This window comes from Psychroserpens sp. (assembly GCF_047633235.1).
Taxonomy (GTDB): Bacteria; Bacteroidota; Bacteroidia; order Flavobacteriales; family Flavobacteriaceae; genus Psychroserpens.
In genome coordinates, this window is the sequence record NZ_JBLIET010000025.1 from 1 (window position 1) to 49,297 (window position 49,297).

At 34.0% G+C, this 49,297-nt stretch carries 45 protein-coding genes; 20 read left to right on the forward strand and 25 right to left on the reverse strand.

Translation table 11 applies throughout. From position 1 onward, the window contains the following. The 12 genes from ACJAZK_RS09555 to ACJAZK_RS09610 form a co-directional block, all read right to left on the reverse strand. On the reverse strand, window positions 1-361 hold a 361-nt coding region (locus ACJAZK_RS09555), incomplete at its 3' end, for a cupin-like domain-containing protein (protein WP_415223740.1). A 142-nt stretch (window positions 362-503) separates the two neighbouring features. Then, complete coding sequence (locus ACJAZK_RS09560; RefSeq protein WP_415223741.1) at window positions 504-818, reverse strand: DUF3784 domain-containing protein; 315 nt, start codon at window positions 816-818, stop codon at window positions 504-506. Beyond that, a complete protein-coding gene (bioB, locus tag ACJAZK_RS09565) occupies window positions 819-1,913 on the reverse strand; it encodes a biotin synthase BioB (RefSeq protein ID WP_415223742.1) in 1,095 nt (364 codons plus the stop codon). Window positions 1,914-1,947: 34 nt separating this feature from the next. Continuing rightward, window positions 1,948-2,916, reverse strand: coding sequence for an alpha/beta fold hydrolase (locus tag ACJAZK_RS09570; RefSeq protein ID WP_415223743.1), 969 nt, complete (start codon window positions 2,914-2,916; stop codon window positions 1,948-1,950). Between the two features lie 86 nt (window positions 2,917-3,002). Further along, window positions 3,003-4,430, reverse strand: a complete 1,428-nt coding sequence (locus ACJAZK_RS09575) for a flotillin family protein (protein ID WP_415223744.1) — start codon at window positions 4,428-4,430, stop codon at window positions 3,003-3,005. Next, window positions 4,399-5,049: a hypothetical protein gene (locus ACJAZK_RS09580; protein ID WP_415223745.1), complete on the reverse strand. Its 651-nt coding sequence runs from the start codon at window positions 5,047-5,049 to the stop codon at window positions 4,399-4,401. Before ACJAZK_RS09580 ends, ACJAZK_RS09575 begins: the two co-directional genes overlap by 32 nt. Window positions 5,050-5,109: 60 nt before the next feature. Next, window positions 5,110-6,270, reverse strand: coding sequence for a beta-ketoacyl synthase N-terminal-like domain-containing protein (locus tag ACJAZK_RS09585; protein ID WP_415223746.1), 1,161 nt, complete (start codon window positions 6,268-6,270; stop codon window positions 5,110-5,112). 24 nt (window positions 6,271-6,294) lie between these two features. Then, the gene (bioA, locus tag ACJAZK_RS09590; RefSeq protein ID WP_415223747.1) at window positions 6,295-7,560 is read right to left on the reverse strand and encodes an adenosylmethionine--8-amino-7-oxononanoate transaminase; all 1,266 of its coding nucleotides are present in this window, start codon (window positions 7,558-7,560) and stop codon (window positions 6,295-6,297) included. Between the two features lie 358 nt (window positions 7,561-7,918). Next, window positions 7,919-8,536 (reverse strand): dethiobiotin synthase, encoded by a 618-nt coding sequence (bioD, locus tag ACJAZK_RS09595; protein ID WP_415223748.1) that lies wholly within the window; start codon window positions 8,534-8,536, stop codon window positions 7,919-7,921. A gap of 7 nt (window positions 8,537-8,543) precedes the next feature. Further along, on the reverse strand, window positions 8,544-8,984 hold the full coding sequence (locus ACJAZK_RS09600) for a DUF2007 domain-containing protein (RefSeq protein ID WP_028870758.1): 441 nt from the start codon (window positions 8,982-8,984) through the stop codon (window positions 8,544-8,546). 29 nt (window positions 8,985-9,013) lie between these two features. Continuing rightward, window positions 9,014-10,165, reverse strand: a complete 1,152-nt coding sequence (locus ACJAZK_RS09605) for an aminotransferase class I/II-fold pyridoxal phosphate-dependent enzyme (RefSeq protein ID WP_415223749.1) — start codon at window positions 10,163-10,165, stop codon at window positions 9,014-9,016. An 8-nt stretch (window positions 10,166-10,173) separates the two neighbouring features. Then, window positions 10,174-10,701, reverse strand: coding sequence for a hypothetical protein (locus ACJAZK_RS09610; RefSeq protein ID WP_415223750.1), 528 nt, complete (start codon window positions 10,699-10,701; stop codon window positions 10,174-10,176). A 162-nt stretch (window positions 10,702-10,863) separates the two neighbouring features. Here ACJAZK_RS09610 and ACJAZK_RS09615 point away from each other — a divergent pair, with 162 nt between their 5' ends. The 5 genes from ACJAZK_RS09615 to ACJAZK_RS09635 all read left to right on the forward strand — a co-directional run bounded on the left by ACJAZK_RS09615 (window position 10,864) and on the right by ACJAZK_RS09635 (window position 13,154). Next, window positions 10,864-11,355 carry a DUF2975 domain-containing protein gene (locus tag ACJAZK_RS09615; RefSeq protein ID WP_415223751.1) on the forward strand — a complete coding sequence of 164 codons (492 nt, stop codon included), beginning with the start codon at window positions 10,864-10,866 and terminating at the stop codon, window positions 11,353-11,355. Between the two features lie 2 nt (window positions 11,356-11,357). After that, window positions 11,358-11,888: a DUF2975 domain-containing protein gene (locus tag ACJAZK_RS09620; RefSeq protein WP_415223752.1), complete on the forward strand. Its 531-nt coding sequence runs from the start codon at window positions 11,358-11,360 to the stop codon at window positions 11,886-11,888. 2 nt (window positions 11,889-11,890) lie between these two features. Next, complete coding sequence (locus ACJAZK_RS09625; RefSeq protein ID WP_415223753.1) at window positions 11,891-12,358, forward strand: DUF2975 domain-containing protein; 468 nt, start codon at window positions 11,891-11,893, stop codon at window positions 12,356-12,358. A 2-nt stretch (window positions 12,359-12,360) separates the two neighbouring features. Further along, window positions 12,361-12,567: a helix-turn-helix domain-containing protein gene (locus ACJAZK_RS09630; RefSeq protein WP_415223754.1), complete on the forward strand. Its 207-nt coding sequence runs from the start codon at window positions 12,361-12,363 to the stop codon at window positions 12,565-12,567. 146 nt (window positions 12,568-12,713) lie between these two features. Continuing rightward, window positions 12,714-13,154 (forward strand): LexA family protein, encoded by a 441-nt coding sequence (locus ACJAZK_RS09635; protein WP_415223755.1) that lies wholly within the window; start codon window positions 12,714-12,716, stop codon window positions 13,152-13,154. A gap of 478 nt (window positions 13,155-13,632) precedes the next feature. On the opposite strand, the gene ACJAZK_RS09640 is transcribed toward ACJAZK_RS09635, so the two are convergent. The 7 genes from ACJAZK_RS09640 to ACJAZK_RS09670 all read right to left on the reverse strand — a co-directional run bounded on the left by ACJAZK_RS09640 (window position 13,633) and on the right by ACJAZK_RS09670 (window position 24,571). Then, window positions 13,633-13,908, reverse strand: a complete 276-nt coding sequence (locus ACJAZK_RS09640) for a FoF1 ATP synthase subunit delta/epsilon (protein WP_415223756.1) — start codon at window positions 13,906-13,908, stop codon at window positions 13,633-13,635. A gap of 78 nt (window positions 13,909-13,986) precedes the next feature. Further along, the gene (gene atpD, locus ACJAZK_RS09645) at window positions 13,987-15,495 is read right to left on the reverse strand and encodes a F0F1 ATP synthase subunit beta (RefSeq protein ID WP_415223757.1); all 1,509 of its coding nucleotides are present in this window, start codon (window positions 15,493-15,495) and stop codon (window positions 13,987-13,989) included. A 175-nt stretch (window positions 15,496-15,670) separates the two neighbouring features. Then, window positions 15,671-17,260, reverse strand: coding sequence for a G-D-S-L family lipolytic protein (locus tag ACJAZK_RS09650; RefSeq protein ID WP_415223758.1), 1,590 nt, complete (start codon window positions 17,258-17,260; stop codon window positions 15,671-15,673). 11 nt (window positions 17,261-17,271) lie between these two features. Beyond that, a complete protein-coding gene (locus ACJAZK_RS09655) occupies window positions 17,272-20,046 on the reverse strand; it encodes a TonB-dependent receptor domain-containing protein (RefSeq protein ID WP_415223759.1) in 2,775 nt (924 codons plus the stop codon). Between the two features lie 198 nt (window positions 20,047-20,244). Then, entirely contained in the window at window positions 20,245-22,092 is a 1,848-nt protein-coding gene (glmS, locus tag ACJAZK_RS09660) for a glutamine--fructose-6-phosphate transaminase (isomerizing) (protein ID WP_415223760.1), read from the reverse strand. A 5-nt stretch (window positions 22,093-22,097) separates the two neighbouring features. Further along, the gene (locus ACJAZK_RS09665; RefSeq protein WP_415223761.1) at window positions 22,098-23,750 is read right to left on the reverse strand and encodes a DUF4270 domain-containing protein; all 1,653 of its coding nucleotides are present in this window, start codon (window positions 23,748-23,750) and stop codon (window positions 22,098-22,100) included. A gap of 11 nt (window positions 23,751-23,761) precedes the next feature. Then, entirely contained in the window at window positions 23,762-24,571 is an 810-nt protein-coding gene (locus ACJAZK_RS09670; protein ID WP_415223762.1) for a glycogen/starch synthase, read from the reverse strand. Between the two features lie 109 nt (window positions 24,572-24,680). Here ACJAZK_RS09670 and panC point away from each other — a divergent pair, with 109 nt between their 5' ends. From panC to ACJAZK_RS09725, 11 genes are all read left to right on the forward strand, one after another. Beyond that, entirely contained in the window at window positions 24,681-25,532 is an 852-nt protein-coding gene (gene panC / locus ACJAZK_RS09675) for a pantoate--beta-alanine ligase (RefSeq protein WP_415223763.1), read from the forward strand. A gap of 13 nt (window positions 25,533-25,545) precedes the next feature. Further along, entirely contained in the window at window positions 25,546-25,896 is a 351-nt protein-coding gene (gene panD / locus ACJAZK_RS09680) for an aspartate 1-decarboxylase (RefSeq protein ID WP_321221101.1), read from the forward strand. A gap of 4 nt (window positions 25,897-25,900) precedes the next feature. Beyond that, window positions 25,901-26,854 carry a lysylphosphatidylglycerol synthase transmembrane domain-containing protein gene (locus tag ACJAZK_RS09685; RefSeq protein ID WP_415223764.1) on the forward strand — a complete coding sequence of 318 codons (954 nt, stop codon included), beginning with the start codon at window positions 25,901-25,903 and terminating at the stop codon, window positions 26,852-26,854. A gap of 36 nt (window positions 26,855-26,890) precedes the next feature. Beyond that, complete coding sequence (locus ACJAZK_RS09690) at window positions 26,891-28,030, forward strand: alpha/beta hydrolase (RefSeq protein WP_415223765.1); 1,140 nt, start codon at window positions 26,891-26,893, stop codon at window positions 28,028-28,030. A 92-nt stretch (window positions 28,031-28,122) separates the two neighbouring features. Next, window positions 28,123-29,298, forward strand: a complete 1,176-nt coding sequence (locus tag ACJAZK_RS09695; RefSeq protein WP_415223766.1) for an alpha/beta hydrolase — start codon at window positions 28,123-28,125, stop codon at window positions 29,296-29,298. A 195-nt stretch (window positions 29,299-29,493) separates the two neighbouring features. Beyond that, window positions 29,494-30,852, forward strand: coding sequence for a DNA repair protein RadA (gene radA / locus ACJAZK_RS09700; protein ID WP_415223767.1), 1,359 nt, complete (start codon window positions 29,494-29,496; stop codon window positions 30,850-30,852). A gap of 824 nt (window positions 30,853-31,676) precedes the next feature. Then, window positions 31,677-32,066, forward strand: coding sequence for a hypothetical protein (locus ACJAZK_RS09705; protein WP_415223768.1), 390 nt, complete (start codon window positions 31,677-31,679; stop codon window positions 32,064-32,066). Window positions 32,067-32,644: 578 nt separating this feature from the next. Further along, on the forward strand, window positions 32,645-36,118 hold the full coding sequence (gene ileS, locus ACJAZK_RS09710; protein ID WP_415223769.1) for an isoleucine--tRNA ligase: 3,474 nt from the start codon (window positions 32,645-32,647) through the stop codon (window positions 36,116-36,118). Window positions 36,119-36,121: 3 nt separating this feature from the next. Then, complete coding sequence (locus ACJAZK_RS09715; RefSeq protein WP_415223770.1) at window positions 36,122-36,502, forward strand: TraR/DksA family transcriptional regulator; 381 nt, start codon at window positions 36,122-36,124, stop codon at window positions 36,500-36,502. A 133-nt stretch (window positions 36,503-36,635) separates the two neighbouring features. Further along, window positions 36,636-37,253 carry a lipoprotein signal peptidase gene (locus tag ACJAZK_RS09720; protein ID WP_415223782.1) on the forward strand — a complete coding sequence of 206 codons (618 nt, stop codon included), beginning with the start codon at window positions 36,636-36,638 and terminating at the stop codon, window positions 37,251-37,253. Between the two features lie 14 nt (window positions 37,254-37,267). Then, window positions 37,268-39,151 carry a hypothetical protein gene (locus tag ACJAZK_RS09725; RefSeq protein ID WP_415223771.1) on the forward strand — a complete coding sequence of 628 codons (1,884 nt, stop codon included), beginning with the start codon at window positions 37,268-37,270 and terminating at the stop codon, window positions 39,149-39,151. Here the strand turns inward: ACJAZK_RS09725 and ACJAZK_RS09730 are convergent. Genes ACJAZK_RS09730 through ACJAZK_RS09745 form a run of 4 tightly spaced genes read right to left on the reverse strand, consistent with a single transcriptional unit; the run spans window position 39,148 to window position 42,040 of the window. After that, window positions 39,148-39,717 carry a 5-formyltetrahydrofolate cyclo-ligase gene (locus ACJAZK_RS09730; protein ID WP_415223772.1) on the reverse strand — a complete coding sequence of 190 codons (570 nt, stop codon included), beginning with the start codon at window positions 39,715-39,717 and terminating at the stop codon, window positions 39,148-39,150. The genes ACJAZK_RS09725 and ACJAZK_RS09730 overlap by 4 nt on opposite strands. Continuing rightward, the gene (locus tag ACJAZK_RS09735) at window positions 39,704-40,687 is read right to left on the reverse strand and encodes a succinylglutamate desuccinylase/aspartoacylase family protein (protein ID WP_415223773.1); all 984 of its coding nucleotides are present in this window, start codon (window positions 40,685-40,687) and stop codon (window positions 39,704-39,706) included. Before ACJAZK_RS09735 ends, ACJAZK_RS09730 begins: the two co-directional genes overlap by 14 nt. A 2-nt stretch (window positions 40,688-40,689) precedes the next feature. After that, window positions 40,690-41,559, reverse strand: a complete 870-nt coding sequence (rimK, locus tag ACJAZK_RS09740) for a 30S ribosomal protein S6--L-glutamate ligase (RefSeq protein ID WP_415223774.1) — start codon at window positions 41,557-41,559, stop codon at window positions 40,690-40,692. Window positions 41,560-41,605: 46 nt separating this feature from the next. Continuing rightward, window positions 41,606-42,040 carry an ATP-dependent zinc protease gene (locus tag ACJAZK_RS09745; protein WP_415223775.1) on the reverse strand — a complete coding sequence of 145 codons (435 nt, stop codon included), beginning with the start codon at window positions 42,038-42,040 and terminating at the stop codon, window positions 41,606-41,608. Window positions 42,041-42,138: 98 nt separating this feature from the next. On the opposite strand from ACJAZK_RS09745, the gene uvrC reads away from it, so the two are divergent. Beyond that, on the forward strand, window positions 42,139-43,932 hold the full coding sequence (gene uvrC, locus ACJAZK_RS09750) for an excinuclease ABC subunit UvrC (RefSeq protein ID WP_415223776.1): 1,794 nt from the start codon (window positions 42,139-42,141) through the stop codon (window positions 43,930-43,932). Window positions 43,933-43,976: 44 nt separating this feature from the next. Continuing rightward, complete coding sequence (locus ACJAZK_RS09755; RefSeq protein WP_415223777.1) at window positions 43,977-46,166, forward strand: patatin-like phospholipase family protein; 2,190 nt, start codon at window positions 43,977-43,979, stop codon at window positions 46,164-46,166. A gap of 263 nt (window positions 46,167-46,429) precedes the next feature. Here ACJAZK_RS09755 and ACJAZK_RS09760 read toward each other — a convergent pair whose 3' ends face one another. Both ACJAZK_RS09760 and ACJAZK_RS09765 read right to left on the reverse strand, forming a co-directional pair. Then, window positions 46,430-46,612, reverse strand: a complete 183-nt coding sequence (locus ACJAZK_RS09760; protein WP_415223778.1) for a hypothetical protein — start codon at window positions 46,610-46,612, stop codon at window positions 46,430-46,432. A 90-nt stretch (window positions 46,613-46,702) separates the two neighbouring features. Then, window positions 46,703-47,338 (reverse strand): hypothetical protein, encoded by a 636-nt coding sequence (locus ACJAZK_RS09765; protein ID WP_415223779.1) that lies wholly within the window; start codon window positions 47,336-47,338, stop codon window positions 46,703-46,705. A gap of 195 nt (window positions 47,339-47,533) precedes the next feature. On the opposite strand from ACJAZK_RS09765, the gene ACJAZK_RS09770 reads away from it, so the two are divergent. Together ACJAZK_RS09770 and ACJAZK_RS09775 are read left to right on the forward strand one after the other, a co-directional pair. Next, a complete protein-coding gene (locus ACJAZK_RS09770) occupies window positions 47,534-48,694 on the forward strand; it encodes a homogentisate 1,2-dioxygenase (RefSeq protein WP_415223780.1) in 1,161 nt (386 codons plus the stop codon). A 12-nt stretch (window positions 48,695-48,706) separates the two neighbouring features. After that, on the forward strand, window positions 48,707-49,189 hold the full coding sequence (locus tag ACJAZK_RS09775; RefSeq protein WP_415223781.1) for a CCC motif membrane protein: 483 nt from the start codon (window positions 48,707-48,709) through the stop codon (window positions 49,187-49,189). The last annotated feature ends 108 nt before the right edge of the window (window positions 49,190-49,297 follow it).

Genomic DNA, 49,297 nt, shown 5'->3' on the forward strand with positions numbered 1-49,297 from the left:
CACCAAAATCAGGAAACGTATAATCTTTTTGTAATTGTGGGATTTCCTTTAAGAGATTCCAAAGAAAAATACGGTATTTTGTGGGCTCAGATTGGAGTAAGGTAACGTATGCACTCATTTTCATTGTTGCATGAGGCTCATTAAAGCCATCTTTGTAATCTACAGGACGATCATCATACAAAGGTACGGTAAGATCTCCCGCAACATCTTTAATGTAGTCTAAACTCCATTTATTATATGCAGGCCAGTTTGTTATACACTGCTCAATCACCACAGGTTTTTGTGGTTTAAAGTAATCCTGTATAAAGTCCTCTTTACTAATGTTTTTAACACGAGGGATATCCTGAAGATTGAGTTTCAAAAGAGGAAAAATTTAGATTTCAAAGTTAAGCAAACGTTACCAAATGAAATTAATTGTTTACTAAAAATTTATACGTTTAAATCAAGATGATGGTTTTTGGAAAGGGCTAATTTCCGAAGAAAAAAGAGCTCAAAAGCAGGTATTAATCGTTGTTGATTTTATATTTATTTGAGTTTGAGACGATAAGTATGTAAGGAAGCCCAATGGCAATGGATATAAAAAATAGATATAATTCTATACGATCATCTGCAAGCCATAGGGATAGAGCAGAACCTAAAAGCAGTAATGCAGCCATTCCAAACATCCCATTTCTAAACACATTGGCAATACCTTGAATGTCTATTTTTTTCTGTTCTTCTTTAGACATGGTATTATAACCTGCAATAAGCCTATAGAGTTTGCCATAGGTTATCAATAGGCCAAGAACTATAAAAATAATAGCAACCATTATATTCATTTATTTCAAAATTTTAGCTTTTTGCTTGGCCTCTTCATTACGCTCAATTGTGTGCGCAGGACGTGTCCATTTTGGTTTTTCACCTAGCGTTTGATATTGAGAATCAGTGGCCTCAATAGTTTCTGGTTGCGTTTTTTTGACGAATGGTTTTTGCGGATTTAAACCTAATAGTTTAAACATTTCCATATCCTCACCTACATCTGGATTAGGCGTGGTTAATAGTTTATCACCAGCAAAAATTGAATTAGCACCAGCAAAGAAACACATGGCTTGACCTTCGCGAGACATTTCAGTCCGACCTGCACTTAATCGCACTTGAGTTTCTGGCATGACAATTCTAGCAGTAGCAACCATACGCACCATATCCCAAATAGAAACAGGTATTTGATCTTCTAGAGGGGTTCCTTCAACAGCAACTAAAGCATTGATTGGAACTGATTCTGGTTGGGGATTCAATGTCGCTAGAGCCACTAACATGCCAGCTCTATCTTCAATATTTTCACCCATACCAATAATGCCGCCAGAGCAAACCGTTACATTGGTTTTTCTAACATTATCAATGGTTGCTAAACGGTCTTCATAACCACGTGTAGAAATTACTTTTTTATAATATTCTTCACTAGAATCTAAGTTGTGATTGTAGGCATATAAACCAGCTTCTGACAAACGCTGTGCTTGATTTTCGGTAATCATACCAAGTGTACAACATACTTCCATTTCTAGTTTGTTAATGGTTCTCACCATTTCTAAGACTTGATCAAACTCTTCGCCATCTTTCACATTACGCCAAGCTGCTCCCATACAAACTCGAGAGCTTCCCGAGGATTTTGCACGCAATGCTTGAGCTTTTACCTGTTGAACGGTCATGAGATCATTACCTTCAATATCGGTATGATATCTTGCTGCTTGCGGACAATAACCACAATCCTCAGGACAACCACCAGTTTTTATAGATAATAATGTAGACACTTGAACCGTATTTGGATCGTGATGCACACGGTGAATTGTGGCAGCATCAAAAAGTAAATCCATTAGAGGTTTGTTGTAAATCGCTAATACGTCTTCTTTTGTCCAATTGTGTTTCATCTCGCTCATAGTAATGGGTTAGTCTTATTAAAATCAAAAATACTTATTTTACACCCATAAATTCATCAAAAAGCGTATAAAATTTTTCAGGTTCTTCTAGGTAAGGGTTATGACCGCTTTGTTCAAACATTTCAAATTGAGCTTGAGGCATATAGGTTTTATATTGTACTGCAAATTCTGGTGTTGATACACCGTCATAACGTCCAGCAACAATTAATGTTTTAGCGTTCACATCTTTTAATTGTTGTCTATAGTCTTGATTAATCATACTCCCAGAGACATTAAAATCACCATCATTTCCAATGATTGTAGTGTAGACATCTCCAGCCCAGCCTCTGTATTTTTTCTTCGGAACTTTTGATCGTAACGCCGTATTATGATAGTAGATGTATTTTGTAGGGAAATCTCCATAAACTGTTTTTAGAGGGTCTTGACTAGATACATATCCTAATTTCCGAAGAGAATCTACAGCAATCCATTTCTCAGGGAAATGTGTTTTAGCATAATGGTTATAGCTATCACAGTTGGCTTGCCACATGGCCCCAGAATGAAACCCATTTATGAGCACCATATTTTTCACATTGTCTTTATATTTTATAGCATAGGCTTGAGCAGGGACCGTTCCATAAGAATGTCCAACGAGTGAGACCTTGTCAAACTTTAGAAGCGTTCTCAGTTTTTCAATGAGTTCAACGTCTGCTTCTACACTGTATTCATCAGTATTTTTGGCATCATCACTCATGCCGCGACCCAGCCAGTCAAAAAAGACAACGGTATTGGTTTTATAATACTGCCCAAAAGCACCTTGCATATAATCATGAGAATTCCCAGGGCCTCCAGGAAGAAAAAATATAGGGTCGCCTTCGCCTAGAATTTCTACATTAATGTTATAACCATCAATGTCATAAAATTTAGATTCAAACTTTTCAAAGATATTGGGATCTGTTTGTGAATACACTGTTGAAAAAGTAAAACATGCAAAAACAAATAAAACTTTTAGTGTAGAGGTCATAATGATGAGTTTATTGTAAATATAATTATAAAGAGCGTAACAAAAAAAATCCGCTACGAAGCGGATTTTTATAATTAGATACTCTATTAACTCTCGTTGTCTTCTTTTTTATTAGGAAGTGTTTTCGTGTCTGCTGCTGCGTTGTCTTTACCTTTTAAATACTCAGGCAAATCCATACCAGCCATATTAAACATGTCCTGTAATGGCGGAACCGATTTGTACATACCTGACAAGAAATTAGCTGTAGACGATTTTCCGTTCTCACTAGTGGCACCACTATCCCAAACAGTCACTTTATCAATTTTGATGTTTTTGATAGCTTCTGCTTGTGTTCTTACTAATTCTGGTAATTTATCAGCAATCAATAACAAGACAGCATCTCTAGTGCTATTTCCAGCAGCTTTTACAATTTGTTCCATACCAGCAGCTTGTTTTGTTAAGATCTCATACTGACCTTGGGCTTCGGCTTGTGCTTTAAATAGTATCGCATCAGCTTCCCCTTTTGCACGTCTTCTAATACGCTCAGCCTCTGCTTCTGCATCTATTTCTACTTTGCGTTTATCAATTTCCGCAGGAACAATAATATCTGCCATTTGAGATGAACGCTCACGCTCTGCTCTAGCAACTTCTGCTTGTTGTTCTGCAGAGTAGGACTCTTCTAGTGCTTTTGCGGTTTGAACTTTTTCAGATGCTATAGCCACACGTTCTGCTTCTGCCTCACGTTGACGACGTAATGAATCTGAATTTGCAACTGCTATTTTTGCTGTGTTTTCTCCTTCTACAGCTTTTGCATTGGCTGCAGCAACCTGTGTTCTTTCGTCTTGTACCGCATTGGCTTCACCAATAGATCCATCTCTAGTTTTTTCAGCAACCGATTTACGAGCTGCGTTAATAGCATGTGCTGCAGCTTCTTTTCCTAAAGCCTCAATATAACCAGACTCATCAACGATATCTGTAATGTTAACGTTGATTAATTTTAAACCAACTTTCTTTAGTTCTGTTTCAACACTTTGAGAAATATTAGTTAAGAATTTGTCACGATCATTATTAATTTCTTCAATATCCATTGATGCCACTACTAAACGTAACTGTCCAAAAATAATTTCCTGAGCTAATTCTTGAATTTCATTTTGGCCTAGGCCTAATAAACGCTCAGCAGCATTTTGCATGACACCAGGTTCTGTAGAAACTCCAATAGTAAATCGTGATGGTACGTTTACACGAATATTTTGTTTAGAAAGTGCATTTACAAGATTTACTTCAATAGATATTGGTGTTAACTCTAGAAATTCATAATCCTGAAATACAGGAATGATAAATGCTGCTCCACCATGAATACATTTGGCAGATTGACCTCCACCTACTTTTCCATACACTACCAAAATACGGTCAGAAGGACAACGTTTGTAGCGTTTTATAAGAATGATTAGAAAGACAAAGACGAAAAGTAAGGCAGCAACTGCTGCAATAGGAAAGCCTAAATCAAAGCTTTGTTGTATCACTAGGTAGTTCATAGGTTTTTGTTTTAACTGGTTCTATTGTTTTAATTGGTTCTATTGGCTTTTTGGTGTGTTCTACTATTAATATGCCATTGCTGGTGACATCTACAACTTGGATGATGCTTCCTGATTTTAGTTCAGACAATGAATCTGAAAGCGCTTCAAGTTCTCTTAAAGTCCCTTGAACTCTTACGCTTACTTTTCCCATCCTTGTGCGATTTGCGCCAATGGTAAGATATACCTCACCTATGGCATTAATGGCATTTTTGTAATCTAACGTTCCGCTATCTGTTAGTTTTTTCATGCCATAAAACATAGCGCCCATGATACCCATCATGAGTAATCCGCAACCTAAAGCAACAATGACACTTACAGGTTTTGAAAACCCTACATTGATACAAGCAATACCGATCCATCCAAAAATGGTAAGGAAGCCAACAAGATTTTTAAACGTAATAAATTGAAACCCGATACCTCCATCAGCATCAATTTCAGAATCTAGACCATCAAAGTCGTCACCACCATCCATTCCAAGAAAGGTCGTTATGATTACAAAAACGAAAATTAGAGAGCCGATGAGCGCAATAATCCAAAAGAATTTAGAGAATCCATCTAAAGCTGAAAACCATTCCATAGTCGGTTAGTGTTAAAAATTAATACTTAAAGGTAAGACGTTTAAAAATGTCTTACAATTTTATTTTGAAAGTAAAATAGAGACTGCGTTGCCACCAAATCCTACGGCATTTACAAGAACATATTTGATGTGTTTTGGTGTTTTGGCTTTTAAGTAGGGTATCGCGATGAATTTTTGATGTTGTAACATCATAACTGCCATTTCAATATTTAAAAGTCCAGAGGCACCAAGGCTGTGACCTATCTTCCATTTATTAGTAGTCAATGCAGGGATTTTGTTACAAAAAATAGTTGTAATTGCATTAATTTCTGCCTGATCACCTTTAATCGTTCCCGGAGTGTGTGTGACGATAACGTCTATGTCTTCTAAATTTATATCGCCTAAAGCCATTCTCATTGACCGTTGAAAACAAATCGCGTTTGTTGATAATGACGCGTTATGTTCAAGGATTTCAGTGGCGTAACCAATACCAACAATTTGTGCTAAAGCGTTTTTGGTTGTTCCAGATTCTAGACAAGCCATTGCTGCACCTTCACCAAGAATCATGCTGTTTTCGGTTTTATTAAGGTTTAGGGCTTGGTTTGGGTAAAGCGTTTCGACTGCGCTCAAGGAGACATCGCACTTGGCATAAATTTTTAAAGCCTGCATTTGTGCAATCGTAAACGCCGTTAAAGGCGCTTCACTACCACCTACTAAAAACTTGTCACACATACCAGAATTGATCCAAGCAATTCCGTTGAGCATCGCATGTAGCGCGGTAGAACAGGTTATAGAATGTGAAATTTCTGGACCTTGGGTTTGTAAATCATGAGCAACCCAAGAGGAGATATTTCCTAAGGTTGTCGTTGGTGAACTTAAGGTTTCTGCTTTGTTGTTTTTTAGAAATTCTTCATGATACGTTTCAAAAAGCGCTGTTGCCCCTCTTGAGGACCCAATATTGATTCCAAAATTATCTGTCGCTTTCCATCCAGCACTTTTAATAGCGTTACGAGCAGAAAAAATAGCGTATAAGACCGAATGGTCTAATGCTCTGTATTTTGAGTTAGACTGCCTTAAATCTTCAATATCTACTTTTAATGCCTTCGGAAATGTGGCTACGAGAACACCGTCTTTTTCCGTGAAACAATGAGAAGCATTCAAGTAGTTATACCAAATGCTTTCAGGAGTTTTTCCTAATGGAGAAATGGATGATAGTGCAGTTATAGAAATGGGGTGTTGCAAGAGTATATATTTATGTTTACAAAATTAAACTATTTCCAAAGCCTCTTCAATGACTTGATACACTTTTTTGAGCTGCGTATCTGAAATCACATAAGGCACTTGAATATAAATCGTATTTCCTAATGGTCTTAAAAAGACCCCTCGATCCATAAAGAATTTAAGGAGTTTGTCCCTTAAATCACCATAACGTTCCATTTTGGTATGGAGATCCAATGCAAAAATAACACCTATATGTCGTGTTGATTTTACGTTTGGATGGTTTTTAATCTTTAGTTCAAATGCTTCATGAGCTTTAGAGATCTGTTTGATATTGTGTTGAATTTCCGAAGATGTTAAAAGCTCAATTCCTGCAATAGCCGTCGCGCAAGCTATTGGATTTGCCGAATAGGTATGGCAATGAAAAAAACCTTTAGCCATATCATTACTTAAAAAAGCATCATAGATAGCTTGCGTACAAGAGGTAATTGCCATTGGAATTAATCCTGCAGTTAACGCTTTACTCAAACAGATAATGTCGGGTTTGGTCGTGATATGATCTGATGCAAAATAACGTCCTGTCTTACCAAAACCCGTCATGACTTCATCTGCAATAGTTAAGATTTGTTGTTGTTTACAGTAGGATAGGATCTCGTTTAAGCCATGGGCATCATGAATTTTCATTCCTGCAGCACCTTGGACTAACGGCTCGTAGATAAATCCTGCTAGATGATCTTGTGTACTGTAATCTTTAATGAGGTTTAATAGGTGCTCAGTATTGTTTCCATCTGGTGTTGGAATCCTTTTAACATCAATCAAAAACTCTTCAAATGGACCATTATAAACCGATAAGCCCGAAACGCTCATAGCTCCAAAAGTATCACCATGAAATCCGTTTTCAAACGCCATAAACACAGTGCGTTTGTCACCACTATTAAAGTGGAATTGCAATGCCATTTTAATGGCTGCTTCTACAGCAGTTGATCCGTTATCATTAAAGAAAATCTTGTTTTGACCGTCTGGCAGTATTTTTATAAGATCTTCAGATAAGGTTATTGCAGGCTCATGTGTGAAATCACTAAACATGATTTGATCGAGTTGTTGCATTTGCTTGTAGGTCTTTTCAATGATATAATCGTTGCAATGCCCATACATGGAGGTGTACCATGAGGAAATAGCGTCTATATAGTCATTGCCATCTTCATCTGTAAGGATACAGCCTTTTGCTTTTATAATTGCAAGGCTTTCTGGATGTAGCTGGTGTTGCTTTAGTGGATGCCACAGGTGTTTTTTATCTCTTTGTTTTAGGGTCATAACATGTCCTGCAAAGGCAGGAATCTCTTTTTTATTAAACTTGTTTTTTTAACCTCACAGGTTTTGAAACCGGTGAGGTCTGCTTGCTTTTATGTTGTTGTAACAAAACTAATTGTTTTTTGTCATTCCTACGAAGGCAGGAACCTACTTCCTTTTTTATTCTTTCATTCCTTTTGTCTTGAAACAAACTGTGGAGCATATCCTGAGGGCCATAAAATAAGAATAGACGAATAAACGAACCAAAAATTCAAGTTGAAACGAGGGGTTTTATAGGATGCATTTCACGGGTTAGTGCTTAGCATTGATTTGGGGTTTGAATATCCAACTTAATTACTGAGAACCCAAACGTCTGTTTCTTTTAAAGTGACTTTAACTGATCTCTAAATTTATCAGCATATTCCAAAATCACATTCTTATCAAAATAAGGCTCTTCGGCAATACGTCCAATAACGTTAACGTTCGTCATTTTAATGATGATATCTTCTGATGTTTTATGCTCATTTCCGGAGAACATAAGAGCGATATCAAATCCTTTTTCTTTCAATACATTAAGGGTTAATAGGGTATGGTTAATACTGCCTAAATAATGTCGAGATACCACAATCACTTTATAATTTGGTTTGATAAGGTCTAAAATAGTGTTCTTTGTATTGATAGGAACGAATACACCTCCAGCACCTTCAATGACTAAATTATTTTTAGTTTTAGGCGGTTTGATATTTTTCAATTCTATAGTAATATTGTCAATATCTGCAGCAGCATGCGGACTCATAGGTGTATGCAACGCATAGCTATTGTCATAGAATTTTGTTGTTGTATTGGATACCAAGCGCTTCACTTTTTTAGTATCACAATTATCTAAGTCGCCTGCTTGAATAGGTTTCCAATAGTCGGCTTCTAAAGCTTCAGTTACAATTGCAGAAACTACTGTTTTACCGACATCTGTGCCAATACCTGTGATGAAATATGTTTGCATAATTTATTTAAACGTTGTTGCTATTGGGTTTAATATCTTCTTTTGAAAATTGAGTATTACAATTTTCACACTGGTATTTATATCGTGTATGAAACGGAAGCGTACCAAATATAAATCCAACCAAGAAAGCGAAGAAGGATTTAAAATCGGTTATTGTCGAGAATAATTCAACGGTTCCGCTACTGCAATTTGGGCATTCAATTGGGTTACCATCATCATCTATAGAATATTGGTTAATGGTACTTAATATATGTTTTGCTTTCATGGCATCTTTTGCCAATACTTGGAGTTTTACACCTCCAATGGCGTTACTCACCAACGGATCTGTATCTATTGTTAAATGATCTTTTAGAAAGACTTTTATACCATCTGCTTCTAAGCGACCTCTGATGATTTGTGCTTCAGTTGTGTATTGAAATCTTGCAATGGTTATAAATGTATCGCTCATTTTTCCGAGGACAATAGTTTAATTTAATGTCAGGATGTAAAGGTAGTGAGTAACTCTAAAACTTTGGTGATTTCTTTATGAGTATTATAACTATGTAAACAGAAGCGTAAACGTTCTTTTGCCTTAGGAACGGTAGGAGAGAGGATCGCTTTAACGTCAAAACCGTTGTTTTTTAATGCTTCGGAAATGTGCTTGACCAGATCATTCCCAGAGATCATGCAACATTGTATGGCAGCATTACTAGTTGTGAATAAGTGCTGAAGTTGAAGTCGTTGTATTTCAGCCTTGAAAAAACTAATGTTTTGTTGAAGTTCTATTTTATCATGCTGAACCTGATTCAGCATCTCATCATAAGAAGCTTGGATAGTCGCTAAGCTATGAGGAGGCAAAGCTGTGGTATAAATAAAAGCTCTCGAAAAATTGATGAGATAGTTTTTAAGATCATGATTACCTAAAATTGCTGCACCATGACAACCTAGTGCTTTACCAAAAGTTATGATTCTTGCAAAAACGAAGTCTTCGAGTTGTAGTTCATTGACTAATCCGCTGCCTTTTTCTCCAAAAATACCAATGGCGTGTGCTTCGTCAATGATGAGGTTTGCTTTGTTTTTTTTGCAGATAGTGGCGAGTGTTTTTAGGTCTGGAGAATCACCATCCATTGAAAACACAGATTCTGTGATGATATACACGTCGTTTAATTCGTTTCTAGACGCCGATCGAAGGGATAGTTGGTGAGTAAGATCGTTTAAATCATTATGTTTAAACTTAAACGCTTTGGCGTTACTCATTTTGATACCATCACGAATAGAGGCATGGCAAAATTCGTCATATAGAATACTATCATTACGTTGCGGTACACATGAAAAGAAGCCTAAGTTAGCATCGTAGCCAGAGTTGAAAATAAGTGCGCTTTCTGTGTTATGGAATGTGCTTATGTGTTGTTCTACTGTGGTATATAAGCTATGATTTCCAGACAATAACCTTGAGCCTGTTGCTCCATTTTGTATGAGATTATGGTTTAATAGATATTGATGTGCCTTCTCAAAAATGGCTTTGGACCTTGAAAACCCCAGGTAGTCATTAGAAGAAAAATCAACTAAGGTATTTGGTCGTCCTAGATGTCTAAATGCATTGTCTTGTATTCTAGAATTGAGTTTGTTTTGTAGTTTTTTAGGAAGCATGTTTGGATTTAATCTGTATAAACAATTTCACCTTTTTCTCTCAATGCGTCTTTGTCAACCCATTTATAATCATTTTTCACTGTAGCATCTAAAAGGTCAATGCCTAATGCATCTGCGATATGTGATGCCACGTCAAAAGCGTCTTTAAGCTTCTCTGTTTTGTAAACAGTTATTTTTTTGTTTCTCTCATAAAAAAGGTTCAGTACAATTACGGGAAAGCTATTTGTGGTTTCGGCAGTTACGACTCTTACAGTAATATTTTCGGTTGTATTAAAAACAGAAATGTATTCTGGGTTTTGAAGAGTTTGCCATTTTCCAATACTAAACCCTAGTAATGAATCTGTCTTTCTATAGGTTTTTGATTCTAAATCAATTTCAGAACCGTCTGTTTTTAACATCATAAACCCAAAGAGAAGAGGAACTAAGGCTAAATATATTAGAGATATTAAACCTAAAAGGCCAATAAGTATTGCAGCAAAACCTATAATAGTTTTCCATACAGGGACTTTTCTTGTATATCTAATAATAGCATCCATAACTACAAATATAGATAATGAATGGAGTAATCCAATGAAACTTAAGAGACATTAAATATACATGTCTTGAATAAAAAATTGTTGTTTATCAATAATTTTTATACATTTGTTATTGTTAAACAATAATTATTAGTAAGTTTTATTATGAAAAAACTCCTCATTTTGAAATCATTAGTAGACTTTATATGGATAGTGACCTGTATACCGGTAATCCCTATTTTACTATTTATAGCAGTCTATATGTTTATTGATCCTTCAATTTTGGAAATTCCTTTGAAAATAAATGAAAATAATATTGAGGAGTTAGGTTTGTCAATAAAGATGTCTACGCTAATGTTATTTGTTATTATTTTAATAAGTATTTATTGTTTTTACTTATTTAGAAAAACGCTTCGCTACTTTCAACAACAGAACCCGTTCAGTGATTTTATTATAGACAGCTATAAGAGAATTGGATATTTACTGGTCTTCTCTGGTATCTCTGCCAGTATATTGTTTTTTGTTTTCAAGTTAGTATTTGAATCGAAATTTGAGATTCATTTAGGTCTAAGCCCTTACTTATTTATGGTTTGTTTAGGACTGTTCTTTATGGTTTTAAGCGAAGTTTTTAAAGTGGCTAAAACAGCAAAAGAAGAAAATCAATTAACTATATAATCATGAAAAACATAAAGTCGGAACGAATTTTCAATATCATGAATGTGGTCTCTTGGATTGTATTTGTAGGCTATTGTATTAAAGCAGGAGCGATATGCATCGTCTCTATTATTAGTCTTTTTGGAAATAGAAAGGCTACCGAGAATTTATATATGGGACATGATTTGTCTAAACTTTTTGAGTTTAGTATTACCCATTATACGATTGTAGTAGTACTCCTTATACTCATAGCGAGTTTAAAGGCTTATCTCTTTTATTTGCTTATCAACATCTTTAAAAGGATGGATTTTAATAAACCATTTCATTCTGCAGTTGTGAACTTGATTTTTAAAATTAGTTATGTAGCCATAGCTATTGGTATTATAGGTGCTATTGCAAAATCATATTTTACTTGGTTAGTGTTTGAAGTCTTTTTTACACAAATAGATTTAGGTACATCTGCTTATGTATTTATGGCTGGGGTTATTTTTATTGTAGCCACTTTATTTAAGCGTGCTACAGAAATTCAACAAGAAAACGAATTAACGATATAATTATGAGCATTCTTAAACTTTCAAAATCTATTTTAGATGTATTATATTACATAGGTATATCTGGTGTACTATTAATATTGGTTCTTTTTATTTTATATAATAATTTGAGTGCTATTCAGCTTGTTTATTTTGTAACTCCCTTTTCAATAATTGCACTAGTTTTATATGTATTAATAATAAGGAATTTTAGAAAGATTATAGTATTATTTTATAATGAAGTTTTTTTTGGTTTAGAAACTTCTGAATATTTAAATCAAATAGGAATCTATCTAATTGTTTCAATGTTTTTATGGAAAGTTCCCCCATTTGTAGCGTCTCTTTTCTCAAACCCAAGTGTCGTGAGATTTTCTTTGCCTATTGGTTTTGACTCATCAATTTCTCTAATAGCTATTGGATTATTTTTTATTGCGTTGTCAGAAATATTTAAAAAAGCTTTAAAAATTAAACAAGAAAACGATCTAACTATATAAGTATGCCAATAATAGTCAATCTCGATGTTATGCTCACCAAGCGTAAAATGAAAAGCAAAGACTTGGCAGAGATTATTGGTATAACAACTGCCAATCTTTCTATCTTAAAATCTGGTAAAGCTAAAGCGATTCGGTTCTCTACACTTGAAGCCATTTGTGATGCTCTAGATTGCCAGCCCGCAGATATTTTAGAGTATACTAAGGAATAAATTTTAAGAATTCAACTCTAATAGAGACTCTAAAATTTAGAACTTTTGTTGTATATTCACGTTAGTGATCGCATAAATAACATCATCTTTTAATGTGAATAGGACTAAGATATAATTTAAAAATTCACCAATAGTATTACAGTAAAATGGCATCAGACAAATCAGGAAGTTTAATGTTCTTCACTCCAGAAATTATTGAAGGTGCAGCAGCACAATTATTTGATGCAGGAATTTCCGCAGGTTTTCCATCACCAGCAGAAGCTCTTCATGAGCAACATTTATCTTTAGATAAAGAGCTCGTTAAAAATAAAGAGACCACCTTTTATGCACGCGTAAGTGGGCAGTCTATGATTGGAGCAGGTTTAGATGATAATGACTTATTGGTTATTGACCGAAGTCTTGAGCCTGTTAATAATAAAATAGCAGTATGTTTTCTTGATGGAGAATTTACCGTAAAACGTTTACGTGTATCAGATGGAGAGGTATGGTTACAACCGGAAAACCCAAACTACCCAATTATAAATATCACAGAAGACAATAACTTTTTAATTTGGGGTATTGTTACCAATGTAATTAAGAAAGTTTAGCTTAAAGCAACATTCCCTTTCTAGGGGCTCGTCTCGTTATGAAGTTCACAATAAGACGAATCACAGCGGCTAGCCTAGTCTATTTAAGGATTTTAAAGTTGATTTTAAAGATGTAAGAAAATTCTAAACAATTGATAATCAGTATCTAAATATCACGAAAGTTAATAATTTGTTAAAATAATTTAGTATTTTAGTGGTGATATTAACCAACCACACAACTAAAAATGGAAACAACTGAAAAAAATTTCCGGTTTTTAAGAACTTTAGACATTACTGCGTTTTTTCTATTAGTAGTCTTTGTTGTCCTATTTGTTAAAACGATTATAACTGTTTTTAATACTTTCCAATTAGAAGTATTCAATAGTGCTTTCGTTGGATTAAATAGCATGTAATAGCTGTTTTAAATCCGGATTAAAAACAAAAAAACACCAAACAATTAAGTTTGGTGTTTTTTTATTATTTATAAATTAAGTAGTACTTAATCTGCTAATACAATAACTTTATTATCTTTCATTTCAAGTGTTCCAGAAACTATTGGCAACCAAAATCCTTTATCAGATTTAGTGAATAATTTTTCAACCGATTCCTCTAAGGTAATGTTACCGTTTATCTTAACGTTACCTTCTTTTAATAAAGAGATTACAGGTGCGTGATTGTTTAACAATTCAAATTCGCCTACTAAACCAGGAAGGATGACGCTAGTCACTTCTCCGCTAAATAATGTCGCTTCTGGTGATACAATTTCTAAGTACATTTCTTTTAAGTCTTCAGTTTGCAGTCTTCAGTTTTCAGTACTGCAAACTGCAGACTGTCGACTATCGACTAAAAATTTTTAAGCCTCAGCTAACATTTTTTCTCCAGCTTCAATAGCTTCTTCGATAGTTCCTTTGAGGTTAAACGCTGCCTCTGGTAAGTGATCTAATTCACCATCCATAATCATGTTAAATCCTTTAATAGTTTCTTTAATATCAACTAAAACACCTTTAAGACCCGTAAACTGCTCTGCGACGTGAAAAGGTTGCGATAAGAAACGTTGTACACGACGTGCACGGTTTACTGCCATTTTATCTTCTTCAGATAATTCTTCCATACCTAAGATGGCAATAATATCTTGTAATTCTTTATAACGTTGTAATAACTCTTTAACACGAGTTGCACAATCGTAATGCTCATCACCTAAAATATCTGCTGCTAATATGCGTGAGGTAGAATCTAATGGATCTACCGCAGGATAAATACCTAACTCAGCAATCTTACGAGACAATACAGTTGTTGCATCTAAGTGAGCAAAAGTCGTTGCAGGAGCAGGATCAGTTAAATCATCTGCAGGCACGTAAACCGCTTGTACAGACGTAATAGATCCTTTTTTAGTTGATGTAATACGTTCTTGCATAGCACCCATCTCGGTTGCTAATGTAGGTTGGTAACCTACCGCAGAAGGCATACGACCTAATAATGCAGATACCTCAGATCCAGCTTGTGTAAAACGGAAGATATTATCTACGAAGAAAAGTACATCTTTTCCTTGTCCTTCACCAGCGCCATCACGAAAATATTCTGCTATAGTTAATCCTGAAAGTGCTACACGAGCACGAGCTCCAGGAGGCTCATTCATTTGTCCAAATACGAAAGTTGCTTTTGAGTCTTTCATAACTTCTTTATCAACCTTGGATAAATCCCATCCGCCTTCTTCCATAGAATGCATAAAGTCATCACCATATTTGATAATTCCAGATTCTAACATTTCACGAAGTAAATCATTACCCTCACGAGTACGCTCACCTACACCAGCAAATACAGAAAGTCCACCATGTCCTTTTGCAATGTTGTTTATCAACTCTTGGATGAGTACCGTTTTACCTACACCAGCACCACCAAATAAACCAATTTTACCACCTTTTGCATAGGGCTCAATTAAATCTATAACTTTGATACCCGTAAATAATACTTCTGTAGATGTTGATAAATCTTCAAATTTAGGTGCTTGTCTGTGAATTGGTAGTCCGTGATTACCAGCTTTTGGCAAATCTCCAAGACCATCGATTGGGTCTCCAATGACATTGAAAAGACGGCCGTAGATATCGCCGCCAATTGGCATTTGAATAGGAGCACCAGTTGCAGTGACTTCAGTCCCTCTACTTAATCCATCAGAAGAATCCATAGCAATTGTACGCACAGTATCTTCACCAATGTGAGACTGTACTTCAAGTACTAAAAGCGTACCATCTGCTTTTTTGATTTCTAAAGAATCGTAGATTTTTGGAAGTTCAGAACCTGCTTCGAATGCAACATCGATAACTGGACCTACTATTTGTGCAACTTTACCTGTAACTTTTGACATTACTTATGTGTTTAATGTTTAGATATTTCAATGGAAAAAACATACGTTTTTCGCGCTGCAAAGATATATTTTTTAATTTAAAACTAAAGTCTATTTTTTAGCTTTTTTCCGTATAAAAAAACGCCACCTTTATTAAGTTTATAAAGCTGGCGTTTTGTAGGAATTAAAACGATCGTTAGTCTAAGTATACACCCGTATAATCAACAGGGTTTACAGTTGGTAAGTTTGAACCGTATTTTGCATTAATAAGACCAATCATTTGATTTGTAATTACAGAGTATCCTCTAGGTGATGGATGAAAGCCATCTAAAGAAAATGTCCCTCCAGTGACATAATCTGCAGTCATGAAGGCACTTCCCGCTTGGAATCCATTTGTGGCTACGCCATTAAAGAATGTATTGACATCAAAAAAGGCCAAATCAAATTGCGTTGCCAAATTACTTATGGTTTGATTAAATGCAGCTGTGGCATTTTGAATTTCAACAAGTTCAGTAGGAATAACAACCCATTTATCTTCTAAAGGTAATGATACACCCTCTACTGAAAATTGATTTGCTAGTGCTTCTGGTAACCCTGAAGTTTGTAGAAAAGTAGATTGTGCCTCGTTAACTGTACCAATCGCAGATCGACTTGGCAGTACTAATAAATCGTTAGCATTAGCTTGTCTTGCTTGCCCATAGACAACTCCAAATAAATTAGCTACAATAGGAGCAGCAGCAGCTGGTAATCCAAAAGATTGTACAAATGCTGGGAACGTAGGACTCGCGTTTAAAACACCTGCAATTTGAGCAGATAAATCCACTAAACTTTCATCTTTTATAACCACTGCGCTCGCAGAAGTTTGAGAGAATACGATAGAACGCTCAGGTACTCCTAAAAAGGCAAATACTTGATTTAATTGTCCAAATATCCCATTTAATGTTGGAATTTGTGATCCAAAATTTGGATCACTTGGGTCTAATGGGGCAAATGGTATTGTAGTAAAATAAGGTGCATCTGTGACATTTGGAATGTTAGAAATGATACCATTTGGACTGCTTGTTGCTAATGAAGAAACTATTGCAGTCATAGCGCCATCAAATGTTGCCTGATCTGTTATTGGGTTTGTTCCGTCTGCACCCGAAGTTGCATATCCTAAAACATCGTTAGCACCAATCCATAGTGAAAAGAATGTTGGGTTTTGCGCTAATGCATCTTCTAAAACTGTTGCATTTGGTGAAGATGCCATTCTAATAAAGTAAGGGTTTGCTGCTGGGAAATTAGCAATATTTCCATATCCAGGTGCTAATAAATGAAAACTTTTTGCAGATGGAACTCCCATGTTGTTATATGGCCCAGGAGTTATAGATGTAACCTCCGTTGTTGGCGTACCGTTTAATGGTTCAGGTGCTTGAGCTGCAGGATTAAATATTAATCTTGGCCCTGCAATTTGTGTACCTCCAAATAAAAGACCTCCTATATCGTCACCAATTAAGGGTTGCGTAAAAGTTCCTCCTCCTGCTAATGCAAATTGCTGAGATAACACATTAGGAAACGAAACGTCTTGTCCTCTTTTAAATAGTGTACCATCAGATACTCCTGCCGTTAAAGAGTTACCTATGGCAACAAACGTTGAGAAATCTGCTATTCCACTTGTGTAAACAGGCGTTGGTCCCGTTTGTGGGTCTTCTATTAATGGGTCTGAAAGTGAATCATCATCACTCTCACATGCTGTAAAGCCTATTAAAATTAGAGCTAACAGCCATATATTATTATTTAATTTCATAGTGGTATTTTTTATTGATTTATAGTCCATGATACGAAGTACTGTGCTCCTACTTGTCCGGCACCTGGTGCACTGACGTAGTCATGTGAAAGAATATTTGCGCCACCAACTTTGAAAATTGACTTAATTGATGGTACTGCTAAGTTTATTTGTGCGTCTATAATATTTCTTGCAGGCAAAATACCATCAGCAAATGTAGATTGCCATAAAAAAGTATCATTCCATCTCCAGTTGATATTGAATCCAAAGTTTTTTACCACATTGTTTTTACCAAAAGAGGCTTTTACTTTATGCTCAGGCGTGTTAAAACTCGTTTCAAAATCAGGATCTTCGGTTTGATCAAAATCTAATTTAGCATAGGTATAACTTAAACCGATATCAAAACCATTTAAGATTCTAGTTTCAACACCTATAGATGCTCCATAAGAATTAATATCAGCGTCGCTATTTGTGTACGTTTGATACGCCTGAAAATCACCATTTTGTAATGCTAATAATGACAAAGAGTTATCTCCAACTTCTCCATAAAGCGGTGTTAATACCGTTTTATTTGAGATAAAGTCTTGATACGCATTGTAGTAAACACTCATGTCGATTACAAATCTGTTGACTTTACCTCTATATCCGACCTCATAGGCTGTAACTTGTTCTGGTTTTACCAAGGCAACATCGGCAGATTCAGGAGCTCCAGCGTTTACTGAGGCTAAACTAAATGCATTAGAATAGGCATCTCCACCATTAAGTTGTACCGTGTTTGATCCCACAATACTTTGTCCTATGGTACTTAATTCTGAACTTGTTGCAGTATAGCGGTTTAAATTATCAGGAGAAGATCCAACTAGTATAGCACGACCTGAGTTAAGACCTATAAATAAATCCTGTGTCGTTGGGTTTCTAAAACCTGTTTGAAAAGATCCACGAATGTTATGGTTATCGTTTTTATCAGCAGTATAGTTAAAAGATACTCTAGGGGATACGAAGCCATCAAAAAATTCAGATTTGTCATATCTTACAGATCCTGTAAGTTTTAGTCTGTCGTCCATTAATTTTTTCTGTATTTGTGTATAAGCACCAAATTCGCTGTATTCAATAGGGCCATCAAAATCAGTATAAATTGTTCCTCCAGAGTTCAATGAATACTGTCTCCAAGATCCTCCTACTTGAATCTCTGCAAAATCTATTAAATGTCCTAGATTATAATTAGCATCTGCATGATAAAGTTTTGAGTTATCGTTAAATTTAGAACCTGTGGCTACGTTGCCATCAGCTGTTACTCTTTCTAAAGTTTCATCAAAGGCCGCTGTCCCAGGGATTAAACGACCTGTATCTGCAGCGCCTCTAGCTGCTAAATGTGCAGCATCTATTTGAGCTTCTGTTGGAGTTCCAAAAATGCCTTGTCCAGCTAGATTACCAATAAATCCACCAGCATAGTCTCTAAACCACTGTGTGTCTCCTTTCCATGCTCTGTTAATATTAATCCCAGTAAATCGAGTATCGTAAGAGTTACCTGATTTTTCTGCTGTGGTATAAATTCTTGCAAAGAAATTATCATTTTTTATTTCTAATTTATGTTGTTGCATAAAAAAGTCTTGTATCGCATATCTATTTGCACCTTGATATATTGTATTTCCTCTACCAATTTTAGAGTTTAAAATAATTTCAAAGTCGTTAGCCCAAGGCTTAAAGTGTAAAGAGAAATCAGCCTTTAAGCTTTCTGCTTCATAATTCATTAAGTCACGTTCCTCATATCCTGTTCTGCTTATAGTTTCAGCACCATAATCAGTCAATACAGGAATAGGTAACACGCCCGCTGAGATTTCATCGAAGTCTAAAGACGTGGATACTTCATCACCGTAAGTATTTAAACCGTCGTATGACGGGTCCAATCTTGTTTGGCCAGGATTTGCAAAATCGGTTTGGTCTGTAGCATACCACTCTGTTCCGTTAAGAAAAGATACAGAAGCCTTAGCTGCAAATTTATCAGAGAATGCTTTGGCAACTCTTATGCCTGCATCGACGAAATTATTGTCACCTGCATTATCACTAGATGTAATTCCTGTTTTTGCATAAAAACTAACACCTTGATGATCAAAAGGATTTTTACTCGTCATAAACATAATACCGTTAAATGCATTTGCACCATATAAGGCAGACGATGCACCAGGTAGTAATTCAACACTGTTGATATCTAGCTCAGACATTCCTAATAAGTTTCCTAAAGCAAAGTTTAAGGCAGGAGAGGAGTTGTCCATACCATCAACCAATTGCATAAATCGTGTGTTGGAAAAAGCGGCAAAACCTCTAGTATTAACCGATTTGAAGGTTAAACTACTCGTGTTCATATCCACACCCTTTAAATTTTCAATACCATCAAAGAACGATGGTGAAGACGTGTTTCGAATTTCTTTAATACCAAAACGCTCTACTGTAACAGGAGATTCAAAAATACGCTCCGGAGTTCTAGAAGCAGAAATAACGATTTCATCAAGAGATGTTCCTTCCATCATCGTGATATCTATGGTTTGTGGATTTGTAGTTACATCTTTGTTGATGCTTTCAAAACCAACGCTACTCACTGCTATACTGAATGGAGGCGCTTGATTTACAACTAAGGTGTAATTGCCATCAAAATCTGTAATTGTTCCTGTTGTTGTTCCTACTACAATAATATTTGCACCTGGTAATGGAATACCATTGTTGTCGATGACTTTACCTTTCACTGTTGTTGATTGCGCAAAAGTTATAGCACAAAAAAGCAGCATCATAATTTTGAAAATTGTCTTCATTTTAGGGAATTAGTTTAATTTATCACAGCAATATAAATATAATTATGACATCCTAATTAAAAAAAATGAAAAAATTATGCGTGCATAGTAATTTTTAACAGAAAATAGACTTAATTTTTGAGTAATTGATAAAAAATAAAAGCTGAAAATGCGTAATTCACATTTTCAGCTTTATTTTTAACACAGTTAAGAATTTCTCTATTCTACGGTAACTGCTTTTGCTAAATTGCGAGGTTGATCCACATTTCTACCTAGCATAAGTGCTATATGATATGATAAAAGTTGAAGCGGTATTGTAGTTAATAAAGGGGTTAAAGATTCTATAGTCTCTGGAACTTCAATAACGTGATCTGCTAGGTTTTTTACTTGTTCATCTCCTGCAGTAACGATGCCAATAATTTTACCTGATCTTGATTTTATTTCTTGAATATTACTTACTACTTTCTCATAGTGCCCTTTTTTTGTGGCTATGACGACTATTGGCATGTTTTCATCAATTAATGCAATAGGCCCATGCTTCATTTCTGCAGCAGGATAACCTTCTGCATGAATATAAGAAATTTCTTTAAGTTTTAAAGCGCCTTCAAGGGCTACAGGGAAATTATAACCTCTTCCAAGATATAAGAAGTTTTTAGCATTTTTGTATATGTCTGCAATAGTTTTAACATAGGCATCAGACTCAAGAGCAATTCTAACTTTATTTGGTATGAGCTCTAATTCTATTAAATGATGCCTATAATCTGAACTAGATAGCGTTCCTTTTGCTCTTGCTAAACGCAGAGCAATTAATGTTAATACTGTGATTTGAGTTGTAAATGCCTTAGTGGAAGCAACGCCAATTTCTGGCCCTGCATGTGTATATGCACCTGCGTGGGTCTCCCTAGCAATTGAAGATCCAACTACATTACAAACACCAAAGACAAATGCGCCTTTAGATTTAGCAAGTTTTATAGCGGCAAGTGTATCTGCTGTCTCACCTGATTGCGAAATGGCTATGACTATATCATTTTCATTAATGATTGGGTTTCTATATCTAAACTCTGATGCGTATTCAACTTCAACAGGAATTCGAGCTAAGTTTTCAAATATATATTCTGAAACTAAACCAGCATGCCAAGATGTACCGCAAGCAACTACAATAATTCTATTGGCATTAAGAAATTTTTTCATGTTATCTTCAATACCGGCCATCTTTATGATCCCTTCGTTTGATAATAACCGCCCTCTAAAAGTATCTAAAATAGCACTGGGTTGTTCATAAATTTCTTTAAGCATAAAGTGTTCATAGCCACCTTTTTCGATTTGCTCAAGATTTAATTGCAGTTCTTGGATATAAGGAGCTACTAAAGAATCATCTTTAATTTTTCTTATTTTGACACCTTTATGTCGACGTACAATTGCCATTTCTTCATCTTCCAGATAAATAGCATTTTTTGTAAACTCAATAAAAGGAGATGCATCGCTGGCAATAAAAAACTCGTCTTCCCCAACACCAATAGCAAGCGGGCTTCCAAGTTTAGCAACGACAATTTCATTTGGCTTATTTTTGTCAAACACAGCAATTGCGTAGGCACCAACAACTTGGTTTAGCGCAATTTGTACTGCTTTACCTAATTTAGTATTTTCTTTTTTCTTAACATCTTCAATTAAATTAACTAGAACCTCAGTATCTGTGTCAGATTTAAAAGTATACCCTCGTTTGATTAATTCTTTTTTTAGAGAGTCATAGTTTTCTATAATGCCATTATGAATAATTACTAAATCTCCAGAGTTTGAAAAGTGTGGATGTGAATTAACGTCATTCGGTACACCATGGGTTGCCCATCGTGTGTGTCCGATTCCTAAAGTGCCTTTAGTAGGGATTTCTTTTTCAAGCCTTTCTTCTAAATCAGCAACTTTGCCTTTAGTCTTGGATAATTTAATGTCAGTACCATCATAAAGAGCAATACCTGCACTGTCATAACCTCTATATTCTAGACGTTTTAATCCTTTTAGAATTATTGGGTAAGCTTCTCTATGACCAATATAGCCAACTATTCCACACATATTTTTTAGTTGTTAGGTTCGGTGAAAAATATTTCTAAATATAATTTTTTTTCTTCTTCTAAGGTATTATTACCATACAAAACGGTTCCCCTGGGCGTTAATATTGAGCTTACAGGAACTTTATCCTCATCATTGTCACTGAGTAAATCATATTGAACTGAACTTCCTTCAAGATTAACGTTTATAGACACCGCTAAACCAAGTTTAACATTCGTAGAGTCCCTAAGAATTAAATTATTTAGATGTTCTGTTATTCTAATTTTATATTTAACACCAGCTCCCGAAGCTTCATTGTTTTCTCTTTCTAATGGAACTAGATGATTGCTTCTGGAGAATTCTGGAAATAATGTATTTGCAGTATCAAAGAAGTAATCTGTTAAAGCAATATTGTTATTCATGTCATATAGGTAGATGCGATTTGGTTCACCACCATTAACCTCGTTTTGATTAACATAGAAAACAAGGTTAGCCTCATTAATTAGTTTTTTTGAACTAACAAAATTTCCGTTATCGTCAGTTTCTACAAATTCTTTTTTAAACAATTCAAAAGTATTATCTGCCAAATTATCTGGATCGAGGTCATCACCACCAAACAGCTTTATTTCTGCGATAGAACCTTGACCACCTTTTAAAAATAAATTTTCATCTCCAGTTGTTTCATTTCCATTAGGAATTGTAAAATCGTTTGAAATAAAATTCACTCTGTTTCCAGTAAAGTTGAATGTATAAGTCGTTTGAACTCTATCAGCACCGTCTGTGAATGGGTCTCTAGTGTAGTATATAATGATATTTGATGAATTAGACAACATATTTAAAAGTATTAGTTGACCAGGACCGTCAGTGATGTTTGGTTCTGCTTTAAAGTATATACCTCTAAAATAATCGTTAAAATTGTTGATGTTACTTAATTCTGTTTGTCCAGCCATATCGATAATTTTTTCTTGCCAGAATAGCTGACTAGCATCATCAAATTTTATTCTCATTGCCGGAGATAGTCTAGACGTTTCTATTTTGTCTTCACCTTCACCTTCTGTAAGAATAATTTGCAGTGGGTTTGCTTGAAAATTTGAATTTTGATATAGTAATTGACCTTCTAATTGCTCATCGCTAATGAGGTTTGAACCTGTAGACTGATTAGCATAATAATTTTGTGGACTATCAATTTCTGGTGCATTAGGATCAAAATTTCTTAAAAAATAGTTGCTCTCATAGATTGACAGATTTATAGATGAATTACCAAATATAGAGTCCAAGTTAAACTCTGTTTGACCATTAGAACCAACACCTGTTGCTGTGCTAAAGTAGGGTACTGTAAGAACTACAGAATCAATAACTGGGTTAGTACCAAAATCTGGATCAGTAATATTACCACGTATTTGTGATACAAAACTCGCTGTACTACGACCATAATTTCCACCTGGATCTTCTGTATAAAGTCCTAAAAGGTTTAGAGGTAAAGCATTCGTTTGAATAGGTTCTAAAGCCTTAGTGTAGGCGATAACATCAAATTCTCTTGAACTTGTACCAAAGTGTGTAGCATTATCATTATTGATAATATCTGAGTCGATATTAGCAAAATCTTTGTCACAAGCAATAAAGGAGCTTAACAAGATTGTAAGTAATGTTAAATTTCTTAGGGCAATTTTTATTTTTTTCATAAATTTATTTACTAATCTAAAACTTTTGTTTTGTAGAATTCTGTGTAATGTTCAGCGAAATCTTCAATTGGAAAATAATCTAAGACAGGTTTTTCCGATGCGTCTAAATACTCATTTAATTCTTTTGGTAATTCATCTGAGCCTCTAATAAGAGCATCAGAATTATCAATCGCAATTTTCATGAGATTATTGAAGGTTGGTTTCTCTAAATCTTTAATCTTACTATCGTCTATGTTATCAAATTTAACTTTACTAATCATGTTCTTATCTAACGTTCCTTCAAAGCTTTGATTGTATACAGACGTTACAATTTTACTTTCAGTAAATAAAGGTTCGTTTTTATAGAATTCTTTCAAGTATAGCGGTAATAAAGATGCTAACCATCCATTAACATGGATAATGTCTGGAGACCAATTTAATTTTTTTACTGTTTCAATAACCCCTTTTGCAAAGAAGATTGCACGTTCGTCATTGTCGCTAAACAGCTTTCCTTCTTCGTCAGTTAATGTTGCTTTTCTTTTGAAGTACTCTTCGTTGTCTATAAAGTATACTTGTATTCTTTCCTTCGGAATAGAAGCTACTTTAATAATCAAAGGCATATCTAGGTCGTTTATTACTAAATTAATACCAGATAATCGTATCACTTCATGGAGCTGATGCCTTCTTTCATTAATGTTTCCATAACGAGGCATAAATATTCGTATTTGCCCTCCTTGTTTGTTCACCATTTTTGGAGCTTCAAATGACATTGAAGAAATCTCTGTTTCTGGTAAATATGGTACAACCTCAGATGACACATACAATATTCTCTTATCTTTCATAAATCTTTCGTTTTTGGAATTAAAAGTAAAAAACAGGCAAAAGTACAAAAATTTATGCAAATTGCCAGTAAAATATTAAGTTTGCAGGCTGTTAAACTTTTGTTACTATATGAATATTTTTGAAAATAAAACAGAATTAATTGCGCATGTCGATGCACTAAAATGTGAAAAGAAAACACTTGGATTTCTTCCTACTATGGGAGCATTGCACCAAGGTCACGCTTCATTAATTAGAAAAGGCTTGGATGAGAATGATTTTGTAGTCGTAAGTATTTTTGTGAATCCTACTCAATTTGATAATCAAGAAGATTTGGTAAAATATCCAAGAACTTTAGATAGTGATGTTGAGTTACTTGAGACGATTTCCGAAGAGAAAGTCATAGTATATGCGCCTTCAGTGGATGATATTTATGGTAATAATGTCATATCAACTTCTTTTTCATATGATGGATTAGAACATGAAATGGAAGGACGTTTTAGAGAGGGCCATTTTGATGGTGTTGGTACAGTGGTTAAGAGGCTTTTTGAAATAGTGAGACCTGACAAGGCTTACTTTGGAGAAAAAGACTTTCAGCAGCTTATGATTATTAAGAAGTTAGTAGAGAAATATAATATACCAGTTAAGGTTATTGGTTGTAAGATATATAGGGCCAAAGATGGTTTGGCAATGAGTTCTCGTAATTTGAGATTAAAACCAGAATATCGTGAGGCTGCGCCTTTTGTGTATAAAACTTTAAAAGCTGCTAAAGATAAATTTGGCATAAAAAGTGCCGATAAATTGACAGAGTGGGTGACTAAACAATTTGCCGGACATGATTTATTGACCCTAGAATATTTTATTATCGCAGATATTCGTACTCTAAAAACCGTTAAACGAAAAACAAACCAAAAATCATATAGAGCATTTATTGCTGTGTATGCAGATGATATTAGACTAATAGACAATATCGCACTAAATTAATTATCTTTACCTCATGCAAATTCAAGTAGTAAAATCTAAAATTCACCGAGTAAAAGTTACAGGTGCAGAGTTAAATTACATTGGTAGTATTACTATTGACGAGGATTTAATGGAAGCTGCAAATATAATTCAAGGTGAGAAAGTTCAAATCGTTAATAATGATAATGGCGAACGTTTAGAAACATATTGTATTCCTGGGCCACGAAATAGTGGAGAAATCACATTAAATGGTGCAGCAGCTCGCAAAGTAGCCGTTGGGGATACACTTATTCTAATCACTTATGCGTTTATGGATATTGAAGATGCTAAAGTATTTAAACCTTCTCTAGTATTCCCAAATGAAGCTAATAATCTCTTAAAATAAGCTTTTGAGTCCTAAGATTAAAAAACGTTTAAGGTTAATAATTCCGCTAGCTTTAGCCGTATTCTTTGGGTGGTATACATTTTCTAAATTACCTGTCTCAACAATAATACCTTTTATTAAATCAGCAAATTATTGGTGGATTGCTTTAGGTGTTTTGTTTGGATTACTAAGTCATTTATCAAGAGCTTATCGTTGGAAATATCTTTTGGAGCCAATGGGGTATCAAATAAAATTACCAAATAGTGTCATGGCCGTTTTTATTACTTATTTAGCGAATTACGGAATTCCAAGATCTGGGGAAGTTTTGAGAGCTGCTGTACTAACAAATTATGAGGACGTCCCTTTTGAAAAGAGTTTCGGGACGATAGTAGCAGAGCGAATAGCAGACCTGTTAGTCATGTTAGGGATTATAACAATTACATTGATTTTGGAATTTGATTTCATAATGGAACTTCTTCAAAGGGCCTTTCAACCTAAAAAACTGATATTATTTGGGTCGGTTGGAGTCCTCATATTGATCCTCGTTTTTTTATTTATAAATAGAGGCCAATCTAAATTTGCCATTAAAGTCAAAACATTTCTCAAAGGCTTAATGGAAGGGATGTTAAGTATTTTTAAGATGAAACATAAATGGGCGTTTATTGCGCATACCTTATTTATTTGGGGAATGTATGTTTTGATGTTTTACGTTACAACTTTTGCATTACCTGATTTAAATAATGTAAGTATTGGTGCAGTATTAGTAGCTTTTATTTCAGCAAGTTTTACAATAGCAGCGACTAATGGAGGCATCTTTGTTTATCCAGTAGCAGTTATGGCTGCATTTACAGTTTTTGGAATTGCTAAAGATCCAAGCTTCGCTTTTGGTTGGATTATGTGGTCCTCACAAACAATTATGGTTATCATTGCTGGAAGTTTATCGTTTATATACTTACCAATCTACAATAGAATTAAATAATTTTTTACCTTGCTTTATTATTAATCCGAGCTTATCATGAATAAATTTATCTTATTTCTATTATTTGGTTTCTTGTATCACATAGCAAACTCTCAAGTCACCTATGAGACAATTGAATCGCCTAAACTTGGTGATACAAGAGAAATTAAAATTCAATTACCAAGAAATTATGATCCTGAAGGCGATATTTTATACCCTTTAGTCGTCGTACTAGATGGTGATTATTTATTTGAGCCTGTAATTGGTAATGCAGATTATCACTCATATTGGGGAGATATGCCAAAATCTATAGTTGTAGGTGTTAATCAAGCCCAAAAAAGAGATGTAGATTTATCTTTTAGTGGGACTACTTATTTTCCGTCAGACGAAGGAGGTTCTCAGTTTTTTGAGTTTATAGGAATGGAGTTGATACCCTATATAAATGAGAACTATTTAACTTCAAATTTTAGAATTGTTGTGGGCCACGACCAAAGTGCAAATTTTATTAACTATTGGTTGTTTAAGGATAAACCTTTATTTAGAGGTTATATTGCTTTTAGTCCAGATTTATCCCCAGAAATGGTAAATCGTCTACAAGAAAAATTATCGATTACTACTGAAGATACATTTTACTACTTGGCTACAGCAGATAATGACGTTAAGGTATTAAGAGAGCGTATTTTAGATTGTAACACAGCATTAAGTGCTATTGAGAATGAGAAGTTACATTACCGATTTGATGATTTTAAAGATGCAGACCACTATTCTCTTGTAGGGCTTGGAATACCTAAAGCCATTAATGAAATTTTTGGTTTATATAAACCTATAAATAAAAAAGAATATAACGAAAAAGTACTCACTTATGAAGAGGGGCCTTTTGCCTATTTGATGAAAAAATATGAAGATATTGAGTTTTTCTATGGCTTTGAAAAAAAAGTAGTTGAAAATGACCTTAGAGCAATATTAGCGGCAACGAATAAAAAAGATGATATAGAATCTATGAAAAGCTTAGCTAAGCTTGCTCAAAAAGAATACCCAAAATCAATGATAAGTTCTTATTATTCAGGGATTTACCATGAGATGAATGGTAATGCGAGAAAAGCTTTGATAGAGTATCAATCTGGATTACTTTTAGAAGAATCTGAGTTCGTTAATAAGGATATGTTATTGGATAAAATCTATGATCTCCAAGAGTAAAATTGAATTAAATTATGCATTTCATCGAATAAATTAGTAGTTAAACCTAATTTTAGGTATGTTTACAGTCCCCAAATTAAAACCTACTTAAGATGAAGAATGCCCTTCTTTTTATCTTCTCATTATTATTTTGCGAATTAATTTTTGCACAAGTCACTTATGAGAAGTTTGAATCTCGAAAACTCAACGCTACGAGAGAGTTAAAAATTAGACTTCCGGATGATTATAATCCCGACTCAGATTTAAAACATCCTGTAATTATAGTTTTTGATGCTGAATATCTATTTGAACCCGTAGCAGGTCAAGTCAGTTACCAAACCTATTTTGATGAAATGCCACAATCAATAATTGTGGGAGTTGTTCAAGGCAAAGAACGTTTTTATGATAGTTATTTTGATGAGGTTACTGGACTTCCATTTGAATCTGGTGATCGTTTCTATAACTTTATAGATCAAGAATTAATTCCGTATATAGATTCTAAATATAATACGAGTAAATTTAAAGTGGCCGTTGGTCATGACTTAATGGGGAATTTTATCAATTCATTCTTATTCCATGATACTCCGATTTTTCAAGCGTACATAAATTTAAGCCCTGATTTTAAGGGAACCATGAGTGAAAACGTTAAAACTCGACTGGAGTGGTTGGATAGTGATGTTTTTTATTATTTGGCAACGGCAGATGGAGATATTAAATCTATAAGAGACAGAATTAGAACGACAAATGACAATTTAAAAACGCTTGATAATCAAAACTTGACTTATTATTTTGATGAGCTCATTGGCGACTCTCACTATACATTGGTAAGTGGAGCTTTATCTAAAGCACTCGACAGAATTTTTGAATTATACAAACCTCTTGATGATAAGGAATTAAGAGAGAAAGCACTTCCATATGAAGGCACCTTAGATGATTACATTGTAGATAGATATAAGCGGATTGATGATTTATTTGGAATTTTTAAGCCTATTTCCGAAGAAGAATTACAACGATTAATCACTTTAGCAGATCAACGGGAAGACATAGAATCTGTCTATAAAATCGGGAAATTAGCTAATAAGCTCAATCCAAGTTCTTCCTTTGGAACTTATTATATGGCCCTTCATGCTGAAAAATTAGGTAAAACTAAAAGGGCAGTAAAATTATATCAATCTGCACTTGACTTAAATGAAATGTCTCATATAAATAAGGAATTTATAATGTCTCACGTGGAAGATTTAAAATTCGTAGAAGACGACACAGAAACTGAAGATGATGAAGAAAACTAAATTAAGTATTTACTCAACAGACTATGTTTTTGTCTATTTGTTTCGCAAATTTAAAGAGTTTTTTATATCCAATTTAAATTTGAAAAGGGTGGTGCTTAAATTTATAGCGGCAATAAGTTTGTTCAAGGATATCAATTAAAATATATTAATTTAGCTAAAATTTTAACTGCGGAAAATTCTTCCGAAGAAAGAAATATGGCTAAACTAAAAACAACATTTTTTTGTCAAAATTGCGGCAGTCAGTATTCTAAATGGCAAGGTCAGTGTTCCGCTTGTAAAGAGTGGAATACGATTACAGAGGAGGTCATCGAAAAGCCTGAAAAAAGTAATTGGAAAACACCAGCTAACACGGCTAAGAGAGCTTCGAAGCCACTCCTGATAAACGAAATAGACACCTCGCAAGAAGCTAGATTGGATACACAAGATAATGAGTTTAATCGTGTGCTAGGAGGGGGGTTAGTTCCAGGATCTTTAACACTTCTAGGCGGAGAACCAGGAATTGGTAAAAGTACATTGCTACTTCAAATCTCACTTAAATTACCGTATAAAACCTTGTATGTTTCTGGAGAAGAGAGTCAAAAGCAAATAAAAATGCGTGCTGAACGTATCAATCCTGGCTCAAGCAACTGTTACATTCTTACCGAAACTAAAACTCAAAATATTTTTAAACAAATTGAATCACTAGAGCCAGATATTGTGGTTATAGATTCTATTCAAACGCTCCATAGTGATTATATAGAATCATCATCTGGAAGTATATCTCAAGTAAAAGAGTGTACAACAGAACTTATTAAATTTGCAAAAGAAACTGCTACACCAGTTATTTTAATTGGACATATCACAAAAGATGGTAATATCGCTGGGCCAAAAATATTGGAGCATATGGTGGATACTGTTTTACAGTTTGAAGGAGATCGTAATCATGTGTTTAGAATCCTTCGCGCCAATAAAAATCGTTTTGGCTCTACAAATGAATTAGGAATCTATGAAATGCAAGGTTCTGGTTTAAGGGAAGTTTCTAATCCATCAGAAATATTAATCTCTCAAAAAGATGACGATTTATCTGGGAATGCCATAGCAGCCACTTTAGAAGGTATGCGTCCATTGATGATAGAAGTACAAGCTTTAGTTAGTACAGCAGTTTATGGGACTCCTCAAAGAAGTGCGACAGGCTTCAATGCAAAACGTCTGAATATGTTATTGGCAGTTTTAGAGAAGCGCGCAGGTTTTAGATTAGGTGCTAAGGATGTCTTTTTAAATATTACAGGAGGAATTACAGTTGATGATCCTGCAATAGATTTAGCGGTTGTAGCCGCAATCCTATCTTCTAACGAAGACGTAGCGCTACAGAAAGATTATTGTTTTGCTGCTGAGGTTGGTCTTTCTGGAGAAGTACGCCCTGTTCAAAGAGTTGAGCAGCGTATTTTGGAAGCCGAAAAATTAGGATTTTCTACAATTTTTGTATCTAAATACAATAAGATTTCTTTAAAAAACACAGTGATTAAGATTCAATTAATTTCTAAGATTGAAGATGTGGTTGATTTAATTATATGATGAAACACAAAAAAGGAAGTTTTTAAATTGCTTTTTCTGTATTATATTTTTGTTTAAATACGACCAATTTATAGAGTCTTCTAAAGTGTTTTTTTGCTTTTTAATTATGGTAGTTTGCTATTCGTTTGATGTCCTAGACATTTCATCTAAATTAACTTTTATCTAATTTTTAAAGCTATAACTAATACGTAATATTATATTGGATATGAGATAAATTGTGTTTCCCAATTTGTAATATAACCAATAGATATCCCCTCTAAAAATCTATCTGAATAAGACATTAGTCTTTAAAATTAATCATTACGCTATGAAGCGAAAACTACTATATATAGTATCATTTGTAATTCTTGTTTCTGTGCCTCAGTGTGCTTTTTCCCAACACACAGATAATGACGACGATTAAGACGTCTATTTAAAAGATAATTTTACTGGAAATGTTTTTGATTTCAGAAGTTGTCATGGATATGAGTTTTCTTCGGAAATTGGAACATTCAACAACAAGTTCTGGTTATTAATATGCTGGGCCAAACTGTTCAAGAATTTACAGATGTAAATTATCAAGAGTTGAATACCGGTTTACAACTTTCTAAATGAGCTACAGGTGCTTATGTGGCCTATTTTAAAACCGATAATGGTATAAAAACCAAAAAGATCTTAGCAAAATAACGACTAGATGAATTAATAAAGAAACGCCTACTCTGGTATTTACTCAAAAATATTTCTTTTCAATATCCTTTTCATAGTTTTGAATCACGAAAAGTTTTTTACTGTTTGCAGCCTTCTTAATATCTACAGGTTTATCTGCTCAAGACTTCAGCGTTTTTGTGCCACATATATTTAATTCATATGAAGAGGCGACTATTAATTTTAACGACGGTACTACAATTAGAGGTTATGCTAAAATAACATTCAACTCCTCAATTAAAATTAAGGTGAAAGATTATAGTAAACCAGATGTATGGACTGATTTGATGCTTAAGAGAGTAACCTTTCATGGTGCACTTGATGATGTTGCTTTCTTGTATGTCAATGTAAAAAATCATTCAATGATGCAACTTTTAGAAGTGATAGAATTAGGTGAAATATTCATTTTTGTTGATGAAAGTTCCAATTGGGTGTCAGCAGGTGGTGAATTTAATTACAAACCAGAAAATTTAGATATGAGAACTTATACTACAAGACATCCTATACTTTTTTTTGAAAAAAGAAAGTGAAAAGGAAGCTATCAAACTTTTTGGAATATTCAATTTTAAAAAAGAGGCTATAGCTTCTTTTGAAAATTGTACGCAAATAGTGGATCGCCTTAATGAAAGAAAATATAGAAGAGGAGACATTATAGACATGGTCTATTACTGCAATGACTGTCGCGCAGCTCTTGATTAGAGAAAAGAAAAAGCAGCCCTTATTACCTAAATAGTTAGGTGACTTTTTAGACCTTATAGTGTCTTAGTTAATGAACATTTATTCCCTAAACATAAAATGAAAAACACAAAAAGAATAGTAGCCTTAGTGGTATTAATAATAGTTCTAAAAATACTGTTTTTCTAAACGGTTTTAAGAGCTAGAACAACACAAATTAAATCTAGAGCTATTACACACATGTAATTGTTCCTGAAGCAATGTATTCTTTACCTCTAATAACTTCAGTAGCCATTGCCATTGTTGGTGTTTTTAATCAACAATTTCAGGTTAAAAAAGCAATGAGAGTTTCGACGTCCCTTTTTTAAGCAATCCACTACCACATTTTTCCCAAAATTCCTTAATTTCGCGACTCGACTACAATATAGATATCATGAGCGCTAAATTTCCTGAATATAAAGGACTTGACTTACCAAAAGTAGCAGAAGAAATTCTTAACTATTGGGAGGAAAACAACATCTTTGAAAAAAGTATTTCCACTAGAGAAGGCAATGAGCCATTTGTGTTTTTTGAAGGTCCTCCTTCTGCAAATGGATTACCTGGAGTACACCACGTTTTAGCACGTGCTATTAAAGATATCTTTCCAAGATATAAAACCATGAAAGGGTTCCAAGTAAAGCGCAAAGCTGGTTGGGATACGCATGGTTTACCTATCGAGCTTGGTGTTGAAAAAGAATTAGGAATCACTAAAGAAGATATTGGTAAAACCATTTCTGTTGAAGATTATAATGCAGCTTGTCGTAAAGCAGTCATGCGTTATACAGATGTTTGGAATGAGCTCACACAAAAAATGGGCTATTGGGTAAATATGGATGACCCATACATTACTTACGATCCAAAATATATGGAAAGTGTTTGGTGGTTACTCAAAGAAATTTATACTAAAAAATTAATGTATAAAGGCTACACGATTCAGCCTTATTCCCCAAAAGCAGGAACAGGGTTAAGTTCACATGAGCTTAATCAACCAGGAACGTATCAAGATGTTACAGATACAACTATTGTTGCTCAGTTTAAAGCCAACGCAAAGTCATTACCAGGCTTTTTGCAAAATGAAGGGGATATCTATTTCTTAGCTTGGACGACAACACCTTGGACATTGCCAAGTAACACAGCGTTGACCGTTGGAGCAAAGATTGATTATGTGTTAGTAGAAACATACAATCAGTATACATTCCAACCGATGAATGTGGTTTTGGCTAAAAAATTAGTGAATAATCAGTTCTCTGGAAAGTTTAATTTGGTAGAAGAAAAATCAGAACTATTAGAGTATAAATCTGGAGATAAGAAGATCCCATATTACGTTGTTAAAGGATTTAAAGGCGTTGATTTAGTAGGGATTACCTATGAGCAATTATTGCCTTATGCCCTGCCAAATGATAATCCGAAAGATGCTTTCAGAGTTATTTCTGGAGATTTTGTAACTACAGAAGATGGTACAGGAATTGTACACACCTCACCGACTTTTGGAGCAGATGATGCTTTAGTTGCAAAACAAGCAACACCACAGATTCCGCCATTATTAGTTAAAGATGAGAATGATAATTTAGTGCCTCTTGTTGATTTACAAGGGCGTTTTAGAAAGGAAATTAAAGATGATATTTACGGTTTCGCTGGAGAATATGTGAAATCTGAATATTTGAGTGATGACGAATTAATTACTGAATTTGAGAAGCAAAAAGTATATTTGAGTTCTGTCATCTCTGATCTCAAAGCGTATTTAAGTGTTGATGAACGCTTAGCGCTTAAGTTAAAAAATGAAAATAAAGCCTTTAAGGTTGAGAAATATAAGCACAGTTATCCAAATTGTTGGAGAACAGATAAGCCTATTTTATACTACCCTTTGGATTCATGGTTTATTAAAGTGACAGATGTTAAGGATAGAATGCACGAGCTTAATAAAACCATTAACTGGAAACCAGAATCTACGGGTACTGGTCGCTTCGGGAATTGGCTAGCAAACGCAAATGATTGGAACTTATCACGATCTAGATATTGGGGAATTCCATTGCCTATTTGGAGAACTGAAGATGGAACTGAAGAAATATGTATCGGTTCTGTGGAGGAATTAAAATCTGAAATGGCGAAAGCAGTTTCAGCTGGTGTACTCGCTAAAGATATCTTTGACGATTTTGAAGTTGGCAACTTTTCCGAAGAAAACTACGCTAAAATTGATTTACATAAAAATATTGTCGATGAGATTGTGTTGGTGTCTCCAAGCGGACAACCAATGCAGCGTGAGAACGATTTGATTGATGTGTGGTTTGATTCTGGTTCTATGCCGTATGCTCAATGGCATTATCCTTTTGAAAACAAGGAGCTTATTGATGACAATAAATCATTTCCTGCAGATTTTATAGCAGAAGGTGTTGACCAAACTCGCGGATGGTTCTATACTTTACATGCGATTGGAACGATGGTGTTTGATTCTGTAGCCTACAAAAATGTGGTGTCTAACGGATTGGTTTTAGACAAAAACGGACAAAAGATGTCTAAACGTTTAGGTAATGCGACAGATCCATTTACAACTTTAGATACTTATGGTGCAGATGCGACGCGTTGGTACATGATTATGAATGCGAATCCTTGGGATAATTTGAAATTTGATCTCGAGGGAATTGAAGAGGTGAAGCGTAAGTTCTTTGGAACATTATACAATACGTATTCATTCTTTACATTATACACTAATTTAGATAAATTCACATATAGTGAGACCGATATCCCTTTAGCAGAACGTCCAGAAATTGACCGTTGGGTGTTGTCTGAGTTACATACTTTGATTCAAAAAGTAGACGATTACTATGCGGATTATGAACCTACCAAAGCCGCAAGAGCGATCTCAGAATTTACACAAGATTATTTGAGTAATTGGTACGTGCGTTTAAGTAGAAGACGTTTTTGGAAAGGGGATTACCAAACCGATAAAATTTCAGCTTACCAAACATTGTACACTTGTATGGAAACTATCGCTAAGTTAGGAGCACCTATTGCACCTTTCTTTATGGATCGTTTATATATGGATTTAAACTCTGTAACCCATAAAGAATCATTTGAAAGTGTGCATTTAGCAGATTTTCCAAAATTTGATGCGTCTTATGTAGATAAGAGTTTAGAACATAAAATGGAGAGTGCTCAAACAATTTCTTCATTGGTATTATCTTTAAGAGCTAAGGAAAAGATTAAAGTGCGACAGCCATTACAAAAAATCATGATACCTATAGACTCAAAAGAGCAAAAGGATGAGATTATGGCAGTTGCAGAGTTAATCAAGTCTGAGGTTAATGTCAAAGCAGTTGAGGTTTTAGAAGATGCAAGTGGTATTTTAGTGAAACAAATTAAACCTAATTTTAAGGTCTTAGGACCTCGTTTTGGACAAGACATGAAAGCTGTGGCTCAGGCAGTTAACAGTCTTGCCGCAAGTGATATTAAAAAAATAGAGCAAAACGGTACTTTAGATGTGGAAATCAACGGAAAAAGTATTACTTTAGAACTGTCAGATGTAGAGATTACATCAAAAGATATCGAGGGTTGGCTCGTAGCAAGTTCTGGAGCATTGACAGTAGCTTTAGATGTGACGCTAACAGAAGAATTAAAGAAAGAAGGTATCGCAAGAGAGCTCGTTAATAGAATTCAAAACTTACGAAAAGATTCAGGGTTTGAATTGACAGATAGAATCAGTGTTCAGTTTCAAAGAGATGCACAGATTAAAAATGCGATAGAAACAAATTTAGAGTATATCAAAACAGAAACTCTAACCGACAAATTAGAGATTGTAGAACATTTAAATAATGGTATAGAAATTGCTTTTGATGATGTAAATACCAAATTATTTATTCAAAAAATATAAAATATGGCAAGTGAAAACACTGTAAGATTTTCAGATAAGGACTTAAGTGAATTTAAAATTCTTATCCACGAAAAGATAAAAAAAGCACAACGTGATCTAGAATTGATTAAAAGTGCATATATGAATGATGGCAACAATGGTACAGATGACACATCGCCAACGTTTAAAGCCTTCGACGAAGGTAGTGCTGTAATGAGTAAGGAGTCCAATTCGCAATTAGCAATTAGACAAGAGAAATTTATTAGAGATCTTAAAAATGCGTTGATCCGTATTGAGAATAAAAGCTATGGTGTTTGTCGAGTTACAGGTAAACTCATTAATAAAAAGCGTTTAGAATTAGTGCCTCATGCAACATTAAGCATTGAAGCTAAAAACATGCAGTAGTAACAGATTTCTATTAAAAGTTATTTTATTCAAAGTAAGCGTCTCAATTGAGGCGTTTTTTTGTTTCTAGAGACTTGATTTTACATCTTCATTTACAATAATAACCTTATTTTTGTTTTACAAATTTCTAATGATGTCATTAAAAAAAGCTACAATTCTAATTCTAAGTATTCTCCTTATTGATCAAATAAGTAAATTTTATATTAAAACACACTTTACACTTAACGAGAAATTAGAAGTTTTTAGTTGGTTTCAAATTGCCTTTGTTGAAAATGAAGGGATGGCTTGGGGAACAAAAATTAGCGATTTTGTCTCATTCATATCAGATAGAACAGCAAAAGTTAGTCTAACAATTTTTAGAATTGTGGCAGTCATTGGAATTGGGTATTGGTTAAAGAAATCAATAGCAGATAGAAGCTCTAAAACCTTGATTTTTGCAATTTCATTAATATTTGCAGGAGCTTTAGGTAATATCATTGATTCGGTCTTCTACGGGCTGATTTTTGACTCAAGTTTAAGTCAAGTTGCAACCTTTCTCCCAGAACAAGGTTACGATACAATATTTCATGGTAAAGTGGTAGATATGCTTCACTTTCCATTGTGGAGTGGCGTGCTGCCCGAGTGGATCCCGTTTTATGGTGGTGAATATTTCACCTTTTTTGATCCTGTATTTAATATCGCAGATATGGCGATTAGTACCGGTATTGGGATTTTAATTTTCTTTAATAAGCGTGCGTTTAAAAACTCTTAAAGCTAAAACTAGTCATGAAATTCAAATATTTTTTTATAGCACTTTTAGTCTTTTGCTTCTCTAACATAATGACTGCTCAAAACCAATATGGAATTGACTTCACTAAATATGACAGCCAAGTTTGTCAAAAGTTTAATCAAGCCTTTTCTAATAGACCAAAAGAGATTAAATTTGGTATTAAACGAGTCAACGCTAGTTTATTTTTTGAAACCAACGACGAAGACTGGTTTAATAGTTTATTTGTTGATGCTTATGATGGAATAGCTATTGACATAGTAGCTAAAGATCGTTATGCTTGCAATGTTGAACACATAGAAAGTGTTCAAATAAAAGGTCTATTATTACCACCCGTGTATTCAAAACGACTTAAAGGAGGACTTAAAAAATCAGATATCACATTATATCGTGTTTTGGTTGGACGTATTCCTGCTCATTTATTGAATAAAGACCTTGAGTTTAATACATTGTTTTTAAGTAATAAAAACCTCTGTCAGTATTATGTGATTTATGACTTGGAGTCCTACCCGTGGGATTTATTGGATATGGGAATGTATCTAGATTCAATTACGTATAAGGAGAAACAAATAAAAACAGCCTCAAGCGACAGTCATGTAATAAAAAACAAATCGCTGAAGTTTAAAATTCCATTTAAAAAAAACAAATCTGAGTATTCTCAAGATGATATAAGACCGCTTTATGATTCTTTGCGTTTAACAGATTTTAATATAAAATCAATTAATATAAAAGCGTATTCGTCTATAGAAGGAAGTTTGGAGCGCAACGTCAAACTTCAAGAACAGAGAGCTTTAAGTATTGTAAAGGCAATTCAAAGTTTTCAAAAACCATCTATAAAAAACGAGATTTCATCTTCAGAGAACTGGGTAGAGTTTTTAAATGATATTGAAAACACAAAATATGAAGATTTAAAAAGGTTGAGTAAAGGCCAGATAAAAGCTAAGCTTGTTGGCGTATTGTCTTCGGAAATGGAACCTATTTTAAAGAAACATAGAAAGGCATTAGTTACTTTAGAACTAGAAAAGAAGGATGTCTACAAGGATTTGAATACTACAGAACTTCTGAGTAAATTTAATTCATCCATAGCATCTAATGATTTAGGTGAAGCGTTGAAAATTCAAAACTCTTTGTTTGAGAAGCTTAAAAATAAAGAAGTGTCTCCAGACGTATTGGATAAAATGCAAGTGCCAAATCAGTTAAAATACATGACTTTTTTAAATAAAAATGCTGCATATAAATATGTTTTAGAAGAGCCTCAGGTTTTAATTGTTTATAATGAATTACTGGAACTTGAAAAATTAGCACCCAAAGATAAACGTGTCAAATATAATATTGCTGTTACTAAATTAAGACTATGGAGATTAAAGGCGATTGATGTTGAAGATAAGAAACTGAAAGCAGAAATCAGCGCCTTGAAAAATTATGGAATAAGCGATGCTCTAATAACTAGGATATTAGTGAATTATCATGTTGTTATTGCCGAAAATTTAATGCGTAAACGAGATTACACAAATAAGGATAAAGCAGTAAAGTTTATAGAAAACAATTATAAGAAATTTGATTTGTTAGATTATGATTATTTGAGTTTAGCACAATTTTTTAGCTACTATGCCAATACAGATTTATCAGTAGCGCTTTTAAAAGACAAAGTTAAGCAAATTGATACTGACGAAAACTTGCTATTCTACTATTTGAATTTAACGATTATTAATCCAGAACTAACAAAAACTTCAGATTATAGAACGATTATGTTGAATGCATTAAATATGAATAAAACGCGTTATTGTGAACTGTTTAATCCTTTTGGAGCGGGAGGAGTTACCTTTCAATTATTAGAAGATGATTATTTGAGAGAGACCTATTGTGAAAGTTGTATGAACTAGTTTTTGAAGGTATAAATGTCATGAGGAGTTACACAGTAATCCAAGATAATATCACCTTGATAGACATCTGTTATTTTTTTTTCGCTTTCAAAAAATGACAGTCCAATTTTAAGAGTTTCTGGTTTGCACATGGCTAAAAATTTATCATAAAATCCTTTACCATAACCCACTCTATGACCTTGTTCGTCAAAGGCTAATAGAGGTACAAATACAACGTCAATTTGTTCTGGAGTAATAGTGATACCATTTACAGGTTCAGGAATATGCCATTTATTTTTTTTAATGGTCGTACTATCTGTCAGCAGAATATGTGACATCTCTCGTGTAGAAAAATCACTTTTAGAAATAATAATGTTTTTGTCTTTGCCTGAGAGAATATTTAAAATATAATCGGTATTGACTTCTTTATGTTCAATAATAGATAAAAAGATATGATAGAACTCATGATCCCAAATAGGAAGAAGAAGTAATTGATTAGCAATTTTTAAGCTATAGTCTTCTATTTGTTTTTCAGAGAGTGCTTTCCTAAGCGTTTTATAATGTGTTCGTAATTTAGTTTTGGTCATGATCTAAACCTATTGAAAGATGAAAAATAGCATCGCCTTGATAAATAATTGGTGACTCATTGACATTGAAAATATAGCCTGCATTAGGTGCTTTTACAAAATGATTGAAACTGCCATAAGGATCTGTAATATTTCCTATAACATCATCTTTTTCTACGTAAGAATTTATAGCTACTGTTGGTTTATACATCCCAGAAAACTTAGCCCTCAACCATTTGCTATCCTCAATTATTAATGCTTGAGTCTTAGGTTTAGAGACTTTAAACTTACTATTTAACATACCCAAGTGATGTAAAACACGCTTGGCACCATTGACACCAGTATTTGTTATGGTATCGTGAATATTAAAAGATTTACCGCCTTCAAATAAGAGCATGGGTACACCAACTTTACTGCAAGCATTCCTAAATGATTTATTTAAATTTTGCGAATAATAGATGAAAGGAGCTCCAAAAACATGAGCTAATTCGGCAAGTCTTGGATCATCTTTTATGATGCGAATTTGAGCTGCATTAAAACGATCTGCACCGCCAGTATGAAAATCCATCACAAAATCTACATGAGGTATAATTTCTGTCATTACAAAATGTGCGACTCTGCTAGCTAAAGAACCATTTGAGCTTCCTGGGAACACACGATTGAGGTCTCTGCCATCAGGAAATAAGCGATCCATGTTTAAAAATCCAAAAACATTTATTACTGGGATACAAATAATGGTTCCTGTTTTAGGTTTATTAATCCCTTTTGCAATAATTTGTCTAACGATTTCTACACCATTAATTTCGTCACCATGAATACCCGCAGTAATTAAAACTGTAGGGCCTGGTTTTCTTGAGCGCTCAATAATTATAGGGACATCTAGAGTATTACGAGTATGTAGTTTTGCAACTTCAAAAGTAACAGTTGCACTTTTTCCCAAGGCAATTTTTTCGCCTAAAATATTTAAATAATCTTTATTTTCAATTTTCATATCTACACATTTCGTTCTATAAAACGAATAATACTGGATGCAATGTCTTTTTTAGTTGCAGTTTCAATTCCTTCTAATCCTGGAGAGGAATTGACTTCTAAAACTAAAGGACCACGAGCCGATTGTAGTAAATCTACACCGCAAATACCTAAACCAAGAGATTTAGCAGCTTTTAAAGCCGCATTTTCTTCGTCGTCTGTAAGTTCAATGATATTTGCGCTTCCACCTCTGTGTAAATTAGACCTAAACTCACCTTCTTTACCTTGTCGTTTCATAGCGCCAACCACTGTGCCATCAACGATGAAGACCCGAATATCTGCTCCTTTAGACTCCTTAATAAATTCTTGAACAATAACCCGTGCTTGTAACCCATTAAACGCTTCGATAACAGATTCTGCTGCATTATTTGTTTCAGCCAATACAACACCTAGTCCTTGAGTTCCTTCCAGTAATTTAATGACCAAAGGCGCTCCACCTACATAGTCAATCATGCTTTGTACATCTTTGGCATAGTTAGAAAAGACCGTTTTTGGCATTCCTAAACCCGCTCTAGATAACACTTGTAGACTGCGTAACTTGTCTCTAGATCTCACTAAAGCTTGAGATTCTACAGCTGAAAACACTTTCATCATTTCAAATTGTCTTACTACAGCTGTTCCATAAAAAGTTACAGAAGCGCCAATTCTAGGTATGATAGCGTCTGCTTCCAAAGTTCTACCTTTAAAAATAACTTTCGGGTTCTTTTTCTCGATAATAATATCGCACATCAAAGGATCAATAACTTCAATTTCGTGCTTGCGTTTTTTTGCAGCTTCAATAAGACGTTTTGTAGAATATAGATGAGGGTTTCTTGACAGAATTATAATTTTCATTATGTAAATCGATTTTTATTTTATACTTGATTAAGAGTTTGCAAATTTATTCTTGGTTGGACAACTTCTGTTGATAAGATAAGTTTTTTAGACTAACGTCTACAATAAATTTTTTGGAAAGAAATTTTCGGCCGATTAAAATGGGATACTTCATTTCATCTCTGGTGCTTAAGGTGAGATTAATTTTGTATTTTTTATCAAATAGAATAATGCTTGTTTTAACCATGTATCTATTTTGTACCATACCATTACTACTTTTAACTTTGGCTGTAGAGTAATTTTTAAAAACAATGATTTTTTTATTATAATTAGGATGTTCCTTATCAAAAAATAAGCATTTCAATAAATGGTCTTCTTCAACAACCTTATGGCAGTGCATAGACGATGTGTAAGCACCTGTATCGATTTTTATATCAATATCAAATAAATCAAGAGTAGAAAAATCTGCTTTATCTATTCTGCCTATAGTTTTTTTTGGCATTTTAAAATTTGGACGCAAAGTAACAAAAACTTCAGTTATATTAATCTTGTTATAATAAATTCTATTGAAAATATTTTTTAAAGATTACCTTTGATAAAATGGATAAACCCACACTAGACATACAATTGAAAACCTTACCTCAAGAGCCTGGTGTATATCAATATTTTGATGCAGATGATAAGTTGATCTATGTAGGAAAAGCAAAAAACATAAAAAAAAGAGTAAGCTCTTACTTTACAAAAACGCATGAAAATGGTAAGACTAGAGTTTTAGTAAAAAAGATAGCTAGCGTTAAACATATTGTTGTAGAGACTGAGACAGACGCACTTTTGCTAGAAAATAATCTCATAAAAAAATATAAGCCACGATATAACGTGCTGCTTAAAGATGATAAGACCTATCCTTGGATTTGTATTAAAAATGAACGTTTTCCAAGAGTGTTTCCAACACGACGTATTTTTAAAGATGGCTCAGAGTATTATGGGCCATATACGAGCATGAAAACGGTTTGGATATTGCTGGATTTAATTAAAGGTTTGTATAGTTTGCGAACTTGTAATTACAATCTTTCTAAAGATAAAATAGAGGCAGGAAAGTATAAAGTTTGTTTAGAATATCATCTAGGTAACTGCAAAGGACCATGTGATGACTTACAAAGTGAAGAAGAATACAACACACATATTATTGCCATAAGGGAAATAATAAAAGGGAATTTTAAAGATTCACTGTCCCAATTTAAAACCCAAATGAAACAATTGGCTCAAGATATGCAATTTGAACAAGCCCAGCGTATTAAAGAAAAAATTGAGGTTTTAGAAAAATACCAATCAAAATCAACGATTGTAAATCCAAAAATTAGCAATGTTGATGTGTTTAGTATTATGAGTGACGAAGGTTATGCGTATATCAACTTTTTACAGTTATCTTATGGAAGTATCATTAGGTCACACACTTTAGAGATTAAAAAGAAATTGGATGAAACCGATTTACAGTTATTAGAATTGGCAATTACTGAAATTAGACAACGCTTTAACTCCACATCAAAAGAGATTTATGCACCTTTTCCTCTAAAGTTGGGTAAGGATATAATGGTAACAGTCCCTAAATTAGGGGATAAAAAGAGGATTTTAGACTTATCACTGCGTAATGCAAAATACTATCGTATGGAGCGTTTTAAACAAGTAAAAATTGTAGATCCAGATCGTCATGCCAATCGCATAATGGCTCAAATGAAAGTAGATTTAGGACTGCCTGATGAACCTCGTCATATCGAATGTTTTGATAACTCAAACATACAAGGCACGAATCCTGTCGCTGCATGTGTGGTTTTTAAAGATGGGAAACCAAGTAAAAAAGACTATCGCAATTTTAATATTAAAACGGTTGTAGGTCCAGATGATTTTGCGTCTATGGAAGAGGTGGTTTATCGCAGATATAAACGTTTGCTTGACGAGAAACAGCCCTTGCCACAATTAATTATTATTGATGGAGGTAAAGGGCAATTATCATCATCTTTGAAAAGTTTGGATGCTTTGGGTCTTCGCAACACAATAGCAATCATCGGAATAGCAAAACGTTTAGAAGAATTATTTTATCCAGATGACCCAATTCCCTTATATTTAGATAAAAAAAGTGAAACGTTAAAGGTGATTCAGTATTTGAGAAATGAAGCACACCGCTTTGGGATTGAGCATCATAGAAATAGAAGAAGTAAACAGGCACTTAATACAGAGTTGGAAACCATACCAGGAATTGGAGAGCAGACGGTTGTGGCATTGATGAAGCAATTTAAGTCGGTGAAGCGCATTTCCGAAGCAAAAAAAGAAGAATTAGAAACCGTTGTTGGAGTGTCAAGAGCTCAAAAAATAATAGCGTATTACAGTAAAAAGTGATTTATAGATACATCATTATAATAGGTTTGTTTTGTGCGTTTTCAATGAAAGCGCAAACAAACAGTAATACCCAAAAGCCAAAAGTAGGATTGGTGTTAAGTGGCGGAGGAGCAAAGGGTTTTGCTCATATTGGTGTTCTTAAAGTGATGGACAGCCTCGGTGTAAAAGTAGATTATATTGCTGGTACAAGCATGGGAGCCATCATTGGGTCTTTATATGCTTCTGGCTATTCAGGGATGCAGTTAGATTCTATTTTTAGTAGCTTAGATTTTGACGCAGTGATCAATGATGATTTACCGCGCTCAGCCAAAACATTTTATGAACGGGATAACACAGAGAAATATGGTGTTATACTTCCTTTTAATAGATTTAAACTCAAGTTGCCTTCGGCCTTATCTAGAGGTCAAAATATTTTTAATTTATTAACTAAATTAACGCTTCATGTAAGCGAGATAGATGATTTTTCGAAGTTGCCAATTCCTTTTTTTTGCATTGCGACTAATGTAGAAAACGGAAAACCAGTCATTCTCGATTCTGGTAATTTACCACTGTCTATTACTGCTAGTGGAGCATTTCCGTCGTTATTTCAACCTGTAGCAATAGGTGATGAGTTATTAATTGATGGAGGTGTGGTTAATAATTATCCTATTGAGGAGCTTAAAGCAAAAGGGATGGATATTATTATAGGTGTTGATGTACAAGATGATTTGGCAACACGAGATGAGATGGTCTCTGCTCTGGACGTGCTGTCACAAATTAATAACTTTAGAACTATTAATGACATGAAATCAAAGTCTAAAAATACAGATATTTATATAAAACCAAATATTATAGGTTTCACAGTCGTGTCATTTAGTCAAGGAAGAGAAATTATTAAAAACGGTGAAATTGCTGCTTTAAAAGAGTTAGAGGCCTTAAGAAAATTGCCAAAAATTAATAGAGATACTAATAGTAGGTTTATTGATTTAATCCCTGCAGATAGTATTGCTATTAACGGAATTAGTATCAAAGGTAATGATCGCTACACGCGATCTTATATTTTGGGTAAGTTAAAACTCAAAGGGAATGAGACGTTAAGTTATGCCAATTTCAATAAAGGTGTAAACAATTTGATAGCAACCAATAATTTTGATTCCTTTCAATATAGTTTTAAAGAATCAAAGGATACAGAGGGTTATGAGTTTGCAGCAAATCTTCGAGAATCTAGAACAACAACGTTTTTGAAGCTAGGCATACACTTTGATGATGTGTACAAAAGTGCGGCACTTGTGAATTTGACTACAAAAAGATTATTCTTTAATAATGACATAGTATCATTAGATATAATTTTAGGAGATAATGTGAGATATAATTTTGAATATCTTATTGACAAAGGATTTTATTGGAGTATTGGTTTGCGCTCGAGATATAATCAATTTGAAAAAAGCATTAATAGTGAGTTACTTTTGGATGAAGCACAAATTATTCAATCAGGAATTAATAAGTTAGATGTCAAGCTGAGGGATCAAACCAATCAATTTTATTTGCAAACCTTATTTAGAAAAGATTTTGCTCTTAGTCTAGGTGCAGAGCATAAACGGTTAAACATTAGATCTGAAACCATCACTATTGATACCGAAACTGATGAATTTTTATTCGAAAATACCGATTATTTTAGTGTCTTCGGAAATTTGAAACTAGACACTTATGATGATAAATATTACCCGTCAACTGGAGTGTATTTTAGTGGCTATTTGCACACTTATTTATTCGCTTCAAGTTTTAATAAAGATTTTGAACAGTTCTCTATTGCGAAAGCCGATTTGGGTTACGCATTTAGGCTTTCACAAAATATGAGTTTAAATCTTCAAACAGGAGGCGGTTTTAAATTTGGAGATAACGCTACCAATGCTTTAGATTTTGCATTAGGAGGTTATGGTAATAATTTTATAAATAACTTCATTCCGTTTTTAGGCTATGAATACATTTCAATTACGGGCAATAGTTATGTGAAAGCTCATGTAAAGGCAGATTATGAGATTTTCAATAAAAACCATATTACTTTAGAAGCCAATTGGGCTAATATTGGTAACGATATATTTGAATCTGGAGAGTATTTTTCCTTACCAGATTACAGAGGTTATGCCCTGGGGTATGGTATTGAAACCTTTTTAGGACCAATACAAGCTAAATTTAGTTACTCTCCAGAGCAGCGTAAAAGTGTTTGGTATTTTAATATGGGGTTTTGGTTTTAGAAAAAGCAGTAAAGAAAACGCCTTACTGCTTTAATATTTCTCTAAAAATTTACTCTTTTTTATTACTTCTTAGATAGCACACGCTATACCAAAGAAAAAAAGCTAAGCAGCTAATTTGAAGTGAAAAAGCGCTAATTGAAAATTCATTTTTATTTAAAATATCATCTGCAAACCCTACGGTCATTATAATTATGCCTGCAAAACACCAAATGAATATGAAAATGGATTTTGGAATATTTAATGCTATATTTAAAATGCTTAATTTAAACATCTTCAAATGTTGCAACGCAGTAACTAAAATCTGCAATAATTAATACTAACCCTATACCTCCTAACACTCTAGCTCCAACTTTTTTCATTAATTTTTTTACCAGTTGCTTATCCATAGTTTGAGTAGTTAAAGCAGCTACTAATGTCATTCCTGTTGCTATTCCTGTAGCTTCCATGAAGCATGTTCTAACAATACTTACATGAGAGGTCGTGTCATCTTGTGCATAAGCACTTTCTCCAAATATATTTAAAAAATTTATAGATGCCTAATTATTATTAGCATAGGATGCTAACATCACTAAAGGAATTAAAGTTGAAGGATCTTCACCATCTAGCATTTCAATTACATCGCTTTCAGTAAACCCATTATTATAAAAATATTCTACAGCTGCATTTGTAACTGGTTCTAAAGCTTCTAATATTGGTTCTATAGGTATTTCAATGGTTGTAAGGCAATTTTCCATTTCATTGTTATTTGTAGTATCGGAACTTTCGTTGCCATCATTATTAGTCTGATCATCATTAAAATTATCAATAATTAATTGATGATTATTTTTGGCTTCAATTAAATCACCAATATCCTCAATATCATTCACTATATTCTCTATAGCACTAGCACTTGATTGATTGTAATCTTTAAAACATACGGTTTGTGTTTCACTTTCATATTCTCGATTATATAATGCGTAAGAATTGGACTCTCCAGGTTTTGTTGATTTTAGTGTCTTAATCTTATATAAATTGCTTATATTTTCTTCTAAAGATTTTTTGAAATTATTTTTTGCAATATAACTTTGATTAGATTCGATATCATCTATCTGGCAGGATTGAAAGATAAACAGTCCCGATATTAGGGCTATTTTAATAGCAAAAATGGCAATCATGCCTTTTGCGAACATCAAAATTTTGACGATATTTCACCCATGTCAAATCTCATCTTCAAAGATTTATTAAGTCATCTGCAGTTTCTAATAAAAAGAAACCCAGAGTAATCAGCATATTTGTATCTTTATATCTATTATTTACATTTTGTTTTTCGAGGATGTCACACTGAGTGCAGTCGAAGTGCAAAATTGCAAGAACTTAAAAACACAACTATGCCTTTCTATCATAAATTAGGAAAAATACCACCAAAACGACACACCCAATTTCGTAAAGAAGACGGGACGTTGTATTCAGAGCAATTATTTGGTACCATAGGTTTTGATGGCATGTCCACCAATAGTTATCATGAGCAACGACCAACGCAAGTCAAAGCTATAAACAAACAATACAGCGTTGCCCCAAAAATTGCCAAAGCAAATCATATCCAGTCCTATCGCTTAAGAGGTTTTCAAATCAAGCCAGAAAATGATTATCTAGAAAGTAGAAAAGCAGTGCTTACAAACAGCGATTGTACGATTATTTTAGCAGCGCCAAAAAACAAAACAACAGACTATTTTTATAAAAATACAGATGCCGATGAGCTCATTTTTGTCCATAAAGGTTCTGGTAAATTAAGAACACATTTAGGAAATCTAGATTTCAAATATGGAGACTATTTGGTCGTTCCAAGAGGTGTGATTTATAAAATGGATTTTGATACCGAAGACAATAGACTCTTTATTGTAGAATCTCGAAGACCAATTTATACACCAAAACGCTACAGAAATTGGTTTGGTCAACTTCTAGAGCACTCGCCTTATTGTGAGCGTGATATTCGTCAGCCTTATGAATTAGAAACCAATAATGAATCTGGAGAATTTTTGATGAAAGTCAAAAAGCAAGATGATATATTTGAAATGGTCTATGCCTCACATCCTTTTGATGTGGTTGGTTATGACGGTTATAATTATCCATATGCCTTATCAATTCATGATTTTGAACCTATAACAGGTCGCATTCATCAACCACCGCCAGTGCATCAAACTTTTGAAACTGATGCCTTTGTAGTGTGTAGTTTTGTGCCTCGTTTATACGATTATCATCCAGACAGTATTCCTGCACCTTACAACCATAGCAATATAGATAGTGATGAGGTGTTGTATTATGTAGATGGTGATTTTATGAGTAGAAATGATATTGATGCAGGACACATAAGTTTACATCCAGCTGGTATACCTCATGGCCCACATCCTGGAGCAACAGAGCGTAGTATTGGTAAAGTAAAAACAGATGAACTCGCTGTAATGGTAGATACATTTAAACCTTTACAATTAACAGAAGAAGCTTTAAAGATAGCCGATGAAGCGTATTATAAATCTTGGTTAGAGCATTAAATAGAACAATTGATGCATAATAAATTACCCGCAGATCCTACTGCCATGATTTTAGGAATAATCGCACTAGTCGTATCCCTTGCAGGATGTTGCTGTGGGATATTTGCATTTATCCCTATAATTATTAGTATCATTGGGTTGGTGATGGCAAATAAAAGCTTGAGAATATATCAAATAAATCCAAGTATTTATGAGCCTCAAAGTAAAAGTAATGTGTCAACAGCAAAGGTTTTAAACATCATTGCTTTAGTAGTAAGTTCTATAGTGACACTATTTTATATCGCATATTTTATAATTTATGGTGCATTAATTTCGACCGCGATTATGGAAGGTATTGAGTTGCAAAATAATCCAGATGATTTCAATTATGAATGGGAAAACGACAGTATTTATAAGGACACTGATGCTTCTGAAAGAGAAGAAGATAGCATGAGAGTAGACTCCATTAATTTGGAGGAGTTAATAAAAATAAAGATAGACAGTTTAAATAATTAAAATAATAAATTTATTTTCTTCGGAAATATGAAGTGATTTCAAATTTTAGCATTTAAGTGAAAATTGATGATTTTTTGATCATTTGAGGATTTTTTTAGTTTGCATAGC

Bases quoted from the DNA above. Each gene is read 5' to 3' on its own strand.
- ACJAZK_RS09640 (WP_415223756.1), bottom strand. From the start codon at position 13,908: ATGTACTTAGAAATTGTATCACCAGAAGCGACATTATTTAGCGGAGAA.
- panD (WP_321221101.1), top strand. From the start codon at position 25,546: ATGCAAATTCAAGTAGTAAAATCTAAAATTCACCGAGTAAAAGTTACA.
- ACJAZK_RS09695 (WP_415223766.1), top strand. From the start codon at position 28,123: ATGAAGAATGCCCTTCTTTTTATCTTCTCATTATTATTTTGCGAATTA.
- ACJAZK_RS09770 (WP_415223780.1), top strand. From the start codon at position 47,534: ATGCCTTTCTATCATAAATTAGGAAAAATACCACCAAAACGACACACC.
- ACJAZK_RS09630 (WP_415223754.1), top strand. From the start codon at position 12,361: ATGCCAATAATAGTCAATCTCGATGTTATGCTCACCAAGCGTAAAATG.
- ACJAZK_RS09580 (WP_415223745.1), bottom strand. From the start codon at position 5,049: ATGGAATGGTTTTCAGCTTTAGATGGATTCTCTAAATTCTTTTGGATT.
- ACJAZK_RS09755 (WP_415223777.1), top strand. From the start codon at position 43,977: ATGAAAGCGCAAACAAACAGTAATACCCAAAAGCCAAAAGTAGGATTG.
- ACJAZK_RS09720 (WP_415223782.1), top strand. From the start codon at position 36,636: ATGTCATTAAAAAAAGCTACAATTCTAATTCTAAGTATTCTCCTTATT.
- ACJAZK_RS09570 (WP_415223743.1), bottom strand. From the start codon at position 2,916: ATGACCTCTACACTAAAAGTTTTATTTGTTTTTGCATGTTTTACTTTT.
- rimK (WP_415223774.1), bottom strand. From the start codon at position 41,559: ATGAAAATTATAATTCTGTCAAGAAACCCTCATCTATATTCTACAAAA.
- ileS (WP_415223769.1), top strand. From the start codon at position 32,645: ATGAGCGCTAAATTTCCTGAATATAAAGGACTTGACTTACCAAAAGTA.
- panC (WP_415223763.1), top strand. From the start codon at position 24,681: ATGAATATTTTTGAAAATAAAACAGAATTAATTGCGCATGTCGATGCA.
- ACJAZK_RS09655 (WP_415223759.1), bottom strand. From the start codon at position 20,046: ATGAAGACAATTTTCAAAATTATGATGCTGCTTTTTTGTGCTATAACT.
- bioB (WP_415223742.1), bottom strand. From the start codon at position 1,913: ATGAGCGAGATGAAACACAATTGGACAAAAGAAGACGTATTAGCGATT.
- ACJAZK_RS09735 (WP_415223773.1), bottom strand. From the start codon at position 40,687: ATGAAAATTGAAAATAAAGATTATTTAAATATTTTAGGCGAAAAAATT.
- bioA (WP_415223747.1), bottom strand. From the start codon at position 7,560: ATGACCCTAAAACAAAGAGATAAAAAACACCTGTGGCATCCACTAAAG.
- ACJAZK_RS09665 (WP_415223761.1), bottom strand. From the start codon at position 23,750: ATGAAAAAAATAAAAATTGCCCTAAGAAATTTAACATTACTTACAATC.
- atpD (WP_415223757.1), bottom strand. From the start codon at position 15,495: ATGTCAAAAGTTACAGGTAAAGTTGCACAAATAGTAGGTCCAGTTATC.
- ACJAZK_RS09715 (WP_415223770.1), top strand. From the start codon at position 36,122: ATGGCAAGTGAAAACACTGTAAGATTTTCAGATAAGGACTTAAGTGAA.
- ACJAZK_RS09575 (WP_415223744.1), bottom strand. From the start codon at position 4,430: ATGAACTACCTAGTGATACAACAAAGCTTTGATTTAGGCTTTCCTATT.
- ACJAZK_RS09730 (WP_415223772.1), bottom strand. From the start codon at position 39,717: ATGACCAAAACTAAATTACGAACACATTATAAAACGCTTAGGAAAGCA.
- ACJAZK_RS09775 (WP_415223781.1), top strand. From the start codon at position 48,707: ATGCATAATAAATTACCCGCAGATCCTACTGCCATGATTTTAGGAATA.
- ACJAZK_RS09600 (WP_028870758.1), bottom strand. From the start codon at position 8,984: ATGAGCGATACATTTATAACCATTGCAAGATTTCAATACACAACTGAA.
- radA (WP_415223767.1), top strand. From the start codon at position 29,494: ATGGCTAAACTAAAAACAACATTTTTTTGTCAAAATTGCGGCAGTCAG.
- ACJAZK_RS09605 (WP_415223749.1), bottom strand. From the start codon at position 10,165: ATGCTTCCTAAAAAACTACAAAACAAACTCAATTCTAGAATACAAGAC.
- ACJAZK_RS09745 (WP_415223775.1), bottom strand. From the start codon at position 42,040: ATGCCAAAAAAAACTATAGGCAGAATAGATAAAGCAGATTTTTCTACT.
- ACJAZK_RS09760 (WP_415223778.1), bottom strand. From the start codon at position 46,612: ATGGAAGCTACAGGAATAGCAACAGGAATGACATTAGTAGCTGCTTTA.
- bioD (WP_415223748.1), bottom strand. From the start codon at position 8,536: ATGCAAACATATTTCATCACAGGTATTGGCACAGATGTCGGTAAAACA.
- ACJAZK_RS09560 (WP_415223741.1), bottom strand. From the start codon at position 818: ATGAATATAATGGTTGCTATTATTTTTATAGTTCTTGGCCTATTGATA.
- ACJAZK_RS09625 (WP_415223753.1), top strand. From the start codon at position 11,891: ATGAGCATTCTTAAACTTTCAAAATCTATTTTAGATGTATTATATTAC.
- ACJAZK_RS09610 (WP_415223750.1), bottom strand. From the start codon at position 10,701: ATGGATGCTATTATTAGATATACAAGAAAAGTCCCTGTATGGAAAACT.
- ACJAZK_RS09725 (WP_415223771.1), top strand. From the start codon at position 37,268: ATGAAATTCAAATATTTTTTTATAGCACTTTTAGTCTTTTGCTTCTCT.
- ACJAZK_RS09650 (WP_415223758.1), bottom strand. From the start codon at position 17,260: ATGAAATTAAATAATAATATATGGCTGTTAGCTCTAATTTTAATAGGC.
- uvrC (WP_415223776.1), top strand. From the start codon at position 42,139: ATGGATAAACCCACACTAGACATACAATTGAAAACCTTACCTCAAGAG.
- ACJAZK_RS09620 (WP_415223752.1), top strand. From the start codon at position 11,358: ATGAAAAACATAAAGTCGGAACGAATTTTCAATATCATGAATGTGGTC.
- ACJAZK_RS09690 (WP_415223765.1), top strand. From the start codon at position 26,891: ATGAATAAATTTATCTTATTTCTATTATTTGGTTTCTTGTATCACATA.
- ACJAZK_RS09635 (WP_415223755.1), top strand. From the start codon at position 12,714: ATGGCATCAGACAAATCAGGAAGTTTAATGTTCTTCACTCCAGAAATT.
- ACJAZK_RS09670 (WP_415223762.1), bottom strand. From the start codon at position 24,571: ATGAAAGATAAGAGAATATTGTATGTGTCATCTGAGGTTGTACCATAT.
- glmS (WP_415223760.1), bottom strand. From the start codon at position 22,092: ATGTGTGGAATAGTTGGCTATATTGGTCATAGAGAAGCTTACCCAATA.